The organism is Catenulispora sp. MAP12-49, assembly GCF_041262705.1.
Classification (GTDB): domain Bacteria; phylum Actinomycetota; class Actinomycetes; order Streptomycetales; family Catenulisporaceae; genus Catenulispora.
The window spans coordinates 1-56,502 of record NZ_JBGCCP010000026.1; the positions used below are offsets into that span (position 1 = coordinate 1).

The 56,502-nt window shown below is 71.1% G+C and carries 50 protein-coding genes and 1 riboswitch (1 of these 51 only partly in view); of the genes, 28 read left to right on the top strand and 22 right to left on the bottom strand.

All coding sequences use genetic code 11. From position 1 onward, the window contains the following. The first annotated feature begins 743 nt into the window (after positions 1–743). A complete protein-coding gene (locus tag ABIA35_RS35045) occupies positions 744–4,379 on the top strand; it encodes a choice-of-anchor D domain-containing protein (protein ID WP_370360827.1) in 3,636 nt (1,211 codons plus the stop codon). Between the two features lie 74 nt (positions 4,380–4,453). Here the strand turns inward: ABIA35_RS35045 and ABIA35_RS35050 are convergent, their stop codons facing one another. Next, positions 4,454–4,792: a hypothetical protein gene (locus tag ABIA35_RS35050; RefSeq protein ID WP_370360874.1), complete on the bottom strand. Its 339-nt coding sequence runs from the start codon at positions 4,790–4,792 to the stop codon at positions 4,454–4,456. Between the two features lie 190 nt (positions 4,793–4,982). On the opposite strand from ABIA35_RS35050, the gene ABIA35_RS35055 reads away from it, so the two are divergent. Further along, positions 4,983–5,828, top strand: coding sequence for a polysaccharide lyase family 7 protein (locus tag ABIA35_RS35055; protein ID WP_370339783.1), 846 nt, complete (start codon positions 4,983–4,985; stop codon positions 5,826–5,828). Positions 5,829–5,895: 67 nt separating this feature from the next. On the opposite strand, the gene ABIA35_RS35060 is transcribed toward ABIA35_RS35055, so the two are convergent. Both ABIA35_RS35060 and ABIA35_RS35065 read right to left on the bottom strand, forming a co-directional pair. Then, the gene (locus ABIA35_RS35060; protein WP_370339784.1) at positions 5,896–6,162 is read right to left on the bottom strand and encodes a hypothetical protein; all 267 of its coding nucleotides are present in this window, start codon (positions 6,160–6,162) and stop codon (positions 5,896–5,898) included. A 97-nt stretch (positions 6,163–6,259) separates the two neighbouring features. Continuing rightward, positions 6,260–6,973, bottom strand: coding sequence for a TetR/AcrR family transcriptional regulator (locus tag ABIA35_RS35065; RefSeq protein ID WP_370360828.1), 714 nt, complete (start codon positions 6,971–6,973; stop codon positions 6,260–6,262). A 157-nt stretch (positions 6,974–7,130) separates the two neighbouring features. On the opposite strand from ABIA35_RS35065, the gene ABIA35_RS35070 reads away from it, so the two are divergent. Both ABIA35_RS35070 and ABIA35_RS35075 read left to right on the top strand, forming a co-directional pair. Beyond that, positions 7,131–8,696 (top strand): MFS transporter, encoded by a 1,566-nt coding sequence (locus ABIA35_RS35070; RefSeq protein WP_370339786.1) that lies wholly within the window; start codon positions 7,131–7,133, stop codon positions 8,694–8,696. Positions 8,697–8,840: 144 nt separating this feature from the next. Further along, the gene (locus tag ABIA35_RS35075) at positions 8,841–12,839 is read left to right on the top strand and encodes a glycoside hydrolase family 3 C-terminal domain-containing protein (protein ID WP_370360829.1); all 3,999 of its coding nucleotides are present in this window, start codon (positions 8,841–8,843) and stop codon (positions 12,837–12,839) included. A 10-nt stretch (positions 12,840–12,849) separates the two neighbouring features. Here ABIA35_RS35075 and ABIA35_RS35080 read toward each other — a convergent pair whose 3' ends face one another. Both ABIA35_RS35080 and ABIA35_RS35085 read right to left on the bottom strand, forming a co-directional pair. Then, positions 12,850–13,806 (bottom strand): threonine/serine dehydratase, encoded by a 957-nt coding sequence (locus ABIA35_RS35080; RefSeq protein ID WP_370339788.1) that lies wholly within the window; start codon positions 13,804–13,806, stop codon positions 12,850–12,852. 50 nt (positions 13,807–13,856) lie between these two features. Continuing rightward, positions 13,857–15,083 carry a serine hydrolase domain-containing protein gene (locus ABIA35_RS35085; RefSeq protein WP_370360830.1) on the bottom strand — a complete coding sequence of 409 codons (1,227 nt, stop codon included), beginning with the start codon at positions 15,081–15,083 and terminating at the stop codon, positions 13,857–13,859. A gap of 19 nt (positions 15,084–15,102) precedes the next feature. Between ABIA35_RS35085 and ABIA35_RS35090 the strand changes: the two genes are divergently transcribed. Together ABIA35_RS35090 and miaB are read left to right on the top strand one after the other, a co-directional pair. Continuing rightward, entirely contained in the window at positions 15,103–15,621 is a 519-nt protein-coding gene (locus tag ABIA35_RS35090) for a GNAT family N-acetyltransferase (RefSeq protein WP_370339790.1), read from the top strand. 467 nt (positions 15,622–16,088) lie between these two features. After that, the gene (gene miaB / locus ABIA35_RS35095) at positions 16,089–17,642 is read left to right on the top strand and encodes a tRNA (N6-isopentenyl adenosine(37)-C2)-methylthiotransferase MiaB (protein WP_370360831.1); all 1,554 of its coding nucleotides are present in this window, start codon (positions 16,089–16,091) and stop codon (positions 17,640–17,642) included. A 78-nt stretch (positions 17,643–17,720) separates the two neighbouring features. On the opposite strand, the gene ABIA35_RS35100 is transcribed toward miaB, so the two are convergent. Continuing rightward, on the bottom strand, positions 17,721–20,462 hold the full coding sequence (locus ABIA35_RS35100) for a hypothetical protein (protein WP_370360832.1): 2,742 nt from the start codon (positions 20,460–20,462) through the stop codon (positions 17,721–17,723). Positions 20,463–20,503: 41 nt separating this feature from the next. Beyond that, on the bottom strand, positions 20,504–22,408 hold the full coding sequence (locus ABIA35_RS35105; RefSeq protein WP_370360833.1) for a serine/threonine-protein kinase: 1,905 nt from the start codon (positions 22,406–22,408) through the stop codon (positions 20,504–20,506). 86 nt (positions 22,409–22,494) lie between these two features. Here ABIA35_RS35105 and ABIA35_RS35110 point away from each other — a divergent pair, with 86 nt between their 5' ends. Beyond that, a complete protein-coding gene (locus ABIA35_RS35110; RefSeq protein ID WP_370339794.1) occupies positions 22,495–23,196 on the top strand; it encodes a hypothetical protein in 702 nt (233 codons plus the stop codon). A 216-nt stretch (positions 23,197–23,412) separates the two neighbouring features. Here the strand turns inward: ABIA35_RS35110 and ABIA35_RS35115 are convergent, their stop codons facing one another. Beyond that, entirely contained in the window at positions 23,413–23,790 is a 378-nt protein-coding gene (locus tag ABIA35_RS35115) for an antitoxin (RefSeq protein WP_370339795.1), read from the bottom strand. 141 nt (positions 23,791–23,931) lie between these two features. On the opposite strand from ABIA35_RS35115, the gene miaA reads away from it, so the two are divergent. Genes miaA through ABIA35_RS35135 form a run of 4 tightly spaced genes read left to right on the top strand, consistent with a single transcriptional unit; the run spans position 23,932 to position 27,713 of the window. After that, the gene (miaA, locus tag ABIA35_RS35120) at positions 23,932–24,846 is read left to right on the top strand and encodes a tRNA (adenosine(37)-N6)-dimethylallyltransferase MiaA (protein ID WP_370360834.1); all 915 of its coding nucleotides are present in this window, start codon (positions 23,932–23,934) and stop codon (positions 24,844–24,846) included. Next, a complete protein-coding gene (dapF, locus tag ABIA35_RS35125; RefSeq protein WP_370360835.1) occupies positions 24,843–25,769 on the top strand; it encodes a diaminopimelate epimerase in 927 nt (308 codons plus the stop codon). The genes miaA and dapF overlap by 4 nt, the downstream gene beginning before the upstream one ends. A gap of 1 nt (position 25,770) precedes the next feature. Next, positions 25,771–26,862, top strand: coding sequence for a ferrochelatase (locus ABIA35_RS35130; RefSeq protein ID WP_370339798.1), 1,092 nt, complete (start codon positions 25,771–25,773; stop codon positions 26,860–26,862). Between the two features lie 11 nt (positions 26,863–26,873). Then, complete coding sequence (locus ABIA35_RS35135) at positions 26,874–27,713, top strand: inositol monophosphatase family protein (RefSeq protein WP_370360836.1); 840 nt, start codon at positions 26,874–26,876, stop codon at positions 27,711–27,713. 41 nt (positions 27,714–27,754) lie between these two features. Here the strand turns inward: ABIA35_RS35135 and ABIA35_RS35140 are convergent, their stop codons facing one another. After that, positions 27,755–27,937, bottom strand: a complete 183-nt coding sequence (locus ABIA35_RS35140) for a hypothetical protein (RefSeq protein WP_012785841.1) — start codon at positions 27,935–27,937, stop codon at positions 27,755–27,757. 189 nt (positions 27,938–28,126) lie between these two features. Here ABIA35_RS35140 and ABIA35_RS35145 point away from each other — a divergent pair, with 189 nt between their 5' ends. The 3 genes from ABIA35_RS35145 to ABIA35_RS35155 all read left to right on the top strand — a co-directional run bounded on the left by ABIA35_RS35145 (position 28,127) and on the right by ABIA35_RS35155 (position 30,649). Beyond that, complete coding sequence (locus ABIA35_RS35145; protein WP_370339800.1) at positions 28,127–28,783, top strand: response regulator transcription factor; 657 nt, start codon at positions 28,127–28,129, stop codon at positions 28,781–28,783. Between the two features lie 29 nt (positions 28,784–28,812). Next, a complete protein-coding gene (locus ABIA35_RS35150) occupies positions 28,813–30,063 on the top strand; it encodes a sensor histidine kinase (RefSeq protein ID WP_370339801.1) in 1,251 nt (416 codons plus the stop codon). 289 nt (positions 30,064–30,352) lie between these two features. Beyond that, entirely contained in the window at positions 30,353–30,649 is a 297-nt protein-coding gene (locus ABIA35_RS35155) for an MTH1187 family thiamine-binding protein (protein WP_370339802.1), read from the top strand. Between the two features lie 41 nt (positions 30,650–30,690). Here the strand turns inward: ABIA35_RS35155 and ABIA35_RS35160 are convergent, their stop codons facing one another. Continuing rightward, complete coding sequence (locus ABIA35_RS35160; RefSeq protein WP_370360837.1) at positions 30,691–31,200, bottom strand: flavoprotein; 510 nt, start codon at positions 31,198–31,200, stop codon at positions 30,691–30,693. Positions 31,201–31,321: 121 nt separating this feature from the next. On the opposite strand from ABIA35_RS35160, the gene ABIA35_RS35165 reads away from it, so the two are divergent. Then, positions 31,322–32,527, top strand: coding sequence for a helix-turn-helix domain-containing protein (locus ABIA35_RS35165; protein ID WP_370360838.1), 1,206 nt, complete (start codon positions 31,322–31,324; stop codon positions 32,525–32,527). A gap of 200 nt (positions 32,528–32,727) precedes the next feature. Here ABIA35_RS35165 and ABIA35_RS35170 read toward each other — a convergent pair whose 3' ends face one another. Next, on the bottom strand, positions 32,728–33,246 hold the full coding sequence (locus ABIA35_RS35170; protein ID WP_370339805.1) for a gamma carbonic anhydrase family protein: 519 nt from the start codon (positions 33,244–33,246) through the stop codon (positions 32,728–32,730). 339 nt (positions 33,247–33,585) lie between these two features. On the opposite strand from ABIA35_RS35170, the gene ABIA35_RS35175 reads away from it, so the two are divergent. Then, positions 33,586–33,879 (top strand): DUF4193 domain-containing protein, encoded by a 294-nt coding sequence (locus ABIA35_RS35175; protein WP_012785848.1) that lies wholly within the window; start codon positions 33,586–33,588, stop codon positions 33,877–33,879. 170 nt (positions 33,880–34,049) lie between these two features. Here the strand turns inward: ABIA35_RS35175 and ABIA35_RS35180 are convergent, their stop codons facing one another. Together ABIA35_RS35180 and ABIA35_RS35185 are read right to left on the bottom strand one after the other, a co-directional pair. Continuing rightward, entirely contained in the window at positions 34,050–34,499 is a 450-nt protein-coding gene (locus ABIA35_RS35180; RefSeq protein WP_370339806.1) for a DUF3093 domain-containing protein, read from the bottom strand. Between the two features lie 71 nt (positions 34,500–34,570). Further along, positions 34,571–34,798 (bottom strand): hypothetical protein, encoded by a 228-nt coding sequence (locus tag ABIA35_RS35185; protein WP_370339807.1) that lies wholly within the window; start codon positions 34,796–34,798, stop codon positions 34,571–34,573. Positions 34,799–34,986: 188 nt separating this feature from the next. Here ABIA35_RS35185 and ABIA35_RS35190 point away from each other — a divergent pair, with 188 nt between their 5' ends. From ABIA35_RS35190 to ABIA35_RS35205, 4 genes are all read left to right on the top strand, one after another. Beyond that, positions 34,987–35,526 (top strand): PaaI family thioesterase, encoded by a 540-nt coding sequence (locus tag ABIA35_RS35190; RefSeq protein ID WP_370339858.1) that lies wholly within the window; start codon positions 34,987–34,989, stop codon positions 35,524–35,526. Beyond that, positions 35,526–35,984: a dUTP diphosphatase gene (dut, locus tag ABIA35_RS35195; protein WP_370339808.1), complete on the top strand. Its 459-nt coding sequence runs from the start codon at positions 35,526–35,528 to the stop codon at positions 35,982–35,984. The genes ABIA35_RS35190 and dut overlap by 1 nt, the downstream gene beginning before the upstream one ends. A 207-nt stretch (positions 35,985–36,191) precedes the next feature. Further along, on the top strand, positions 36,192–36,956 hold the full coding sequence (locus tag ABIA35_RS35200; RefSeq protein ID WP_370339809.1) for a DUF3710 domain-containing protein: 765 nt from the start codon (positions 36,192–36,194) through the stop codon (positions 36,954–36,956). Between the two features lie 128 nt (positions 36,957–37,084). Then, a complete protein-coding gene (locus ABIA35_RS35205) occupies positions 37,085–37,939 on the top strand; it encodes a DUF3159 domain-containing protein (protein ID WP_370360839.1) in 855 nt (284 codons plus the stop codon). Here ABIA35_RS35205 and ABIA35_RS35210 read toward each other — a convergent pair. The 3 genes from ABIA35_RS35210 to ABIA35_RS35220 form a co-directional block, all read right to left on the bottom strand. After that, entirely contained in the window at positions 37,936–38,472 is a 537-nt protein-coding gene (locus ABIA35_RS35210; RefSeq protein WP_370360840.1) for a TetR/AcrR family transcriptional regulator, read from the bottom strand. The two genes, ABIA35_RS35205 and ABIA35_RS35210, sit on opposite strands and share 4 nt — an antisense overlap. Before the next feature lie 84 nt (positions 38,473–38,556). After that, on the bottom strand, positions 38,557–39,228 hold the full coding sequence (locus tag ABIA35_RS35215) for a TrkA family potassium uptake protein (RefSeq protein WP_370339812.1): 672 nt from the start codon (positions 39,226–39,228) through the stop codon (positions 38,557–38,559). Next, complete coding sequence (locus ABIA35_RS35220; protein WP_370339813.1) at positions 39,228–39,887, bottom strand: TrkA family potassium uptake protein; 660 nt, start codon at positions 39,885–39,887, stop codon at positions 39,228–39,230. Before ABIA35_RS35220 ends, ABIA35_RS35215 begins: the two co-directional genes overlap by 1 nt. A 128-nt stretch (positions 39,888–40,015) precedes the next feature. On the opposite strand from ABIA35_RS35220, the gene ABIA35_RS35225 reads away from it, so the two are divergent. Both ABIA35_RS35225 and glyA read left to right on the top strand, forming a co-directional pair. Next, complete coding sequence (locus ABIA35_RS35225) at positions 40,016–41,404, top strand: class I SAM-dependent RNA methyltransferase (protein ID WP_370360841.1); 1,389 nt, start codon at positions 40,016–40,018, stop codon at positions 41,402–41,404. 2 nt (positions 41,405–41,406) lie between these two features. After that, positions 41,407–41,510, top strand: a riboswitch (ZMP/ZTP riboswitch). Positions 41,511–41,538: 28 nt separating this feature from the next. Further along, on the top strand, positions 41,539–42,801 hold the full coding sequence (gene glyA / locus ABIA35_RS35230; protein WP_370360842.1) for a serine hydroxymethyltransferase: 1,263 nt from the start codon (positions 41,539–41,541) through the stop codon (positions 42,799–42,801). A 60-nt stretch (positions 42,802–42,861) separates the two neighbouring features. Here the strand turns inward: glyA and ABIA35_RS35235 are convergent, their stop codons facing one another. The 3 genes from ABIA35_RS35235 to ABIA35_RS35245 all read right to left on the bottom strand — a co-directional run bounded on the left by ABIA35_RS35235 (position 42,862) and on the right by ABIA35_RS35245 (position 45,914). After that, complete coding sequence (locus tag ABIA35_RS35235; RefSeq protein WP_370360843.1) at positions 42,862–43,824, bottom strand: pirin family protein; 963 nt, start codon at positions 43,822–43,824, stop codon at positions 42,862–42,864. Further along, positions 43,821–44,126 (bottom strand): GNAT family N-acetyltransferase, encoded by a 306-nt coding sequence (locus ABIA35_RS35240; RefSeq protein WP_370360844.1) that lies wholly within the window; start codon positions 44,124–44,126, stop codon positions 43,821–43,823. The genes ABIA35_RS35235 and ABIA35_RS35240 overlap by 4 nt, the downstream gene beginning before the upstream one ends. A gap of 90 nt (positions 44,127–44,216) precedes the next feature. Then, positions 44,217–45,914 (bottom strand): DNA polymerase IV, encoded by a 1,698-nt coding sequence (locus tag ABIA35_RS35245; RefSeq protein ID WP_370360845.1) that lies wholly within the window; start codon positions 45,912–45,914, stop codon positions 44,217–44,219. 264 nt (positions 45,915–46,178) lie between these two features. Here ABIA35_RS35245 and ABIA35_RS35250 point away from each other — a divergent pair, with 264 nt between their 5' ends. Both ABIA35_RS35250 and ABIA35_RS35255 read left to right on the top strand, forming a co-directional pair. After that, positions 46,179–47,015, top strand: coding sequence for a methyltransferase (locus ABIA35_RS35250; protein ID WP_370339818.1), 837 nt, complete (start codon positions 46,179–46,181; stop codon positions 47,013–47,015). Positions 47,016–47,296: 281 nt separating this feature from the next. Then, entirely contained in the window at positions 47,297–47,704 is a 408-nt protein-coding gene (locus tag ABIA35_RS35255; RefSeq protein ID WP_370360846.1) for a DUF3040 domain-containing protein, read from the top strand. Between the two features lie 81 nt (positions 47,705–47,785). On the opposite strand, the gene ABIA35_RS35260 is transcribed toward ABIA35_RS35255, so the two are convergent. Genes ABIA35_RS35260 through ABIA35_RS35270 form a run of 3 tightly spaced genes read right to left on the bottom strand, consistent with a single transcriptional unit; the run spans position 47,786 to position 52,912 of the window. Beyond that, positions 47,786–50,470: a transglutaminaseTgpA domain-containing protein gene (locus ABIA35_RS35260; protein ID WP_370360847.1), complete on the bottom strand. Its 2,685-nt coding sequence runs from the start codon at positions 50,468–50,470 to the stop codon at positions 47,786–47,788. Between the two features lie 28 nt (positions 50,471–50,498). Continuing rightward, complete coding sequence (locus ABIA35_RS35265; protein ID WP_370339821.1) at positions 50,499–51,908, bottom strand: DUF58 domain-containing protein; 1,410 nt, start codon at positions 51,906–51,908, stop codon at positions 50,499–50,501. A gap of 38 nt (positions 51,909–51,946) precedes the next feature. Further along, positions 51,947–52,912 carry an AAA family ATPase gene (locus ABIA35_RS35270; protein WP_370339859.1) on the bottom strand — a complete coding sequence of 322 codons (966 nt, stop codon included), beginning with the start codon at positions 52,910–52,912 and terminating at the stop codon, positions 51,947–51,949. A gap of 643 nt (positions 52,913–53,555) precedes the next feature. On the opposite strand from ABIA35_RS35270, the gene mraZ reads away from it, so the two are divergent. The 4 genes from mraZ to ABIA35_RS35290 form a co-directional block, all read left to right on the top strand. Next, positions 53,556–54,008, top strand: coding sequence for a division/cell wall cluster transcriptional repressor MraZ (mraZ, locus tag ABIA35_RS35275; protein WP_370360848.1), 453 nt, complete (start codon positions 53,556–53,558; stop codon positions 54,006–54,008). Positions 54,009–54,284: 276 nt separating this feature from the next. Further along, positions 54,285–55,235: a 16S rRNA (cytosine(1402)-N(4))-methyltransferase RsmH gene (gene rsmH, locus ABIA35_RS35280; protein ID WP_370339823.1), complete on the top strand. Its 951-nt coding sequence runs from the start codon at positions 54,285–54,287 to the stop codon at positions 55,233–55,235. 191 nt (positions 55,236–55,426) lie between these two features. Beyond that, a complete protein-coding gene (locus ABIA35_RS35285; RefSeq protein WP_370360849.1) occupies positions 55,427–55,969 on the top strand; it encodes a cell division protein FtsL in 543 nt (180 codons plus the stop codon). A gap of 42 nt (positions 55,970–56,011) precedes the next feature. Continuing rightward, positions 56,012–56,502: the start of a peptidoglycan D,D-transpeptidase FtsI family protein gene (locus ABIA35_RS35290; RefSeq protein ID WP_370360850.1), read on the top strand. 1,588 nt of this gene lie beyond the right edge of the window; the window shows 491 of its 2,079 coding nt (coding positions 1–491); the start codon lies at positions 56,012–56,014; its stop codon lies beyond the right edge, outside the window.

The window sequence follows — 56,502 nt, forward strand, 5'->3', positions numbered from 1 at the left end:
TCGCTGATACCCGGCCACCAGCTGGGCGATCCGACTTGATACCACCGGACCGGTCTGCTTCCGTAAGGCGACGATGCGACGGGGAATCCGGGACAAAGGCGACCACAAGCAACGACCGCAGCCCGACTACGCGACCCCCCACTCCCCGGAGCGAGGCCGCTCGCCGCGCAGGCGCCGCCGGAGGCGCCCTTGACTGTGGCCTTTGACTGTCGCCCTTGACTGTCGCCCTTGACTGTCGCAGTAGAGCCAACCACTTGCCCACACCACCGTCGCCCCGCGAAACCAGCGCCACCCCCGACCCGCGCCACCAACGGATCCCGCAAAACCCGCGCGAAGCCGTCAAGAAACGCCTGTAAGCCACCCACCCCAGCCGCACCCACACGAGAAACTCACCCACACAGAGGTCAGGAGCGCCGGTTTTCCTGCACCCGCAAGCCGGGGAACGATTTCCGCGCCGTTTCGCCCGCCGGCCGGCCCGGGCCCTCCCGCCCCGGGATGCCGGAGCGGCCCCGTCCCGTCGCGCGCGCCGCCGTGCTCCGGAATCAGCTCCTTGACCTGCCGATTGTGGGCTGCTCGTTGCGGTATCGAGATTTTTCAAGGATCGGCAAACTCTTGCAGCTCTGAGATCAGGATATTGCGCGAAGGTGTCGGCGGCGTTACGCTCCCGCTGCGACATCCCCCCCACCGGGCCGAACGCCACGGCCCGAACCCCGCACTGTGCCCCATCGAAGGAGCCCTTTGTGATGTCCAGATCCGCACGCGCCCGGATACCGGGCGCGCGACCGTACTCGCCACGCCGCACCCGCACCATGGCCGCCGCCCTCGGGGCGGTGCTGGCCACCGCCGGCACGCTGGTCGCCCTCGCCGCCTCGCCCGCGGCCGCGGCCGGTGCCACCGGCGGCTCCGGGGCGAGCCTGCCCTATGTGGAGGTCCAGGCCGCGAAGTCCGCGACCACCGGGAGCCTGATCGGTCCCAGCTTCAGCCAGGGCCAGCTCGCCGACGAGGCCTCCTACCGGCAGGCCGTCACCCTGGCCGGCAACGGCTCGGGCCAGAGCATCACCTTCACCACCCCGGTCGCGACCAACTCGATCGACATCCGGTACAGCATCCCGGACACGTCGTCAGGGTCCGTATACAGTGCCCCGCTGTCGCTGTACGTCAACGGTGCCAAGCAGTCCGACCTGTCGCTGACCAACGCCTACAGCTGGTACTACGGGAGCTACCCGTTCACCAACACCCCGGGCAGCGGCAACCCGCACCACTTCTACGACGAGGTGCACCGGCTGCTGTCCACGACCTATCCGGCCGGGACCACCTTCAAGCTGCAGGTCGACTCCGGTGACAGCGCCTCGTCCTACACGATCAACCTCGCCGACTTCGAGAACGTGGGCCCGGCGCTGACCCAGCCGGCCGGCTCGGTCTCGGTGACCAGCGAGGGCGCGGACGCCACCGGCGTGAACGACTCCACCAGCGCCTTCAACGCGGCCATCGCCGCCGCGGGCGCGGGCGGCACGGTGTGGATCCCGCCGGGCACGTTCAACATCCCGGGCCACATCTCGGTCAACAACGTGACCGTCGCCGGCGCCGGCATGTGGTACTCGACCGTGACCGGCACCGCGCCGGGCTTCTACGGCAACTCCGCGCCGAACCCGTCCCAGAACGTGCACCTGTCGAACTTCGCCATCTTCGGCAACGTGCAGGAGCGCGACGACAGCGCCCAGGTGAACGGCATCGGCGGCGCGCTGAGCAACTCGACCGTGTCCAACATCTGGATCGAGCACATGAAGGTCGGGGCCTGGATGGACGGCCCGATGGACAAGCTGACCTTCAGCGGGATGCGGATCCGGGACACCACGGCCGACGGCGTCAACTTCCACGGCGGCGTGACCAACTCCACCGTGACCAACAGCGACATCCGCAACACCGGTGACGACGGCATCGCGACCTGGGCCGACTCCGGCATCGGCGCCGACGCCAACGACACCATCTCCAACAACACCGTCCAGCTCCAGCAGCTCGCCAACGGCATCGCCATCTACGGCGGCCACGACAACACCGTCACCGGCAACCTGGTCGCCGACACCGGTCTGACCCAGGGCGGCGGCATCCACGTCGGCCAGCGCTTCAGCTCCACGCCGGTGGGCACCACCACGATCTCGAACAACACCCTGCTCCGCGACGGCAGCCTGGACCCGAACTGGCAGTTCGGCGTCGGCGCGCTGTGGTTCGACGGCAGTCAGGGCGCGATCACCGGGCCGATCAACGTCAGCAACGCCCTGATCGAGCAGTCGCCGTTCGAGGCGGTGCAGTGGGTCGAGGGCACGGTCAGCGGCGTCAGCCTGAACAACGTGACCATCGCCGGCACCGGCACGTTCGCGATGCAGGAGCAGACCGGCGGCACCGCGACGTTCCAGAACGTCGTCGCCACCGGCGTGGCGCAGGCCAACGCCGGCAACGCGCCGAGCTACAGCTGCGAGGGCAACTCCTTCGCCATCACCGACAACGGCGGCAACTCCGGCGTGAGCCCGACGCAGTGCGTCTCGGACAACCCCACGCCGGTCTTCCCGCCGTACCCGGCCAGCAGCGTCACCACCAGCCCCGGCTCGCTGAACTTCGGCTCGGTGGCGACCGGCACGACCAGCGCCGCGCAGACCGTGACGGTCTCCAACCCGACCGGCTCGGCGGCCGCGGTGTCCTCGATCGCCGCCACCGGTGACTTCGCGCAGACCAACAACTGCGGTTCCTCGATCGCGGCCAACGGTTCCTGCACGGTGAGCGTCACCTTCAAGCCCACCGCTTCCGGTGCGCGCAGCGGCAGCCTGACCGTCAACGCCGGCGGCGTCACCGACACCGTCTCGCTGTCCGGCAGCGGCGTCGCGCCCGGACCGGTGCTCGCCGCCAACCCGGCCAGCCTGGCCTTCGCCCGCACCGCGGTCGGCGTCTCGGCCGGGCCGCAGACGGTGACCATCTCCAACAGCGGCACCAGCGCGGCCACCGTCTCAGGGGTCTCCGTCACCGGCGACTTCAGCCAGACGAACAACTGCTCCTCGATCGCCGTCAACGGCACCTGCACGGTCACGGTGAACTTCACCCCGACCGCCGGGGGCTCGCGCACCGGCACGCTCACCGTCGCCAGCAACGCGACCAACGCCCCCACCACCGTGGCGCTCAGCGGCACCGGCGTCGACAGCTCGGTGAACCTGGCGGCCGGCCAGCCGGCCTCGGCCAGCTCCAGCAACGGCTCCTACGTCCCGGCCAACCTGACCGACGCCGACCCCTCGACCTACTGGGAGAGCGCGAACAGCGCCTTCCCGCAGTGGGCGCAGGTCGACCTCGGCCAGAACTGGAACGTCGGCAAGGTGGTCCTGCGGCTCCCGCCGTCGACCGCGTGGGGTGCCCGCACCCAGACGTTGTCGGTCCAGGGCTCCACGGACGGCACGAACTTCTCGACCCTCGTGGGCTCGGCCACCTACACCTTCGACCCGAACGCCAACAACAACACGGTGACGATCCCGTTCACCGCCGGCACCGCCCGCTACGTCCGGGTGAACATCACGGCGAACAGCGGCTGGCCGGCCGGGCAGCTCTCGGACTTCCAGGTCTACCTCGGCAGCGGCGGCACCACCACCGGCCCGTCGATCGCGACCAGCCCGAGCAGCCTGTCCTTCGGCAACCAGGCCGTCGGCACCGCCTCCGGCGCCCAGTCGGTGTCGGTGAGCAACACCGGCAACGGCGCGGCCTCGATCTCCTCGATCACCACCAGCGGTGACTTCGCGCTTGCCAGTCCATCAACACAGACCAACACCTGCGGCAGCACCCTGGCCGCCGGCGCGTTCTGCACGGTGAGCGTCACCTTCACCCCGACTGCCTCCGGCACCCGGACCGGCTCGCTGAGCATCGCCAGCAACGCCCCCGGCAGCCCGGCGACGGTCGCCCTGACCGGCACCGGCGCCACCAGCGGCACCACCAACCTGGCGCTGAACCAGCCGACCTCGTCCAGCGGGTACACGCAGAACTACGTGCCCGGCAACGTGGTCGACGGCAACACCAGCAGCTACTGGGAGAGCACGGACAACGCCTTCCCGCAGTGGATCCAGGTCGACCTCGGCGCCTCGAAGAGCATCAGCAAGGTCGTGCTCGACCTGCCGCCGTCCAGCTCCTGGGCCACCCGCAGCCAGACGCTGTCGGTGCTCGGCTCGACCGACGACAGCACCTTCTCCACCATCGTCGGTTCGGCGAGCTACACCTTCAACCCCTCGACCGGGAACACCGTGACCATCACGTTCCCGTCGACCTCCCCCCGGTACGTGCGGCTGAACTTCACCGCCAACACCGGGTGGCCGGCCGGGCAGCTCTCGGAGTTCCAGATCTTCCAGTGACACGTGGTTCTGGTTCTCAGTGATGCGGCGCCGTCTCCGCTCGTGCGGGGGCGGCGCCGCGCTGTTCTCATGGCTTATCGGTATCCGCTGATCGAGACCAGGGCGTCGTAGAGGGCGGAGTCACCGGACGGCCGGTCCTGCCAGCGCGCGGCGATGTGACCGTCCGGCCGGACAAGCAGGGCTCCGCCGGAACGCAGGCCACAACTGTCGGCGTGCTCGGCGGGCAGAGACTCGATGCGGAGCGGCCACGGCCCGGTGATTTGTTGCCCCCAGCCCGTCGGGTCCGGAGTCAGAACCGTGAACCACTCGCCGACGGCGTCCAGGGTCGAGCGATTCGGCGTCTGACACCGGCATGCTGAACTCCTCTCAACGCTCGCGGATGCCGCCCTGAATATCAGTAATCGTAGGGCAATGTCTGTTCATGGATGAGAATCCTGATTCCGGTTATGAACCTTTACTCACTCTTGACCGCCGGAGCATTGCCGCCCCCGCCCGCCGCCGACGACGATGAGCACGCGCTTCGCAAGGTCCGGACACCCCCGCTCGGCTTCGGCCCATGGCTCCCGACGCCGACGTCCTCGCCACCTATCCGAAGGGACTCTCATGTTGAGAGGCGCGTCACCCAAACTCGCCGCCGCGCTCGCCGCGGCCACCGTGATCTGCACCGGCGTCGTGGTCGCCGTGTCGTCGGCGACTGCTCAGGCCGCGCCCGGCCACGCCGTCGCGGCGCACGCGGTTCCGGCCGCGTCGGCCAAGCTCGGTACCACCGTCGCGCCCGGCGGCAACTTCAACCTGTCGGTCTGGGAGCTCCAGGAGCCCGTGGGCAGCCCCGGGTCGCCGCGGACGATTCCGTCCTCGCAGCTGCAGGGGTCGAAGGGCTATCAGGACTCGTACTTCTACACGGACCCCAAAGACGGGGCCATGACGTTCTGGGCGCCGGAGAAGGGTGTCACCACACCGAACTCCAACTACGCGCGCTCCGAGCTGCGCGAGATGAACAGCGACGGCAGCGATGCCGACTGGCACCTGGCCGGCACCCACCAGCTGCAGGCCACCCTGCGCGTGGACTCGGTGACCAACCATGTCTGCGTGGGCCAGATCCACCTCGGGACCGGCGGCTCCTCGACCAAGCCGCTCGTCGAGCTGTACTACTACGCCAACGGCAACATCGTGCTCGGGACCGAGAACTCGCCGTCCGGCGGGCAGACCACGCACCAGATCGCGAACGTGCCGGTCGGGACGCAGTGGAGCTACACGATCGCCGTCACCGGCGGGAACACCGTCTCGCTGACGGTGAACGGCAAGACGACGAAGTACACGATCCCGTCGTCCTTCGACGCGTACCACATGTACTTCAAGGCCGGTTCGTACAACCAGTCCTCGTCGAACAGCACCACCAAGGGGGCGCGCGTGGGCTTCTACGCGCTGACGGTGCACCACAGCGGCTGACCGCCGCGAACAGCGATCCCCGCGCCCGATCCACCGATCGGGCGCGGGCAGATCTGAGCGGGGCAGATCACAGTCCGAACGCTTCCTTGGTCTTCGCCCGCTGCGCGCGCGCCATCCCGCGCATCACCTCGTAGCTGCGGCCGTCCATGGTCGACACGATGATGACGTCATGGCCCTGACGCTCCTCGACCGTGGCGATGGCGTCGCGCGACAGGGAGATGTTGTCGTTGAAGAGCATGCGGAACGGGGCCTTGAGGTGAATCGTGTGTTCGTCGAAGTCGGTCACGGTCCAGCGCTTGTGCTCGGCCTTTTCCCCGGCCTTGTTCTCGGTCATGAGTGTTAGCGTTGCGCCGACGGCACGGTGATGGCGGCGCGGGTGGGCCGTTCGGGTGTGTCGCGAGAAGATCGGCGCAGAATTTCCTTACGGCCGGTCAGCCCGCGCCCTGGTCGCCGTTGTCGGCCAGCCGCGACCGCAGGCCGTCGATGAGCCGGTCCACCCCGAAGGCGAACAGCTTCTGCGTGTCGCCGTCGGCCATCAGCGCCATGAGGGCCCCGATGTTCGGCAGTGACTCGGCGGCCGCCTTGCACGCGTCGTCCGCCATCGTCCCGGACGCCGCGGACTTCGCGGACTTCGCCCCGGCGCCCAGCGTGCCCAGCGGTGCCTTCGGCTGCTGCTCCTGGAGCACGAAGCCTTGCACGTAGTTGGCCATCAGCACCGTGGCCCACGCGGCCTCGTCCTCCGAGAAGCCGCCGGCGTGCAGGCGGCCCAGCATCACGTCGAGCAGGTGCATCAGGTTCGGGCCGGGGGTGCGGCGGCCGGCCATCAGGCGGGCGGTGTCGCGGTTGGCGTGCAGGTAGCGGTAGTAGCCGTGGGCCATCTCGCGCAGGCACACCGACCAGTCGCCGTCGGCGGCCAGCTTGCGGGGGTCCCAGGTCAGGCTGTCGGCGAGCAGGTCGAGCAGCTGCTCCTTGTCCTGCACGTGGTAGTACAGCGAGGCCGCGCGCACGCCCAGTTCGGCGGCCACTTTGCGCATCGACAGGGCGTCCAGCCCGTCCCGGCGCAGGACCGTCAGACCCGCCGCGGCCAGGGCTTCGCGGGTGATGGCGGGGGGCCGGGCCGCCGCGCTGTGGTCCGCCGAAGTCACCCGCGGGTCTCCTTAGGTCGTCATAAGCCGTCGCCGTTCTGCCCCCAGACTTGCAGTCTAACGCTGTTAGTGGGAATCTAACGGTGTTAGGCAGCCGTCGCGCGGTGGCTCCGCCCGGCTGCTCCGGGCTGCCCCGCGCCCCGAAGCAGGGGGCACCATGACCGTCCCGGAACCCACCTCCCGTCGCAAAGCCCTGATCCTCGGCACGCTGTGCATCACGCTGTTCATGGCGATGCTCGACAACGTCGTCGTCAACACCGCGCTGCCGAAGATCGGCGCGCAGCTGCACGCCGGCGTCACCGGCCTGCAATGGGTGGTCGAGGGCTACAGCCTGGTCTACGCCGCGCTGCTGCTGACCGGCGGCACGCTCGGCGACCGCCTGGGCCGCAAGCGCGTCTTCCTGGTCGGCGTCGTCGGCTTCAGCCTCGGCTCCATGCTGTGCGCGCTGTCCGGCTCGATCGGCGAGCTCGTCGCGTCGCGGATGGTGCAGGGCGTGGGTGCGGCGATGCTGACTCCGGGCAGCCTGTCGATCATCCGCAACACCTTCCCCGACCCGCGCGAGCGGGCCCGCGCCATCGGCCTGTGGTCCGGCATCTCCGGGCTCGGGCTGGCGCTCGGCCCGGCCGTCGGCGGCCCGCTGGTGGACGCCTTCGGCTGGTCCAGCGTCTTCTGGATCAACGTGCCGATCGGTGTCGTGGCGCTGCTGGTGGGCTGGCGGGTGCTGCCGGAGTTCCACGACGGCCGCGACCGCTTCGACATCCCCGGCCAGGTCACCGGCGCCCTCGGTTTCGGCGCGCTGGTCTTCGCGCTGATCGAGGGGCCGAGCTCGGGCTGGGAGAGCGCGCGGGTGCTCGGCGCCGCCGCCGTCGCCCTGGTCTCGCTGGTCTCGTTCCTGGTCATCGAGGGGACGCGCACGGCGCCGATGCTCGACCTGTCGTTCTTCCGCGACCGGGTGATCTCCGGCGCGCTGATGAGCGGGTTCATGGTGAGCTTCGGGATGTTCGGCGCGCTGTTCTTCCTGCCGCTGCTGATGCAGGACGTCTACGGCTGGTCGCCCACGATGGCCGGCGTCGGCTCGCTGCCGGCGACCGCCTCGATCATGGTGGCCGCGCCCGTCGCGGGCATCGTGACCGGACGCCTCGGACCGCGCCCGGCGCTCGTCAGCGGTCTGACCCTGTGCGCGATCGCCCTGGGCGGCTTGTCGCTCTACGGGATCGGCGCGCACTACGGCCAGTACGTCTGGACGCTGCCGGTCATGGGCCTGGGCATGGGCCTGTCCTTCGCCCCGGTCTCGGTCGCGGTGCTCGAACGCGTCCCGGGCCCGAAGGCCGGCATGGCCTCGGCGGTCACCAACACCATGCGCGAGGTCGGCGGCGTGGTCGGCATCGCGGCCCTCGGCGCGATCCTCACCAGCCGGATGACCGGGCTGCTCGGCCACAAGCTGCACGCGCTCGGCGTCGACGCCGGCCATTCGCACCAGGTCGTGGCCGCCGTCACGAACGGCGGCGCGGGCGGGATCACCGCCGGCCGCGCGCTGCCGCCGGCGCTGCGCGACACGGTCGACTCCTCCTTCGTGGACGCGCTGCACCTCGCGCTGCGCAGCGGCGCCGGGCTGCTCCTGCTGGCCGCGATCGCCGCGTGGATCCTGTTGCGGACCAAGGCGAAGAGCGCGGCGTTGTCTCAGCCTTCTGAGGTTGGCGCACCGGCCGTCGCCCCCGCGTGACCACGGAACCGGTAACGGATGCGGTTACGGGATCGGTTCCGGAACCGGTTCTTCATTGACAGTGGTTAACCCGCGCGCAATATTCAAGCCGGACGAGGGCGCCCTCCCTGCCATCTGTTAGCTCAGAGGACTGAAGGGACTGCAATGAGGCTCCTCAAGCTTGCGCGCGGGTCGACGCCCTCGCGCGGCCGGCCCAGGCCGGTAGTACGTACCCTGCTGGCGGCGGGGGCGTTGTTCGCCGCGTCGCTGGCCGGTTTGCCCAGCCAGGCGCACGCGGCCGCGGGCACCCCGTTCGGCGGGACGCCTGTGGCGCTGCCGGGCTTGGTCCAAGCGGCCAACTACGACACCGGCGGCCAGGGTGTCGCCTACAACGTGGCGGCCGCCAACGGTTCGGCCAACAGCTACCGCGCCGACGGGGTGGACCTGGAGACCACCGCCGACACGCTGGGCACCAGCCCCGCGGGTGGTGCCTACGACATGGGTTGGACGACACCCGGGCAGTGGTTCAACTACACGGTCAGTGTTGCCACGGCAGGTACATACAGCGTCGCATTCCGTTTGTCCTCCCCGTACGGCATCGCTGACGCGTTGCATATCGCGGATGCTTCGGGGGCGAATCTGACCGGTTCGGTCGCTGTGCCGAACACTGGCGGCTATGAGACGTGGGCGACGGTCACCGCGAGTCTGATTCTGCCGGCGGGCACCCAGACGTTGACGGTGAAGCAGGACACGAACGGTTGGAACTTCCACAACATGGCCTTCACGCTTACCAGCAGTGGTGGCGGTGGCGGCAGCGGGGACAAGCCGTTCGGCGGGACCCCGGCGCCGGTGCCCGGCACGGTGCAGATCGCCAACTACGACACCGGCGGTCAAGGCGTCGCCTACAACGTGACCTCCACCAACGGCTCGGCCAACGGCTACCGCGCCGACGGAGTGGACCTGGAGAACACGCCCGACACGCAGGACACCAGTCCCGCCGGCGGTGCTTATGACATGGGCTGGACCGGTGCCGGACAGTGGTTCCACTACACGGTCCAGGTGGCCACCAGCGGCGTCTACACCGTCAGCTTCCGGGTGGCGTCGCCGTCCGCGATCTCCGACGCGCTGCACATCGAAAACGCTTCCGGCGCCAACCTGACCGGTGCCGTGGCGGTGCCCAACACCGGCGGCTACGGGACGTTCGCCACGGTCACGGCCACCATCACGCTGCCGGCCGGGGCGCAGACGCTGACCCTGAAGCAGGACGCGGCCGGCTTCAACATCCACTTCCTGTCCTTCGTCCTGGGCTCCGGCGGCGGGACCGGCCCGAACCAGTACTGCGGCACGCAGGACCTGGCGATGGATCAGCCGACCACGGCGTCCTCGACCTACACCACCACGGGTAACCTGGCGCCGGCCGCCACCGACGGCGACCCCGGCACCCGCTGGGAGAGCGCGTACAGCGACCCGCAGTGGCTGGACGTGGACCTGGGGACCCAGCAGCAGATCTGCGGCATCGGCCTTCTGTGGGAGGACGCCTACGCCTCGGCCTTCCAGATCCAGGTCTCCAACGACAACGCGACCTGGACGACCGTCTACTCCACGACCACCGGCACCGGCGGCCGCCAGACGTTCCCGGTCTCCGCGACCGACCGCTACGTCCGGATGTACGGCACGGCCCGCGCCACCCAGTGGGGCTACTCGATCCTGGAGTTCGACGTCTACGGCCTGACCAGCACCCCGCCGGTCACCGGCGGCAACGGCAACGGCGGCAACGGGGTCTGCCCCTGGGTCGGCTCCACCGCGCCGGTCGCGCAGCGGGTTCAGCAGGTGCTGAACACCATGAACCAGTCCGAGGAACTGACGCTGGTCGCCGGCGACGGCACGACGAACTACATCGGCCACGTCGCGGGCGTTCCCAACCTGTGCATCCCGCAGATCAACATGGAGGACGGACCCTCCGGGGTCGGTGACGGCAACGGCGGCGTGACGGCCTTCCCCGACGGGGAGTCCGCGGCGTCCACCTGGGACCCGGGGCTGATCCAGCAGGAGGGCACGGCCAAGGGCGCCGAGTTCGCCGGCAAGGGCGTCACCGTCGCGCTCGGCCCGACCAGCAACCTGGTGCGCGACCCGCGCTGGGGCCGGACCTACGAGACATACGGCGAGGACCCGTTCCTGGCCGGGGAGATCACCTCCTCCGAGGTGAAGGGCCTGCAGAGCCAGGGCGTGATGGCCGACGTGAAGCACGTGGCCGCCTACGACCAGGAGCAGTATCCGAACGGCGGCAACAACGAGATCGTCGGCACGCAGGCCATGCAGGAGCTGTACCTGGCTCCGTTCCAGGACTCGATCGCGCAGTCCGCACCGGCCTCGTTCATGTGCTCCTACGCCGTGGTCAACGGTGCCTCGTCCTGCGCGAGCGCCCCGATGCTCCGCAACGGCCTGGACACCCAGGCGAACTACGGCGGCTTCGTGGTCTCCGACTGGGGCGCGGCGGGTCCGGCGGTCGCCGACGCCAACGGCGGCCTGGACATCGCGATGCCGTTCAACTCCTACGCGACCAACCTGGGCAACGCGCTGGCCGCCGGCCAGTTCGACCAGGGCACCCTGAACTCCATCGTGGCCAGGATCCTGACCCAGCTGTTCGCGTTCGGCGCGTTCGACAACCCGGCGAGCGGTTCGCTGTCCGCCACGGTCACGAACGCGGCGCACCAGCAGACGGCGCTGCAGCTCGGCCAGGAAGGCACGGTCCTGTTGAAGAACAACGGCCTGCTGCCGCTGAATCCGAACCCGACCACCGCCAAGTCCATCGCCGTGCTCGGGACCGACGGCGGCGCCGCGGTCGAGCTCGCCGGCGGCGGCAGTGGCGGGGTCGACAGCTCGAACACGGTCTGGCCGGTCACCGGCATCCAGAACGCGGTCGGGCCGAACGTCAAGGTGACGTACACGCCCGGCGACGACAACGGGACGACCAATATCCCGCAGGCGGTGGCCGCGGCGCAGGCCGCGACCTACGCGATCGTCTTCGTCAGCGCGCCGGAGGGCGAGGAGAGCGACCTGAAGACGCTCGACGTGTCCGCCGCGGACGAGACGATGGTCGCGGATGTGGCGGCGGTGAACCCGAACACCATCGTGGTGATCAACAGCGGTTCGCCGGTGGTCATGCCGTGGCTGAACAGCGTGGCCGGTGTCTTCGAGAACTGGTACGGCGGCCAGGAAACCGGGGCTGCGGTGGCCTCGCTGATCTTTGGCACGGCGAACCCGTCGGGCAAGTTGCCGGTGACGTTCCCGTCGTCGTTGAGTCAGGTTCCGGCGCAGACCACGGCGCAGTGGCCGGGTACGCCGACCGGGCCGGTGTACAGCGAGGGTGTGAACATCGGGTACCGCTGGTATCAGTCGCAGAACATCACGCCGGCGTTCCCGTTCGGGTTCGGCCTTTCCTACACCAAGTTCTCGTTCTCCAACCTGGCTGTGGGCGGCTTCAACGCCAATGGTCAGGCCACGGTGACCGCGACGGTGACCAACACCGGATCGGTCGCTGGTGCGGAAGTGGCGCAGATGTATGTGGGGGATCCGGCCGCCAGTCAGGATCCGCCGAATCAGTTGGCGGGGTTCCAGCGGGTGATGCTGAATCCGGGGCAGAGTGCGACGGTCACGTTCCCGCTGTCGGTCCACAATCTGGCGTCGTGGTCGGCCACTGACAACCAGTGGGAGGCCCAGGCCGGCAGCTATGCGATCCGGGTCGGGGATGCCTCCAACAACCTGCCGTTGACTGGTTCGACGTCGCTGGCGCACACGTTGACCGGGCAGGTGGCCGCTGGTGCGTCCTATGCCGGGGTGTCGTCGGCGAACACGGCGGTCAGCGCGAACGTCACGCCGAACTCGGGTGTGGCAGGTTCGGAGACCGTCGGCGTGGTGAACCCGTTCGGATACAGCAGCCCCAAGGGCACCGGGGTGTCGTTCCCGATGCAGGCTGTGGACTCCAACACCGCGGCCACACTCACCTACACCGCCACCGGGTTGCCGCCGGGCATCAGTATCAGCGGCAACGGCACGATTTCCGGCAGCGGAACGACGCTGGGGACCTACACCGTGACCGTCACCGCCACCGACGGAGCGGGGGTGTCAGGCACAGCCACCTTCGTGTGGTCGATCGTGCAGTGAGGTCGATCGTTCAGTGAGCCAGATCGGACGGATCGGTGTTCGCGCCGCAGAGCACGACACCGATCCGTTCGCCCTCGCGCGGAGAGTACTGGCCGGACAGTAGGGCGGCCAGCGCGGTCGCGGCGCCGTGTTCCACCAGGACCCGCCGGTGCTCCCACAGTGCTGTGCGGGCCGCGACGATCTGCTCGTCGGTGACCAGGACCGAGGTCGCGAGCGGGTCGGTGGCCAGCTGGTAGGCCGTCTCCGAGACGCGCCGCGCGCCGAGCGAGTCGGCCGCGACGGAGTCCACGTCGACGTCGGTAGGGCCTCCGGCCTCCAGCGCCGCGTTGAGGGCCCGGCAGTTCTCGGGCTCGACGGCGACCACGCGGACCCCGTGCGGGAACATCGCGGCGGCGGTTCCGGAGAACAGGCCGCCCCCGCCGACCGCGACCATGACGGTGTCCAGGTCCGGGACCTGCTCGCGCAGCTCGGCGGCGCAGGTTCCGGCGCCGGCGGCGATCAGGGGGTTGTCGTAGGCGTGGGACAGGAGGGCGCCGGTGGCCTCGGCGTGCCGGATGGAGGCTTCGAGGGCGTGCGCGTAGACGGTGCCTTCGAGGCGGACGTCGGCGCCGAGGGCGCGGAGCTTCTCGATCTTCACGGCCGGCGCGGTCGCCGGGAGGAAGACGGTGACCTTGATGCCGGCGGTGCGGCCGGCCCAGGCCGCGGCGATCCCGGCGTTGCCGCCCGAGGCGATGGTGATGCCCTCGGCGGGCATGGTGCCGTTCTCGAGGTGGTGCAGGGCGAGGTTGAGGGCGCCGCGGGCTTTGAAGGAGCCGCCGTGCTGCATGAATTCGCAGGCCAGCCACAGCGCGCCGGTGCCGGGCACGGTGCCGGCGTCGGCGGGGCTGATGGTCAGGGGGCGAACCCGGGTGGCGATGCGGTCGGCGGCCGCCTTGACGTCGGCCTCGGTGATGACAGGGGCACTCATCGATGGTCTCCTTGGTCTCCTTGGTCGTCTTGGTCGCCTTGGGGAGGTCGTCAGGCGGCGGCTCGCACGGCCAGAGCATCGAACTCGGCCGTGGTGCCGTTGAAGATCGCGTCAGTGGTCTGCGACAGGAAGATCGTGCACAGGCCGAGGTGCGGATGGTTGGACCAGAAGGTGCCGTAGCCGCCGTCCCAGCCGTACCGGCCGTCGGCGGTGACCGACATGCCCATGCCCCAGCCGGCGCCGTCGAGGGGGAAGGGGGCTTCGGCGACCTGGTCCGGGGTCAGCTGGTTGGTGGTCATGAGCTCGACGGATTCCGCCGACAGAACCCGGCGGCCTTCATGCGTCCCGTGGCGCAGGAGCATGCGGGCGAAGGCGTAGTAGTCGTCGAGGGTGCTGATCAGGCCCGCCGCGCCGGAGGGGAAGACAGCGGGGGCTGCCCAGGTCTGCCAGGGGTCGGCGGGCTGTTGGGCCAGCTTCCCGGTGGCGGAGTCGGTCGCGTAGTAGGCGGGGAGCCTGCGGGCCTGCTCCTCGGGGACGGTGAAACCGGTGCCGGTCATGCCCAACGGACCCAGGACGTGCTCCTCGACGACGTCTTCGAGCGGCTTGCCGGCGGCGCGCGCGAGCAGGACGCCCTGCACGAGCGAGCCGACGTTGTAGCGCCAGCGGGTCCCGGGCTGGTCCATCAACGGGAGCTCGCCGAACAGGCGGATCCACTCGTCCGGCGCGTGGGCCGTCCGCGGCTCCGGCTGCGCGAGCACCAGACCGCGCTCCTCGGCCGCGAGGTTGACCGGGATCGGCGGGTTGACGGCCGGCAGCGCGCCGTTCATGCCGAAGCCGAGCCGGAAGGTGAGCAGGTCGCGGACGGTGACGGCGCGGTCGGCGGGCACGGTCTGCTCCAGCGGCCCGTCCAGCCGCTTCAGAACCCTGCGGTCGGCTAACTCCGGCAGGAACGGGTCCACCGGGCCGTCGAGCTCCAGCACACCGGCGTCGACCAGGGCCAGGACCGCGGCGGCGACGACCGGCTTGGTCATCGAGGTGATGCGGAACGGCGTGTCGCGGGTCATGGGGACGGCGGAGCCGAAGGCTGTCTCGCCGAAGGTGGCGACGTCGACGTGCTCGGTGTCGGTGTCGGTGTCGGTGGCGGCGGCGCTGTCGTCGTCGCCGATCCGGGCCACGAGGGTGACCGCACCGGGCAGCTCGCCGCGTTCGACCCGGCCCGCGATCGTCCGATGGAGGCTCTGAAGGGCGTCCTGGTCCAAGTGAGGTACCGATGCCATACCGCTATTGTCCATATCCATGACGATCACCGTCCGCCGCGCCAACCTCCCCACCGAAGCCGATGAGATCGCGAAGCTCCTGACGGACTACATCACCACTGCTCTCCAGGAGCTCCACGCCACCTTCGGCATCGAGGACTCACCGACCGAGGTCTCCACCCTGCGCGACTCCCTGGAGGAGTACACCGACCCGGCGAAAGCCCTGTTCGTGGCCCAGGACCAGGCCTCCGGCGCCCTGATCGGCGTGGCGGGCCTGCGCACCCTGGAACCAGGCGTCGTCGAGGTGAAGCGCATGTACGTGGTCCCGGAGAGCCGCGGCCAACGCGTCGGATCGCAGCTGCTCGACCGCCTCCTCGAGGAGGCCGCCCGAATGGAGGCCACGGTCGTCCGGCTCGACACGGTGCGCTTCATGGCCGACGCGCAGCGGCTCTACCGGTCACGCGGGTTCGTGGAGCGGACGCCGTACGCCGGGACGGAGATTCCGCCGCATCTTCAGCAGTACTGGGTCTTCTTCGAGCGGGGCGGGCAGTCGGTTTAGCGCTGCTTGGCACGTGCCCAGACGTATTCGAGCCCGCATAGCGAGTGACCACGCGGTTGAATGACCGCGTGGAGAACGAAGACCTCTTCGGAATGCGGGCGTTGAACGGCCTCGGCCTTGAGGCCGTCCCGACCCGCGAGCTGCTGGAAAGATTCGAATCCACGATGCGCGACCGGCACCACGGACGGCATCGCGGCCTGGCCCACGCGCTGGCTCGGCGCGGAGGCGGCGAGGTCGAGCGCTTCGTGGTGCGCGTGCTGGGTGAAGACGGGCCGGTCCCCAGCTCGAACCACCTGGTCTGGTTGGCCGGCCGGCTTCGGGTCGAGGACGCGGTGCCCCGGCTGATCAAGAGGATGCCGGATCCCGGCGAAAGGCGTACCCGAGAAGGATGTGGTGAGCTGCGTACGGGATGCCGCCGCGGCCGCCCTTCGGCGTCGTGCCGCCGACGAGCGCCTATCCTTGTAGCCATGCCCGACACCGCGACCGACAAGACCTACATCGTCCGCACCTACGGCTGCCAGATGAACGTCCACGACTCCGAACGCCTCTCCGGCCTGCTTGAGGGCGCCGGCTATGTGCGTGCGGCCGATGGGGCCAGTGAGGCTGATGTGGTGGTGCTCAACACCTGCGCGGTGCGGGAGAACGCCGACAACCGGCTCTATGGGAACCTCGGGCACCTGGCGTCGGTGAAGGCGGGGCGGCCCGGGATGCGGATCGCGGTCGGCGGGTGCCTGGCGCAGAAGGACCGGGGCGAGATCACGCGGCGGGCGCCGTGGGTGGACGTGGTGTTCGGGACGCACAACATCGGTGCGTTGCCGGTGTTGCTGGAGCGGGCCCGGGTGCAGGACGAGGCCCAGGTGGAGATCCTGGAGTCGCTGGACGTCTTCCCCTCCACGCTGCCGACGCGGCGGGAGTCCGCCTACGCGGCGTGGGTCAGCGTGTCGGTCGGATGCAACAACACCTGCACGTTCTGCATCGTGCCCGCGCTGCGGGGCAAGGAGAAGGACCGGCGCCCGGGCGAGATCCTGTCGGAGATCGAGGCGCTGGTGGCCGAGGGCGTGTGCGAGGTGACGCTGCTCGGGCAGAACGTCAACGCGTACGGCTCCGAATTCGGCGGAGCCGCCAATGGGCACAGTGGGGACCGGGAGGCCTTCGCGAAGCTGCTGCGGGCGTGCGGCCGGATCGAGGGGCTGGAGCGGGTGCGCTTCACCTCGCCGCATCCCCGGGACTTCACCGACGACGTGATCGCGGCGATGGCCGAGACGCCGAACGTCATGCCGCAGCTGCACATGCCGCTCCAGTCCGGGTCGGACACCGTGCTGCGCGCGATGCGCCGCTCCTACCGGCAGGACCGGTACCTGGGCATCATCGAGCGGGTGCGGGCCGCGATGCCGGACGCGGCGATCACCACCGACATCATCGTCGGCTTCCCCGGGGAGACCGAGGAGGACTTCGAGCAGACGATGCACGTCGTGCGCGAGGCGCGGTTCTCGGCCGCGTTCACGTTCCAGTACTCCAAGCGGCCCGGGACGCCCGCGGCCACGATGGAGGAGCAGGTGCCCAAGGAGGTCGTGCAGGCGCGGTACGAGCGGTTGGTCGCGCTGCAGGAGGAGATCTCCTGGGAGGAGAACAAGAAGCAGGTCGGGCGGACCGTCGAGCTGCTGGTCGCCGAGGGCGAGGGGCGCAAGAACGGGGAGACCCGGCGGATGTCGGGGCGGGCTCCGGACAACCGGCTGGTGCACTTTGGTGTAGGGGACACCGCTTCTGCTGACCTGCCGCGTCCCGGGGACATGGTCTCGGTGGAGATCACGTACGCCGCTCCGCACCACCTGAACGCCGACGGCGCGGACGGCGGGAGCGCCATCAAGGCCCTGCGGCGTACCCGGTCCGGCGACGCGTGGCAGGCCAGGCAGGAGCAGCCGGAGTCGGAGCGGGGCAAGGCGGCGGTGACGCTGGGGATGCCGTCGATCGGCAAGCCGGCCGCGCAGCCCGAGGCGGAGAACGCCTGCGGGGTCTGCTGATCCCCTGAGATATTCCTAGACATTCGAAGGCCCCCGCGAATCAGTTCGCAGGGGCCTTCGTCATGTGCGGGTGCCGGGCTACTGGTTGCCGGACCAGTTGTCCGGGCCGGCGGTGTCCACGGCCTTCTTCGCGGCGGCGTCCAGCCACGGCGCGATGCTGGTGGACTGCGAGTGGTTCACGGCCAGCGCCACCGACAGGATGATGTAGCGGTGCTGCTGCTCGCGGTACTGCTTGATGGTGGCCGACTGGTAGTCGCCCTGGCAGGTCGTCGAGCCGGGGCCGCTGCCCGGGCACCAGATGCCGAAGTCGGCGGCGGACTGCTGCGCGAGGTCGTTGTAGACCGTGGTCGCGGTGTGCTGGTCGGGCAGCGGGAGGACCTTGACGGACACCAGGTACTGGCCGCTGTCGTCGACGTAGGCGGCCGCGATCTCCTTGCTGCAGCTGTTGGAGGTCAGGATGTCCTGCATGTTCGAGGACATGTCGGTCTGCACGCAGGGCTGCACGCTGCCGGCCTTGAGCGTGTAGTGCACGCCCTTGTCGTCGGTGAACTGCTGCGGCACCAGCGCGTCGAGCTCCAGCGGCGTCTTGTCGGTCTGGAAGGCGTTGAGCTGGGCCGGGTCGAACGGCGTCGAGGTCAGGGCGGGCGGCGAGTCGGTGCTGGTCGCGGTGTCGGAGCCGTCGCTGGAGGTGTCGCTGCCGGTGTCGGTCGGCACCGAGTCGTCGGAACTCGACGTCGAGGAACCGGTCGGGAAGTTGGTCCCGGGCACCGACGACGGCCCGGTCGGACCCGCGTTCGACGAGGCCGTGGAGTGCCCGGCGTTGCCGAGCGTGTCGGAGGACCCGCCGCCGTTGCTCCGCGTGGTGAGCACCACGAGCGACACCACCGCCGCGACCGCGGCCACCGCCCCGACGATGATCGCAGCGGTCTTGCCGCCGTTGCCCTTGCCGGGCGGCGGCCCCTGCTGGGGGAAGTAGGGCGGCTGGTTGGGCGGGTACGGGGGCTGGCCGGGGCCGGGGCCCGGGCCCCATGCGCCCTGCTGCGGCTGGGGGCCGGGGCCGCTTTGCTGCCAGGCGCCTTGCGGCTGGGGCTGGGGCTGCGGCTGGCCAAAGGGCTGGGGTTGGGGCTGCGGCTGGCCCAAAGGCTGGGGCTGCGGGGGCTGAAGCCACGGGTTCGGGGCGCCGCCGGGCGGGACCGCGTCGGCGGCCTGGGTCGGCGGGGTCGCGAACGGCTGCGGCTGCGGCGGGACAATGTCGGCGGCCTGCGTCGGGGCGACGAAGGGGTTGTTCTGCGCCGGCGCCGGCGCCGGGGACGGAACGGGCTCGGAGAGCGCGGCCGCCGGGATGGGGAGCGCGCGGGTCGCCGAGTCGTCGGGGGAGGAGATCTCCTGGGTGGGCGCCTCGGGGATCGCGTCGGAGGCCGCTGCGGTCTCGACGATCGGGACGGGGCGGGTGATGATGGAGTCGGCGTCGGGGGCGGTGACGGGCGACGGGACAATCTGGGTGGCGTCGGCGTCGGCCGTGTCGGCGGCTGGCACGGGCGCTTGGCGCGTGGTGTTGTCGCTGGTGTCGGCGGCGGCCTTGGTGTCAGCTGCGTCGGCGGCGGGTGCCGGGACCTGCTGGGTCACCTCGGCATCGGCATCGGCATCACCATCGGCGTCGGCGGCTGCGACCAGCGGCACTTGGCGAGTGGAGTCCTCGCTGCCGTCGCTGTCCGGACCCGAGATCTGCTGAGTGGCCTCGGCGTCTTCGGGCTCGTCGCTGGCGTCGCTCTTGCTCACGCTGTCCGGAGTCGAGGCCTCCTGGGCGACCTCATCACGCTCAGCGGAGTCGTCCTCATCGTCAGCGTCTTCACCGTCAGCTTCCTCGTCATCGTCGAGGAGCTCCGAGGGCGACATGGCCTGTGTGGCGTCGTTCGTGTCAGCGCCCTCGGTCACGTGCGTCGCGTCCGGGTCGGCGCCGTCCTCAGCGTCATTGTCATCGTCGTCGTCGAGCAACTCGGAGGGCGACATGGCCTGCGTGGCGTCGTTCGTGTCAGCGCCCTCGCTCACATGCGTCGCCTCCGGGTCGTCCTCGGCCGAGTCAGCCGAGTCAGCCGCCTCAGCAGCCTCGGCGCTCGCCGTCTTCGCCTCGTGCAGGGTGTCGGCGCCGTGGGCGGTGTCGAGGGGGGCGCCGAGGCGGGACAGTTCCGCGAAGGTGCGGTCCAGGGTGGTGTCTCGGTCGGCTTCCTGGTCGCGCAGGGTGCTGATCAGGGTGGCGAGGGTTGGTTGGTGCGGGGGTTCGGCGGGGCGGTCGGGGTGGCCTTCGGCGGCCAGGTGCAGGGAGGTGGCGAGGGTGGCGAGGTCGTTCTCCGTCGTCTCCATGGGGAGGAGGAGGACTTGGCCGTCGTCGGTGAGGAGGATGTGGTCCGCGGTGGCGGCGATGCGGGGGCCTGTTGCGGACAGGGCCGTTATGGCGCCGGCTGCGATCAGGAGGATCTGCTCGGCCGGGAGCGCGCCCCATTGGGACACGGCCTCGGTGAGGGTGCGGGCCGCTATCGGTTCGGTCACCAGCCAGGCGCCGGCGTCGCCGGTCGCGGTGCCGGTCACCGGTAGGACGCCGCGGCGGTCGCGCCAGCGGTCGGTGTTCAGGGCGTCGGCGGTGTCGAGGGCGCTGGTCGCGCCTTCGTCGTCGCCGGCGCTGTCGCCGTCCCGCGCCGGTGCCGCGATCGGTATCAGCACCACTTCGGTGCCGCCGGTCTCGTCGTGCGCCCGCCACGCCGGCCCCAGCGGCTCGCCGGTCCGGTATCGTCCGGCGACCAGATCCCCACGCTGTACGGACAAGGCCCCGCCCTCCCTCGTCATCAGGTCCCTGCTATCTCGAGTTACTGGGCCGCGACCTGCGGTCCGCCCAGCTTCGCCGCGCTGGTGGCGGCGGGCTGGAGCCAGGACTGCGCGGACTTGTCCGATGTGAGGTTCGCGTAGAGCGAGACCGCGTGGATCAGGTACCGGTGGTCCGGCTGGATGTAGCCGTACTGCTGGGCGTTGGCGGTGTTCTTGTTCGACGTGCAGATGTCGGAGCCCGGGCCGCTCTTGGGGCACCAGATGCCCCAGTCCTCGACCGTGAACGCCGTCTTGGCCTGCATGTTCGTGAACGCTGTCTTCGCCGTCTTGGCGTCGGGCAGCGGAAGCACCGCCACGTCGACCATGATGCGGCCCGCGCTGTCGGTGTAGGTGCCGATCGCTTGGGTGTCGCACTTGTACTGCGTCAGCATCGCCTTCAACTGCGGGCTCTCATAAGAGTTGACGCACTTGTCGGTCCAACGGTTGGTCGCCGTGTACACGACGCCCTTGTCGTCCGTGAATGTCACGGGCAGCAGCGCGTCCGTGGTGAACGGCGTCTGGTCCGTCGAGGACGAGTCCCAGGTCGCAGGATCCGTGGACGAGGCCGTGGTCGGCGTGTCCGAGGGCTGCGAGGAGTCCGGCCCGTTCACCGTCGCCGACGCTCCCGAGGCCGGGGCCGGGGCCGAACGAGGCGGAGAAGTCGAGCTCGAAGGGGTGGTGGCCGGGGGAGTGCTCGCGGTCTGGGTCTTCTTGCCGCCTCCGCCGGACAGCGCGATCGCCGCGACGACTCCGCCGACGACCACCAGCGCGCCGACACCGAGGCCGAGGCCGACGTTGCGCCCCGTGTTCTTCTTCGGTGCGGGCATCGGTGAGGGCATTGGAGCGGGCATGGGAGCGGGCATCAGCGAGGGCTGGAAGATGGGGGGCGGGCCCATGGGTCCGGAAGGTATGCCCTGCGACGGATAAGGAGTCTGCGAGCTGGAGCCGGGGCCGAACCCGCCGGGCATCCCGAAGCCAGGAGTACTGCTGCTCCCATTCGTCCCGGCCACCATCGTCACCGGCACAAAAGGATTCGCCATCCCGCCACCCGGCGTCGCCCCGCTGAGCCGCTCCAGCTCCGCCCGCGCCCGGGCCGCGTTCCAGCGGGTCGCCGGGTCCTTCGTCAGCAGACCGCTGATCAGCGGCGCCAGCGCGGGAACCCGCGTGACCGGCGCCGTCTCCTCGAACAGGATCGCCGTCAGTACGCCGACAGCCGTGTCGCGCAGGAAGGGCGAGCGGCCCTCGGTGGCGAAGAACAGGGTCGCGCCGAGGGAGAACAGGTCGGAGGCGCCGTCGCTGGCCTCGCCGCGGGCGCGCTCGGGGGCCACGTACTCCGGGGAGCCGATCAGGACGCCGGAGGCGGTCATGGTGAGGTCGGCTTCCTGGACCGCGATGCCGAAGTCGGTGAGCAGGACGCGGCCGTCTGTGGTGAGCAGTACGTTCGCCGGCTTCACATCGCGGTGCAGGATGCCGGCCGCGTGGCTGGCGGTGAGGGCGTCCAGGACGCCGAGGCCGATCTTGGCGACCTGCTCCTGGGGGAGCGGGCCGTGCCGTTCGACGGCCTGCAGGAGGTTCTGGGAGGGGATCAGGTCCATGACGATCCACGGCATGCCCTTGTCGGACACCATGTCGTGCACGGAGACGATGTGCGGGTGGTTGCGCATCCGGGCCGCGTTGCGGGCCTCGCGCTGCGCGCGCTCCAGGCGCTCGGCGCGCTCGGAGTCCGACAGCATCGGCGGCAGCCAGACCTCCTTGACCGCCACGTCGCAGTCCAGCGATTCGTCGTGCGCCCGCCAGACGCGGCCCATGCCGCCGGCGCCGAGCCGTTCGATGAGCCGGTACCGCCCGGCGACCAGGATCCCCTCCGCGCCGTGGCTGTCCTGCCCGTTGTCTTGTTCCCCAGCCACCGCTGGCCCCTCCAGATTCCGACTTTACGCAGACCAGTGTGTCAGCACCGGCCGGAAGCCGCGACCACGTGCCCTACCCTGGACGGGTGTTGATCGCCGCCGCCGTCGTGCCCCACCCTCCGGTCCTTCTGCCCGAGGTCGCGCAGGGTTTCGCCCCGGACCTCGACACGCTGCGCTCCGCCTGCCAGACAGCTGTCGGCCGCCTGTACGCGGCCGGAGCCGACGAAGTGCTGATTGTAGGGGCAGGACCTGAGCAGGGTGGCGCGGTCCTCGCCCAGGGAAGTTTTCGCGCGTACGGAGTGGACCTGGACGTCGACGGCCGGTGGGGTCCGGTCGCCGGGAACGCGGTGCCGATGACGTTGCCGTTCCTGGTCGCCGCCTGGCTGCTGCGCGACCGGCCGGCCGAGCCGGTGCGGCGCGCGGTGATGGTGGACGAGCGCGGCGGGGCGGCGGTACCCGCGGTGCCGGCGATCGGCGGCGCGCGCCAGGCGATGCTGGTCCTCGGCGACGGCAGCGCCTCCCGCACTCCGCAGGCCCCCGGACACTTCGACGAACGCGCCGAACCCTATGACGCGCTGGTGGCGCGGGCTCTGGCGACCGCGGACACCAAGGCGCTCGCCGGCCTGGATCCCGAGCTGTCCCGCGAGCTGCACGTCGCGGGCCTTCCCGCCTGGCGGGTCCTGGCCGACGCGGCAGCCGCCTCAGGCGTCGAATACGACGCCGACCTGCTCTACGACCAGGCGCCCTACGGGGTCGGCTACTTCGTCGCCACCTGGCTCGCCCGATAACTCGCCCGATAGTCGGTAATCGGTAATCGGTAATCGGTAATCGGCGGGATACCGCACCCCGTATATACGGACACGGCATCAGGTCACCGCATCAGGCACGCCATCAGCCACCGCATCAGAACACGGCAACGGCCGCGGCCGCCGTTCCCGGCCGCCGCGGCCGTGTTGCGTCCCCCTTCCGACGGCGCCTTCCGCTGAACCGGCGCCGCAGGTTTGTCAGCCCAGCTTGTCCTTCGCCTGCTGGACCCCGGAGTCGATCTTCTCGTCGAAACGGTTCCCGGTCGCGCCCTCGGCCATCTCCCCGGCCTTGTCCGCGCCCTTGGCGACGTTGTCCTTGATGCTCTGCGTCATCCCGCCGGACTCGCTCGGGGCCGGGGCCCCGTCGTCGCCGACGCCGGGAGCCGCCTCGCCGGTGGCCGACACGGGCGCGCCTTCGGAGACCATGGTGGACGCCTCATCCTCGGTGGCGGCCTCGGGGTCGGCCGGGGCCGGGGCGGAGGGACCGTCCGCGTCGTCCTTCTTCTTGTCCATCATGTCCGAGACCTTGTCCGCGGCCTCGTTCATCTTGGTCTTGAAAACGTCGAAGATGCCCATGCCGTCTCCGTTTCCTTCCGTGAAGGGGGACCTTCCCCCAAGTGGATCACGGCATCCGTCACCTGTCGAGCCGAGGTGACTACACACTGTGATGGCTCGGGGATGGGAGAATCGCCGGGTGAGCGCAGCAGGGTTGCCCGTATGAACACAGCCGATGTCCCGGTGATCGCCGTCGTCGGCCCGACCGCCTCCGGCAAGTCCGACCTCGGGGTCGCGGTGGCCCGGGCGCTGCACGGCGAGGTGGTCAACGCCGACTCGATGCAGCTGTACCAGGGCATGGACGTGGGCACCGCGAAGCTGACCGCCGCCGAGCGCGGCGGCGTGCCGCACCACCTGCTCGACATCTGGCCGGTGACCCGCACCGCCAACGTCGCGGAGTACCAGACGCTGTCCCGGGTCGAGGCGGACCGGCTGATCGCGCGCGGCCGGCCGCCGGTGTTCGTCGGCGGGTCCGGGCTGTACGTGCGCGGCGCCCTGGACGAGTTCGAGTTCCCCGGCACCGACGGCCTGATCCGCGAGCGGCTGGAGGCCGAACTCGCCGAGGCCGGTCCGAACGCCCTGCACCAGCGGCTGGCCGAGCACGACCCGCAGGCCGCCGCGACGATCCTGCCGTCCAACGGGCGCCGGATCGTGCGCGCGCTGGAGGTCATCGAGCTGACCGGCGGCCGTTTCACCGCGACCCTGCCGGAGCACACCGACCACTACCCGCGCACCGTGCACCTCGGCCTGGACATCGACCGCCCCGCCCTCGACGAGCGCATCGCGCTGCGCGTGGACCGCATGTGGGACGCCGGCTTCGTCCAGGAAGTGCGCGACCTCGAGCCCCGGGGGCTGCGCGACGGCCTCACCGCCAGCCGCGCCCTCGGCTACGCGCAGGTCCTGCGCTTCCTGGCCGGGGAGTGGACCGAGGAGCAGGCGAAGGAGGAGACGGTGCGCGCCACCAAGCGGTTCGCGCGGCGCCAGGACTCCTGGTTCCGGCGGGACCCGCGCGTGCACTGGTTGCGATACGACCGGTCCGACCTGGTGGAGGCGGCGCTCGATAGGATCGGGGCATGATCCTCGACGGCCTGCCGGCCCGCACCACGCTGACCAAGGGGCACGGCACCGAGAACGACTTCGTCATCGTCCCGGACCCGGACGGCAAGCTGGAGATCACGCCCGCGCAGGTCGCCGCCTTGTGCGACCGCCGGGCCGGGATCGGCGCCGACGGGGTGCTGCGCGTGGTGCGCACCGCCGAAGTCCCCGGCTACGAGGACCAGGCGGCGGAGGCGGAGTTCTTCATGGACTACCGCAACGCCGACGGCAGCGTGGCCGAGATGTGCGGGAACGGAGTCCGTGTCTTCGCGCTGTTCGTCACCGCGCGCGGCCTCGTCAAGGGCGGCGCCGTCGGCGAGCCGGTGGAGTTCGCCGTCGGCACGCGCGGCGGGATCAAGCGCGTCAAGCTGACGGCCACCGGCGAGCACACCGCCGATGTGACCGTCGACATGGGCGTCCCGCTGTTCCCCGCCGAGCGCGGCGCGGTCACGGTCGATGTCAAGGGGACTCCCCAAGCCGCCGTGGACGTCGACATGGGGAATCCGCACGCTGTCGTGTTCGTGGACTCCACCGACGACGCCGGCCCCCTCCACGAGATGCCCGCGGTCTGGCCGGAAGGCGTCTACGCCGAGGGCGTCAACGTCGAGTTCGCCGCCGACCTCGCCCCGCGCCACCTCGCCATGCGCGTCTACGAACGCGGAGTCGGCGAGACCCGTTCCTGCGGGACCGGCGCCTGCGCGGTGATGATCGCCGCCGCGCGCCGCGACTCCGCGGAGCCCGGCACGCAGTACACCGTGGACGTCCCCGGCGGACGGCTGCGCTTCGTCGAGCGCGCCGACGGCCACCTGGAGATGACCGGTCCGGCGGCGCTCATTTTCGACATCATCATCTCGGCTGCCGAAGTTTCAGTAAGCCCCAGTGAACCGGTGACGGAGTCCCGCTGACATGTCGAACACCGCTCCGTACGACGCCCTGCTCCTGGTGTCCTTCGGCGGCCCCGAAGGCCCCGAGGACGTGGTGCCCTTCCTGGAGAACGTGACCCGCGGCCGAGGCATCCCGCCGGAACGGCTCAAAGAGGTCGGTGCGCACTACTTCGAGTTCGGCGGCGTCAGCCCGATCAACGAGCAGTGCCGCGACCTCATCGCCGCGCTGCGCCAGGACTTCGCGGACACCGGCCTGAAGCTGCCGGTCTACTGGGGCAACCGGAACTGGAACCCCTTCCTGGCCGACACCCTGGCCGAGATGGAGGCCGACGGAGTCCGGCGCGCGCTGGCGGTCTTCACCAGTGCCTACTCCTCATACTCCGGCTGCCGGCAGTACCGCGAGGATCTGGCGCGCGCCCTGGAGCAGTCCGGCACCTCGATCCAGTTCGACAAGATCCGGCCGTATTTCAACGATCCCGGGTTCGTCGAGCCGATGGCCGACACCGTCGCGGCCGCGGTCGCCGGGCTGCCGGAGAGCGCGCGCACGGCGCCGCGTCTGGTCTTCGTCACGCATTCCCTGCCGCGCACCTACGCCGAGACCTCCGGTCCCATCGGCGGCGCGTACGTCGCGCAGCACCTGGAGGTGGCGCGTCTGGTGGCCGAGGGCGTGAGCCGGCGCACCGGCCTGGTGCTGCCGCACGAACTCGTCTTCTGCTCGCGCAGCGGCCCGCCGCAGATGCCGTGGCTGGAGCCGGACGTCAACGACCACCTGCGCGACATCAAGGAGCAGGGCGCGACCGGCGCGGTGCTGGCCCCGATCGGCTTCGTGTCCGACCACATGGAGGTCATCTACGACCTGGACACCCAGGCCGCCGAGACCGCGCAGGAGATCGGCCTGCCGATGGCGCGCGCCGCCACGGTCGGGACCGATCCGCGGTTCGTGGGCGCCTTGCGGCGTCTGGTCCTGGAGCGCGCGGCGGTGGCGCGCGGGGACAGCGAGGGCGGCTCGCTGTCCACCGTCGTCGGCCGGCTGCGCGCGTTCCCGGATGTGTGTCCCCTCAACTGTTGTCCCAATCCTCGCGCGCCGTTGCCCGCGGTCGCGGGGGAGGACTAGGAAGGCTTCCCATGTCTGAGAACGTCGATCCCAAGAACGTCGATCCCAAGGACCTGCTGGAACTGGCGGTGCGGCTGGCCGCCAAGGCGGGACGGATCCTGGTCCAGGAACGTCCGCGCGATCTCGGTGTGGCCGACACCAAGTCCAGCCCCACCGACATCGTGACCGTCATGGACCAGCGGTCGGAGAAGTTCATCGTCGAGGGCATCCTGGCCGAGCGGCCCGACGACGCCATCCTCGGCGAGGAGGGTTCGGACCGCGAGGGCACCTCCGGGGTGCGCTGGGTGATCGATCCCATCGACGGAACCGTCAACTACCTCTACGAGATCCCGCTGTGGGGCGTCTCCATCGGCGTGGAGATCGACGGCGAGACGGTGGCCGGCGTGGTCGAGATCCCGATGCTGCGCGAGACCTTCACCGCCTTGCGCGGCCATGGCGCCTACCGCGACGGGGAACCGATCAGTGCGTACAGCGCGCAGTCGGAGGGCAAGCCGGTCCCGCTGGAACGTGCACTCGTGGCCACCGGTTTCGGCTACGCGGCCCAGCGGCGCGCGGTGCAGGGGGCGATCGTCGCCGATCTGCTGCCGCTGGTGCGGGACATCCGGCGCGGCGGTTCGGCGGCGCTGGACCTGTGCTCGGTGGCGTGCGGGCGCGTGGACGCCTACTACGAGCGCGGCGCGAAGCCCTGGGACCTGTCCGCCGGCGCGCTCATCGCGCAGGAGGCCGGCGCCAAGGTGGGCGGCCTATATGGAGCGGCCGCCTCCGACGAGATGACGGTGGCGGCCGCTGACGGTCTGTTCGAGGCGCTGTGCGGTTTTCTCGAGGGACGGGACGCGGCGCGGGACTCCTGAGGGGTTTCTGGCGAGTCCGGCGCCTTCCTGCCGGGTTTCGGTCAGGCAGCGCGGGGGAGGTCGTCGCGGACCTCCACATGGTGGTTCGCGGCGATCCGGAGCAGGTTGTCCAGCTCCGCCTGTTCCACCTGGACCGCGTACACATCCTCGGCGATCATCGCACCTTGCAGGCGGGACTTCGTCTCGCGGATACGCTGGGTCAGGCCGGTGACGAATTCGAGCATGGTTTCTCTCCTGCGGGGTGACGCTAGGGGGCTTCGTGCCTTCTGCCCGGCATCTTTGCCGGGGAAACTTTGGATCACCTGAGAAAACCCTGTGATCATGAGACGTTTGTCACTTACCCGGTGTTTACGCGATGACCAGGCATGATGGCCGGAGCCGTCGATTGTCCGTTGTACTGAGGAGAGCGTGCTGTGCGGGTGCTGGTCGTTGAGGACGAGCAGGTTCTGGCCGACGCTGTGGCCACCGGACTGCGCCGGGATTCGATGGCGGTCGATGTCGTCTACGACGGGGACGCCGCGCTGGAACGCATAGGCGTCAACGACTATGACGTCGTCGTGCTGGACCGCGACCTGCCTCTGGTGCACGGCGACGACGTCTGCCGCCACATCGTGCACAGCGGTCTGTCCACCCGGGTCCTGATGCTGACGGCGGCCGGCGACGTCGCGGACCGCGTGGAGGGTCTCACCCTCGGCGCGGACGACTATCTCGCCAAGCCTTTCGCGTTCCCGGAACTGATCGCGCGGATCCGCGCTCTGGGCCGCCGCGCGGTCCCGGCGCTGCCGCCGGTGCTGGAGCGCGCGGGGATCCGCGTGGACCCGAGTCGGCGCGAGGTGGTGCGGGACGGACGCATGGTGCCGTTGTCGCCCAAGGAATTCGCGGTGCTGGAGGTGCTCATGCGTGCCGACGGTGCGGCTGTGAGTTCTGAGCAGTTGCTGGAGAAGGCGTGGGACGAGAACGCCGACCCGTTCACCAATGTGGTGCGGGTCACGGTGATGACGCTGCGCCGCAAGCTGGGCGAGCCGCCGGTCGTGGTGACCGTCCCGGGCGCCGGATATCGGATTCCCTGATGCAGGACGTCGAGGGTATACAAGGCCTGATGGCGGGTAACTCGGGAGCGGTCGACAGCACCTACGGCGGCGAGGTCGGGGCGACGCCGGCGCCCGTGCACGGCGGACGGCGCGGGCTCACCATCCGGCTGCGGATGACCATCGCGTACGGCGCGGCGGTGTTCCTCACCGGAGCGGTGCTGATCATCACGGCCTACTTCCTGTTCCGGTGGCGCTTGTCCCACCCGAACAAGGACCTGGCCCCACCGCCGGGCTGCCCGGTGCTCAAACCCAGGGACGCCCCGGGGCAGGCGGCCTACTGCGATTCGGTGCGGAACAACCAGGTTCTCAGCCAGATCGACAAGCCCCTGATCATCGTGCTGCTGGTCTCCGCCGTGGTGGCGGTGCTGATCGGCTATTTCCTGGCCGGCCGCTTCCTGCACCCGATCAACCAGATCACGCGCACCGCCCGCCGGGTCGCCAGCCGTCCGGACCGCGCCCTGCACGCCCGCATCGACATGGAGGGCCCGGCCGGCGACGAGCTGGTCACCCTGGCCCAGACCTTCGACGGCATGCTGGACCGGCTCGACCACGCCTTCGAGGGCCAGCGCCGGTTCGTGGGCAACGCCTCGCACGAGCTGCGCACCCCGCTGGCGATCAACCGCACGCTGCTCGAAGTGACGCTGATGGATCCGGAGGCCGACGACCAGACCCGGCAGCTGTGCCGCACCCTGCTGGCCACCAACGAGCGCAGCGAGCGCATGATCGAGGGCCTGCTGCTGCTGGCGAAGGCGGACAACGAGCCGACCAACCGCGAGGACATCGACCTCGCGGAGGTCGCCTACCGCTCGGTGACGCAGTGCGAGCTGGAGGCCGCCGACCGGCAGGTCGCGATCCGGACCTCGCTGCAATCGGTGAACGTCTCCGGCGACGGCATCCTCATCGAGCGCATAGCGATGAACCTGATCCAGAACGCGCTGCGCCACAACATCGGCGCCGGCGGCTGGGTCGACGTGCTCAGCTACGACCGCTCCCACGACACGCCCGGCCACGGCCTGCTGGTGGTCGCCAACACCGGCCGGGAGGTCCCGCCGTACGCGGTGGAGACGCTGTTCGAGCCGTTCAAGCGCGGCACCCAGCCCTCCGGCGCCTCCGCGGCGCGCGATCCGAAGGACAAGGGCGTCGGCCTGGGGCTGTCGATCGTGCGCTCCGTGGTGCGCGCGCACGGCGGCCGGGTCGCCGCCGAGCCGCGGCCCGGGGGCGGGCTCATCGTGCGGGTGTGGCTGCCGGTCGGGGTGTGAGAGCGGCGCCCTAGCGGGGATCCGCGTTCTGATTCCCGACCAGACTCTCGAGCGCCTCGACCCGGCGACGCAGATCGTCGATCTCCTGGTGGACGTGCGGCGGAACCCGGCCGGGCCGTGCAGTTCTCGAACCGCCGGACAGCGCTTCTTGGCCGGGCGGATAGGCGAGGCCCATACGTACGGCCAGCGATCTGAGGATGGAACGCGAAGGGGCGCCTTGAGTCACGTGTCGAACGGTAGCGGTGTGTGGCTGCCGGTGGGGCGTGACTGTCGGCACTAAGATCGAACCATGATTGTCGCGTTCTCAGTGACCCCCATCGGTGTCGGCGAAGGTGTCAGCGAGTATGTCGCCGACGCGGTGCGCGTCGTGCGCGAAAGCGGCCTGCCCAATTCCACCGACGCGATGTTCACCAGCATCGAGGGGGAGTGGGACGAGGTGATGGCGGTGGTGAAGGCGGCCGTGGACGCCGTGGCCGCGAAGGCGCCGCGGGTCAGCGTGGTGTTGAAGGCGGACATCCGCGCGGGTGTCACCGACGGGCTCACCGCGAAGGTGGCCGCGGTCGAGGAGAAGCTCGCCGGCGAGTGACCGTCCGGCGAGTGACCGGCGAGTGACCGTCCGACTGTCGCTCACTCCGTGAGGAGTTCGGCCATCGCCGAGCGCAGTTGCCGCCACGGGAACTGCTGAACATCCTCGTCCGGCTGGATGAAACGGACGCCGCTCTCGAAGAGCAGCTGCGCGTGCCCCTCGAACGCCGGGTGCCGCTGGAGCTCGTCCTTGGCCCACACCGATGCCGCGATCGGCAGGCCGGCGCCCAGATACTCGTTGAGGATGCCCAGGATCAGGGTGTCGGAGATGCCCAGGGCCCACTTGTTGAGGGTGTTGAACGTCGCGGGGGCGACCATGATCGCGTCCGGGGACGGCAGGACGTCCGGTTCGCCGGGCAGGCGCGGCTCCACGCGCACCGGGTAACCCGTCGCGATCGACACGGCGGCGCTGTCCAGGAAACGCGCTCCGGGCGGTGAGCAGAGGACGCACACGGTCCAGCCGTCGGCCTGCAGACCCGGTACCGCCTCGGGGTGGGACAGCAGTTCAGCGGCCGGCGGGGCGCCGCAGGCGATGAGGTAGAGCACTGGCACAGGGAACCTCCCGGCTGGTCGGGGACATTTTGCCGTCCTGGCCCGAACGCCACCGCGCCGGGGCGGACCATGAGACTCGCAATCGGGATGTTCCTCATTGACCCACTTGTGAGGGCTTGGCATGGTCACCTACGAGCAGGAGCCCGACGGCGGGCGCATCCGCCGTCTGCGCAGACGCGCCGGCCTCACGCAGGCCGAGTTCGGACAACTGATGGGCCGCTCCCAGGGCTGGGTGTCGGGCATCGAGAACGGGGACCTGGAGCTCGATTCGGTGACGCTGATCGTACGCGCCGCGAGCGTCCTGAAGGTCTACCCCAACGAAATCACCGGACGTCCCTACGATCCGGGCACCCCGGCCGAGGACCGCGGCCACCGTGCCATCCCCGCCATCCGGCGCGTGGTCTCCCGGCACGACCTCCCGCCGGACTGGCCGGTGGAACCGCGGTCGCGCCGGGAACTGGAGACCGCCGTGGAGCGCCTGGCGATCCTGCGGATGGCCGCGCGCTACGCCGATCTCGGCGAAGCCGCGCCGAACCTCATCCGGGAGATCCACGCGGCGGCGTACCTGGCGAGCCCGGGCGAGGAGTCGGAACGGATGCACGGCCTGCTCGCGCGCGCCTATAAGGAAGCTGACACCGTCGCCCACGAACTCGGCTACGACGACCTGTCCACCCTCACCACGGAACGCTTCCGCGCCGCCGCGGACCGCGCCGGGGACCCCTGCCTGTCGGTGGTCTTCGACTACCTCCGTGTCCGCGACTTATGGGCCGCGGACTTGTGGCCCGACGCGCTGGACCTGATCGACGGCGCCATCGGCGTCGTGGGCGAGCCGCGGGAGAAGCCGCAGGCGTCGGTATGGGGCTCGCTCCAACTGCGCGCGGCGATCACCGCGGCGCTGTCGTCCAAGGAGGACGAGGCCTGGGAGCGGATCAGCCTGGCCGCCGCGACCGCGCACCGCCTCGGCGAGGGGTACGACCCGTACAAGCTCGCCTTCTGCCCGGCGAACGTCGACATCCACAAGCTCGCCGTGGCCGTGGAGATCCGCGACGGGGCGCGCGCCGTCGCGCTGGCGTCCCAGATCAAGCTCCCGCCGAGTTTCCCGGCCTCCCGGCGCGGCCGCTTCCACCTGGACGCGGCGCGCGGCTGGATCTACTACGGCGGCTACGACCAGGCGCTGGACGAGATAGAGCGGGCCGAGCGGATCGCGCCGCTGCTGGTGCGCAACAACCCGGTCGCCAAGGCCGCCGTGCGCTCGCTGCTGAGCCACGAGCGGCGCAGCCAGCGGGAGCGGCTGCGGCGGATGGCGGGGCGGATGCACATCGCCTGAGGCGCAGGAGGCGTACTTAGTGGGGGCATGAAGCGCACTCAGTGAGGCAGGAGGCTCGGAAAATCTGAAGAGACGACAGGGCGGCGTGGGCGGCCTCCAGGCGGCTGGTGCAGGCGTCGGCCACCCGCCGACATGCCCCGTGCCGTGTAAGGGGCTCCAGGGCCTCGCGCAGGGCGCCGCCGCGCCGGCCCCGCCGGGCGTCAGCCGATGCGGCGCAGTTCCTCGCGGTAGCGCTTGCCGTTGGCCACGTAGCGCGCGACCGCGTCGTCGAAGCTGCCCTCGGGGACCGCGTTCTCGCGGATCTTGGCCGGGACGCCGAGCGCCATCGCGCGGGAGGGGACCTCCGTGCCGTTGCTCACGACCGCGTTCGCACCCACCAGGGCCCCTGTGCGCACCACCGCCCGGTGCAGTACCACGGAGCCCGAACCGATCAGGCATCCGTCCTCCACCACACACCCCTCCAGGTGCGCGATGTGACCAACGACACAGTCCGAACCGATCACTGTGGGCAAGGTCTCAGTGGCATGCACTACGGTGCCGTCCTGGATCGACGTTCGGTCGCCCACCGTGATCCGGCCGTAATCGCCGCGCAGGACCGCGCCGGGCCACACCGTACTGCCGGCACCCACGCTGACCTGGCCGATCACTGTCGCGTCCGGGTGGATGTAGGCGTCGGGGTGGATTTCCGGCACTGCGTCACCGATTGCGTAGACGGCCATGGTTGGTCATCCTTCCTTCGTGTGGCTGACGTGATGTCCGGAAAGAAACGGGGCGAGAGGGGACGCTTGGGGCCGGCGATCAGGCACTCGGATCACCTGTTCGGGTCTGTTCCGGGGTGTCGATTGCGTAACGGGTCTTGAAGTACGGCACAATCTGCGCTTCAGCGGGCACAATTGCGCTCCTTTCCGCGTTACTGCGCTGACGGCGAAACGCCGACGGCGCCCGAGCGCAGACGGTAGCGCACCGCTTGTGCCGGCCGCGTCGGGGCGCCACCGCCGTCGCCGCACTGAAAAGCACCAACACGACGACGAAAAGCCGTCAGGGGAGAGGGATCAAGAATGGCTACCGACTACGACACACCGCGCAAGACCGACGACGACCTCAACGAGGACAGCCTGGAGGAGCTCAAGGCCCGGCGGACCGACAAGGCCGCGGGTCTGGCCGACCTGGACGAGGGCGACAACGAGTCGCTCGAGCTGCCCGGTGCCGATCTGTCCAACGAGGAACTCTCGGTGCGCGTGTTGCCACGCCAGGCGGACGAGTTCACGTGCACCAGCTGTTTCCTGGTGCACCACCGCAGCCAGCTGGCGCGCGAGAAGGGCAACGAGATGACCTGCAAGGACTGCGCCTGACCGCGTCGTCGGTAGGTAGTCTCTGCGCCCCTTGGGCCCCGCGTTCGCGGGGCCTTTGCGTTTTGTGGCCGTACCTGGAACAGAATCCGTGCCGGCCCCGGGGCGGGTCAAGGAATGCCGGCGGAAGTTGCTGCGAACGGGCGAGTAACGCCGGTGGGGCAGCGCGCGCCTCAGCGGGCTGAGAGCACCTTGACCAGCTTGTCCGGGCGCCGCGTCGACAGGTACAGGTACGGCGTCGGGTCAGTCGGGTCCGTGATGTCGACCCGTACCGCGGTGCTGACATAGCCCCGCAGCAACATGAACGCGCGCGCGTCGGCCTCCGTGGTCCGCAGGCGGCGCGCGGCCTCGGCGTCCAGGGCGGTGGCTGCCCCGAGCGCCGACAGGGGGAGGCGGGCCGGACCGGCTTCCAGGTACCCGTCTTGGACGCGGACCCCGACGCGTCCGTAGGCGACCACGAGGGCCCCGCACAGGGCCGCGGTGACGAGGAACGCCACGAGGGCGGCGACCGGGCTCACGCGCAGAAAGATGAGCCCGCCCATCACGCCGGCCATCGCGGTGACGGCCCACCAGCCGGCCGGCGCGGTGAGGCGTTCGTCGTATGTGCTGTCCTTGCCTGCCATGCCGACAATCTCCCACATCCTCCTAGGGGGCCCGCAGCGGTCCCCTCTCGTAGGACGCATCCGTCGGACGCCTAGCGGTCCATGGCCGCTCCCTCCCTTCCGGCGCCGGCCGAGTCCCACCCGGGAATCTCGGTGATGGTGTCGGGCTCCACGTCCCACTCGCGCCCCCCGCCGGGCGGGCGGAGCCACGCCCTCGCCCGGGTGTACGCCATCAGCCGGCCGATCCGGCCGCTGGCGTCGCGGACGAGTGCGCCGACTTGGGGAAGACCGTCCGTTTCAGGGCTCTTCATGGACTTCATACCCAGGAAGGTAGGACGCGGTCGCGACGTGGATATCAGTGGCGGTGATACGAGACACATACAAAGCGTGTCCTTTGGCCCCCCGTTCGGGTGTGAGGCGGGCCACGCCCCGTCAGATGCGCCTGGGGCTTGCCGGTAGATTCCTCATCGTGAGACCTGCCTCTACGACTCCGCCGGCCGATGCCGTGATGCCGGACAAGCACCCGAACGCCCCCGGGCCCGGGACGAAGCTCGGTTCGCACTACTCGCGCTGCTTCGGCTGCGGCGACGACGCGCTGGGCGGCCTGCGGGTGTCCTCGACGGTCGGCGAGGGGCTGAGCGTCACCACCGAGTTCACCGTCACCGACAACCACCAGGGCGCTCCCGGCCTGGCCCACGGCGGCCTGCTCGCCCTGGCCTTCGACGAGGCGCTGGGCGCCGTGAACTGGCTGATCGGCGCGATCGCCGTCACCGGCCGCCTGGAGACCGACTACCTGCTGCCGGTCCCGGTCGGCACCACGCTGCACATCACGGCGCAGTGCGACGGCATCTCCGGCCGCAAGATCTACACCTCCGCGGTGGGCCGCCTGGACGGTCCCGAGGGCGAGGTCGCGGTCCGGGCGACCGCGATCTTCATCCAGGTGGGCGTCGACCACTTCCTGGAGAACGGGCGCCTGGAGGACGTGCAGGAAGCGATGCACGACCCCGAGCAGCTCCGGGCGGCGCGCGCCTTCGAGGTCAACCCGTAGTGTCCGGCGTCGACGTCCTCATCCGGCGGCTCGACGAGACCCTTCCGCTCCCGTCATACGCCCATCCGGGGGATGCCGGGGCTGATCTGCTGACGACCGTGGACGCCACCCTGGCCCCGGGCGAGCGGACCGTGCTGCCCACCGGCGTGGCCATCGCGCTGCCGGACGGCTACGCGGCTTTCGTGCACCCGCGCTCGGGTCTGGCCGCGCGCTGCGGGGTCGCGCTGGTCAACGCGCCGGGCACGATCGACGCCGGGTACCGCGGCGAGATCAAAGTCATCCTGGTCAACCTGGACCCGGTGCACCCGGTGACGCTCAAGCGGGGCGACCGGGTCGCGCAGCTTGTAGTACAAAGGGTCGAGAGGGCGGTCTTCCACGAGGTCGCCGAGCTCCCGGGTTCACACCGCGGTGACGGCGGTTTCGGTTCGACCGGGACGGCTGCGGGAACACCCGCTTAGGTTCTGTGCGTTTCCCTGAGAGAGGCCGAGTGGCGGTACTCTCACCGAGGTCTCGCGTGACGACCGTGCACCAACCCGGCCCGCGCGGGCCGGGGTAGAACCGTGTCCGTCGGCGTGGCCAACCGGCCTTGGCGGCCGGGGCGGGTAGCGCCCCGTGGAGCAGAGCGCTGCGTCGTAAGGACGCAGAGATAGAGAGAGTGGGAAGCCGTGGTTTTCCGACGCGGACAGAAGGGCGACTCGGACCGGCGCGACCGGGTGAGCGAGGCCGACGCCTACGGCGACCTGAGTGAGATCAAGGACGAGGAGCGCAAGATCAGCCTCGCCGACGTCTCGCGGGCCGCGGGTCCCTGGGACTTCAACGAGGTCGAGGACCCCAAGGCCGGACGCGTCGACCTCGGCGCGCTCCTGGTGCCGGCCGTGGAGGGCATGGAACTGCGGCTGGAGATGGCCGACGCCGAGCAGGTCATCGCGGCCACCGTGGTGGCCCGCCAGTCGGCGGTGCAGCTGCAGGCCTTCGCCGCGCCCCGCAGCGAGGGCATCTGGGCCGAGGTCCGCGCCGAGATCGCCCTGGAGATCTCCAAGCAGGGCGGCACGGTCGACGAGCGCGAGGGGCCCTTCGGCATCGAGCTGCGCGCCCAGGTGCCGGTGCAGGCGCCGGACGGCAGCCGCGGCATCCAGCTGGTCCGCTTCATCGGCGTGGACGGCCCGCGGTGGTTCCTGCGCGGCGTGGTGTCCGGGCAGGGCGCGGTGCAGCCCAAGGAGGCCCTGGACATAGAGCACGTGTTCCGCGACACGGTGGTCAGCCGCGGCAATTCCCCGATGGCCCCGCGCGACCCGATCCCGCTGCGGATGCCCGCCGAGGCGCAGCAGGCCATGCAGCAGCAGGCCGAGCCGGACGACGAGGGCGGCCAGTACGCGCAGGGCGACCTGAACCCGTTCGAGCGCGGGCCCGAGATCACTGAGCGGCGCTGAGCTCACCGAGCGCCAGTGGACCCGCCGCGGTCCCCGCAGCCTGTGAGGGCTGGGTAATCCGCGCCAAGGAGTGACTAGTGGGCCGAGCAGTCCTGTTTGGGACAGCTCGGCCCGCTACAGTTCGCAGTATGTCCTTGGAAAGCGGCCAGCGCGCCGAACCGATGAGCCGGAGCCGGCACGCGGCGCCGGGCACCGAGGCCGGCGGCGAGCGGGCCGTGTTCGGTGCCGACCCGGAGGCCCTCGCTCAGGCCGAGCGCGACGCGCAGGCCAAGCAGGTCGAGACCAAGGCCTACGAGGACGCCGTCAAGAAGGCGTTCGGCGGCAAGATGGGCATGGCCGACGCGGGCCTGCCGTCGATCTGCTTCCTGATCGTCTACACCGCGACCAACAACCTCAACCCGGCTGTGATCGGCTCGGTGGCGGTCGCGGTGGTCATGTTCGTCATCCGGCTGCTGCGCAAGGAGACGCTCCAGCACGCGCTGTCCGGCCTGTTCGGCGTCGTGGTCTGCGCGGCGTTCGCGAAGTTCTCCGGCCACGCGCAGAACTACTACCTGCCGGGCATCCTGATCAACCTCGGCTCCTTCCTGCTGTTCGCCATCTCCGCGGCGGTCCGCTGGCCGGTCGCGGGCCTGATGATCGGCCCGATCACCGGCGAGATGACCACCTGGCGCCAGGTCCCCGGCCGGCTGCGGGCCTTCACCAAGGCCACCTGGCTGCTGGCCGGCCTGTTCGCGGTGAAGCTGGCGGTGCAGGTGCCGCTGTACCTGACGCACCACACGACCGCGCTCGGCGTGGCCAGGCTCGCGCTGGGCTACCCGCCCTACCTCGCCTGCCTGTACGTCGCGTGGCAGTGGATCAAGAACGCGCCGCCGCCGGTCATGCCGGTCACCGAGGATGACGGGGACGCGGACGCCGACGTCACCGCGAACTCCGGCGCCAACTCAGGCACCAACTCCGGTGCCAACGCGGCGGAGACCGCCTAAGCGCGCATCCCCTCGACGACGATCGCGGCGATCTGCGTCCCGATCGTGTCGGAATCCACCTGCTCCGGGTCGCGCGCCATGCGCAGAGCGGCCGACAGCGCGCCGAACAGCGCGGCGCTAAGCACGTCCGGGGCCACGTCCCCGCGCAGCTCTCCGCCGGCCTGGCCGTCGGCGATCAGCGCGTCGACGCCGGCGACGAGCTCGCCGACGTCCCGCGTGTGCGGGTTCTGCACCACGATCGGGTAGTCGGCGCCGATCCGGGCCAGTTCGCGGATCAGGCGGGCCAGGGCCGCGGCCGCGCCGTCGCCCGCGGCCCGCGCGTGGCCCAGCGCCGCGGCGAAGTCCCTGGCCGCCTCCTGGCCGATCGCCTCGACCAGGGCCTCCTTGGTCGGGTGGCAGTGGTAGACGGCTGGGCGGCCCACCTTCGCCTCGTCGGCGATCTCCTGCATGCTCGCCGCCGGGTCGTCGGCCAGGACCCGGGCCGCGGCCAGCAGGATCCGCCGGTGCGCGGTCCCGGATTGATGCGTTTCCATGTCATTTGCCACCGTACGCGCATGCGAAAGGCCCGCAGGAAACTCCTGCGGGCCTTTACATGTACATCCGTATAGCGTTCGCGCTCAGCTCTCGATGGGAGCCGGGGACAGCAGCTCCTCCAGCTCCTCCTCGCGGTCCACGTGGGCCACGAACAGCAGCTCGTCCAGGGCCGCCAGCGGCTCCTCCGGGGTCGGGATCAGCACCCGGCCGCCGCGGATGATCGTCACCAGCGCGGTGTCCTCCGGCCAGTCGACCTCGCCGACGGTGATGCCCACCAGGGAGGTGTCCTTCGGCAGGGTCAGCTCGACCAGGTTGGCGTCGCCCTGGCTGAAGCGCAGCAGGCGGACCAGGTCGCCGACCGAGACGGCCTCCTCGACCAGGGCCGAGAGCAGGCGCGGGGTGGAGACGGCGACGTCCACGCCCCACTTCTCGTCGAACATCCACTCGTTCTTCGGGTGGTTGATGCGGGCCACCACGCGGGGCACCCCGTACTCGGTCTTGGCCAGCAGCGACACGACCAGGTTGGCCTTGTCGTCGCCGGTGGCCGCGACCACCACGTTGCAACGCTGCAGGGCCGCCTCGTCCAGCGAGGAGATCTCGCAGGCGTCGGCCAGCAGCCACTCGGCCGTCGGCAGGCCCTCCACGGCGATCCGCGACGGGTCGCGGTCGATCAGCAGGACCTCGTGGCCGTTCTCCAGCAGTTCCTTGGCGATGGAGTTGCCGACGTTGCCGGCTCCGGCGATTGCGACTCGCATCAGGCGCCCGGTCCCTTCGCGAAAGAAGCCTCGACCCGGGCGATGTCCGCCGGGTTCACCATGACCTGGACCAGGTCGCCGTCCTGCAGGACGGTGTCGGAGGCGGGCAGCACGCCCTCCCCCAGCCGGGTCAGGTAGGCGACGCGCTGGCCGGTGGCCTCCTCCAGCTTGGCCACCCGGTGGCCCATCCAGGCCGGGGCGGTGTGCACCTCGACCAGGGCCACCTGGCCGCTGGGGTCGCGCCACAGCTCGGTGGAGCCGGTCGGGAGCAGGCGCCGCAGCATCTGGTCGGCGGTCCACCGCACGGTGGCCACCGTCGGGATGCCCAGGCGCTGGTATATCTCCGCGCGGCGCGGGTCGTAGATGCGGGCGCAGACGTTCTCCACACCGAAGTTCTCGCGGGCCACCCGCGCGGCGATGATGTTGGAGTTGTCGCCGCTGGACACCGCGGCGAAAGCGCCGGCGTCGCCGATCCCCGCCTCGGCGAGGGTGTCGCGGTCGAATCCGGCCCCGGTGACGCGGCGGCCGGCGAAGTGCGGGCTGAGCCTGCGGAAGGCCCCGGGGTCCTGATCGATGACCGCGACCGTGTGGCCGAGATCCTCCAGGCTGTGCGCCAGGGTGGAGCCCACCCGGCCACACCCCATGATGACGACGTGCACGTTCGACCCTCTCGGGAGACTTAGGACGACGGACTTTCGATGTTCGTAATCTCGACGGTACTACGGGGCGTGAGCCCCTGTTTCCGTGCCCGGCGGTGGGCGGACTCGACTACCCCTAGGCTTGCGATGTGAAACGAGCTGCCGACCGTCCCCGCCCCGCCGAAGCCGCCACCGCCGACCGCCGCCCGCCGGCGCCGGAGCGCGATTCCGGAGACATGGTCGGCACCCGGATCGAGGTCGAGGTCGGCCCGCCCGGACACGGCGGTTTCTGCGTCGCGCGGCACGAGGGGCGCGCGGTGTTCGTGCGGCACGCGCTGCCGGGGGAGCGGGTCGTCGCGGAGGTGACGGAGGGCAGCGCCAAGGACTCGTTCTGGCGTGCCGACGCGGTGGAGGTCCTCGAGGCCTCCGAGGACCGCGTGGAGCCCCCTTGCGAGTACGCCGGGCCCGGCCGGTGCGGCGGCTGCGACTGGCAGCACGCGGCCTACGAGGCGCAGCTCCGGATCAAGGGCGAGGTCGTCGCCGAGCAGCTGCGGCGGCTGGCGAAGGTGGACCGCGAGGTGGTCGTCGAGGAGGTCGCCTCGCCGTTCGGCTGGCGGACACGGGTGCAGTTCGCGGTGGATCCCGACGGGAAGCTGGGGTTCCGGAAGCACCGTTCCCACGAAGTGGTCCCCGTTGAGGAATGCGCCATCGCCTCCTCCGGGGTCGACGAGGTCGGCGCCCTCCAGCGGAACTGGCCGCGGGTGGACATGGTCGAGGTGATCGCCGCGACCGGCTCCACGGACCGCGCGCTGGTCGTCACGCCGAAGCGCGGGGAGCAGATGCCCTTTGTGGACGCCGACGTAAAGGCGTCCGTTCTGCGGGGCGTCTCCAGGCACACGCATATCTCCGGTGTGCAGCGCATCCATGGGCGTCCTTACGTACGCGAGGTCGCCGAGGGCCGCACCTGGCGGGTCAGCGGCAGCGGCTTCTGGCAGGTGCACCCGGCGGCGCCGGATGTGCTGACCGAGGCGGTCCTGGACTTCCTGAATCCCAAGGAAGGGGACGTGGCGCTCGACCTCTATTGCGGAGTCGGCCTGTTCGCCGCTCCGTTGGCCGAAGGGGTCGGCGAGAGCGGTGCGGTGATGGCCGTGGAGCTGGACCGGCAGGCCGTCCGGGACGCCGCGCACAACCTCGGGTTCGTGGACGACCAGGAGGAGAGCTCCGAGTTCCCGTGGCTGGACCTCGTGGAGGGCTCCGTCGACGAGGTCCTGGCGGACGAGAACTACGTCCCGGACCACGCGGACATCGTCGTGCTCGACCCGCCGCGCGCCGGGGCCGGCCGGGACGTGTGCGACCGCATCGCCGCCCTCAGGCCGCGCGCCGTGGTGTACGTCGCGTGCGACCCGGCGTCGCTGGCGCGGGACGTCGCGTACTTCGCGGAGGCCGGCTATGAGCTGACCGACCTGCGGGCCTTCGACCTGTTCCCGATGACCCGGCATGTGGAATGCGTGGCGCTGCTGCGACCCGCACAGCGATAGCATTTGTCCATCGCGACTGGCGCAGACCGCGTGAAGGCACGTGGAGGTGGAACCGACCACCGGGAAGCGATCGACGTAGCGGGCACCGCGCGCCTGGGTGTCCTTCCGGACGAAGACGCCCGAGGAGGCATCACATGCACTCGCCCGCCATTCCCGAGCTCGCACAGGAAGACCCGCAGATCGCCGGCCTGATCCAGGACGAGGCCCGCCGCCAGTACGAGAAGATCCGCATGATCGCCTCGGAGAACTACGTCTCCGCGGCGGTCCTGGAGGCCTCCGGCACGGTCCTGACCAACAAGTACTCCGAGGGGTACGCCGGCCGCCGCTACTACGAGGGCCAGCAGTTCATCGACCCGATCGAGACGATCGCGATCGACCGCGCCAAGTCGCTGTTCGGCGTGGACCACGCCAACGTGCAGCCCTACTCCGGCTCCCCGGCGAACCTCGCGGTGTACCTGGCGTTCCTGAAGCCCGGCGACACCTTCATGGGCGCGGGCCTGGCCGCCGGCGGCCACCTCACCCACGGCTCCCCGGTGTCGGTGACCGGCAAGTGGTTCAACGCGGTCGCCTACGGCGTCTCCCGCGAGACCGGCATCGTGGACATGAACGAGGTCCGCGACCTGGCCCTCAAGGAGCGCCCGAAGGTCATCTTCTGCGGCGGCACCGCGATCCCGCGCACCATCGACTTCCCGGCCTTCGCCGAGATCGCCAAGGAGATCGGCGCCATCCTGGTCTCCGACATCGCGCACATCGCCGGCCTTGTCGCCGGCGGCGCGCACCCCTCGCCGGTCGGCTACGCGGACGTCATCACCACCACCACGCACAAGACCCTCCGCGGTCCGCGCGGTGCGATGATCATGACCACCGAGGAGTACGCGACCCCGATCGACAAGGCCGTCTTCCCCGGCCTGCAGGGCGGCCCGCACAACCACACCACCGCCGGCATCGCGGTGGCGCTGAAGGAGGCCGCGCAGCCGGAGTTCAAGACCTACGCGGCCACCGTCGTGGCCAACGCCAAGGCCCTGGCCGCCGGCCTCGCCGAGCGCGGCTGGGACCTGGTGTCCGGCGGCACGGACAACCACCTGATCCTGGCCGACCTGACGCCCAAGGGCGTCACCGGCAAGGTGGCGGCCAAGGCGCTGGACGCGGCCGGCATCGAGCTGAACTACAACTCGGTGCCCTTCGACCCCCGCAAGCCGTTCGACCCCTCGGGCATCCGCCTCGGCGCCGCCGCGATCACCACCCGCGGCCTGAAGCCGGAGCAGATGGCGCAGATCGCGCAGTGGATGGACGAGACGGTGCAGGCCGCCGCCAAGGGCGACACCGACCAGTACGAGCGGATCGCCGGGCAGGTGCGCGAGCTGATGGCGCAGTACCCGATGCCGGGTTGGGCGTAGTCGTTCAACGCTAAGGGCGCTCGCACAGTTGTTGCTGTGCGGGCGCCCTTAGCGTTTCCTCTAGCGGGGTCCGCGTCCGCGCGGCTTGAGGCGGATGCCGGGCAGCGGGGGTGCGGGGATGCGCTCTTCGACGGTGTGGCCCGCGATGTCCGGGAAGCGCTCCACGGTGCGCTTCTCCCAGTCGTTGCGGGCCTCCTCGATGTCCTCGTGGCTGCGCCCCACGAAGTTCCACCACATGACGATGTCCTCGCGGAACGGTTCGCCGCCCAGCAGGATCAGGTGCGCGCCGGCGCGGCTGGTGAGGGTCAGTTCACTGCGACCGGTGCCGAGGTAGAGCAGGGGGCCGGGCGGGACGTCTGTTCCGGCGGCTGTCAGGTCGCCGTCGATGACCATCACGGCGTGCTCGTGGTAGTTGGTCAGCGGGATCGTCGCGGCCGCGCCGGGGTTGACGGTGATGTCGGCGCCGACGATCGGGGAGTAGGCGGTCGCCGGGGAGGTGACGCCGCCGAGGGTGCCGAGGAAGACCAGCGCGCGCAGGCCCGGCAGCTCGTAGACCGGCAGGTCCTGGTGCTGCTCGAAGTGCGGCGCGGTGTCCCGGTGCTCGTCGGGCAACGCGGTCCAGAGCTGGAGACCGTGGCTCGCCGCTCCGGTTTCCAATCCGAACTCTGAATGCGCGATCCCGCGCCCGGCGGTCATGATGTTCAGCTGGCGCGGCCGCACGACCACGTCGGAGCCGACGCTGTCGCGGTGCCGGATCTCGCCTTGGAAGGGCCAGGTCACGGTCTGCAGGCCGATGTGCGGGTGCGGGTTGACGTTCATCGGCTCGGCGTGCGGCCCGAAGTGGTCCAGGAAGCACCACGCGCCGACCGTCGGGAGCACGCGCTGCGGCAGGGCGCGCATCACGTGCACGCCGCGTACGCCGCCGAGGGGGACGTCGCGGGCCTCGTGGAGATCGGCGACCGGGCCCGGATCGTCCTTGGCCCGGCAGTCCTGCTCCGCGGGGTTCGCGTCGAGGTTGCTCACGACGCGGGCCACTTCACGTGCTCGTCGTACTCGGGGTGCTTGCGAAGGTAGGCCGAGATGAAGGGGCACACCGGGACGATCTCCTCCCCGCGCGCCACGGTCGCGTCCAGCGCGTGCCGTGCCAGCACCGACCCGAGCCCCTTGCCCTCGAACTCCGGCTCGATCACGGTGTGCACGAAGACCGTGCCCCCGTCGCGGCGCCGGTAGGCGGCGAAGCCCGCTAGGCGGTCGCCGTACCAGAGCTCGAAGCGATCTTCGAGTTCGTTGTCGACGACCTCGGTCTTGGTGGGCTCATCAGTCATGGTGCCGATGCTAACGCCGGGGTCGGGGCGGTGCGCGACGAGCTTGTGGGCCGCGGCGGGGGCGCGGACCGCGGACGGTCGGCTCGGGGCTCAGGCGGTGTCGGGCTCGGTGTCGGGCCCTGTTTCGGACCCGGTGTCGAGCTCAGTCTCAGTGTCGGGCTTGATGCCGGGCTCGGTGTCGGACTCGTCGCCGGACTCCTCGGCGGGCGTCCCGGCGAGCCGCGCCAGCGCCTCGCGCGCGACCGTCGCCGCGTCGACCAGGTGCAGCGCCGGGTCGTCGGCCCGCACCGTCTTGATGCGCCCGCGCCCCGACCACGGGCTCTCGAAGCGCACCGTGACCCGGCCCAGGCCGCTGCCCTGGACCCAGCCGCTGCCGAACTCGTCGTGGGCCACGTCCTGCCCGGGCAGGAAGCGGCGCTCGCTGACCGCCGCCTCGACCGCGCCGCGGGTGCCGGGCGGCAGCGGGCCGAACTGGCGCGGCGAGCGCTCGCCCTCGACGGTGGTGACCGGGGTCGTGATGTCGGCCGGATCCGGTTCGGGCTGTTGGTCCGGAGCCGAAGCCGGAGCCGGAGCCGGAGTCGTGACCGTCCCCCGGGGCATGTCGAAGTCGGTGTCCTCGGCCGCCGGCGGCGCCGCCGGCTCCGAGGCCTGCTCCCACAGCTCCAGGGCGGCCTCGGGGTCCTCGGCGGCGGTGAACAGGTCGAGCTGGGCCCACTCGGCCAGCCCCGACAGGCCCACGCCGAGCAGGCGGATGCCGGGGACCAGCTGGGTGGCGGCGGCCACGGCGCCGGGGAGCATGCGGTGCGTGGCCGCGCGGATCGCGGTCGGGTCGTCGGTGGGGTTGGCGGTGGTCTCGCTGCGGGAGACGGTCGTGAAGTCGTGGCCGCGGACCTTGATGGTGATGGTGCGGCCCGAGCGGCCCGCCTTGCGGATGCGGCTGCCCAGGCGGGTCACCAGGTCGTCCATATGGGCGGTGATGGTGGCGGGGTCCAGCAGATCCTCGGCGTAGGTGTCCTCGACGCTCACCGACTTCATCTCGCGGTCGGTGCTCACGTCGCGGTCGTCCCGGCCGCGGGCTATCGCGTACAGAGTGGTCCCGTAGGAGGCGCCGACGACGGCGGTCAGCTCGGTCAGGCTCAGGGTTCTCAGGTCGGCGACCGTGGTGGCGCCGATCTTGCGCAGGCGTTCGGCGGTGGCCGGGCCGACTCCCCACAGCGCGCGGACGGGGAGGGGGTCCAGCCAGGTCTGTTCGGCGCCCGGTTCGATGACGACCAGACCGTCGGGCTTCTCGGCGTCGGAGGCGATCTTGGCGATGAGCTTGCTGGTCCCGGCGCCCACTGAGGCGGTCAGGCCGGTCTCGTCTTTGATGCGGGTTCTCAAGGTGTCGGCGATGTGCCGTGCTTTGAGTGTCGCATTGTGCGTACTTTCGATGTCAAGTGGTTCGAATAAGTGTGATATGTCGATGAAGGCCTCGTCGAGACTGAGCGGCTCCACCAGCGGCGACAGCTCGTGCATCACCGCCATGACCCGCTCGCTGTACGCCTGGTACGCGCCGAAGCGCGGGATCAGGTACGCCGCGTTCGGCGCGCGCCGCCGGGCGATGCCGGTCGCCAGCGCCGAGTGCACGCCGAAGGCCCGCGCCTCGTAGGAGGCCGTCGAGACCACGCCCCGGTTCCCGATCCCGCCGACCACCACCGGCTTGCCGCGCAGGCTCGGCTTGTGCAGCTGCTCGACCGACGCGTAGAACGCGTCCAGGTCGACGTGGAAGATCGAGGGCAGCCTGCGCACGTCTCCATCGTGCACCGGGCCACTGACATCTGCTGGCAGTGACAGGTGTGGCGGCTGGGACGACCCGCCGCGCCCCGCCATGCGTCCGCTCGGGTGACCCGGACGCCGCGACCGGCCACGACGTCCGGAAGACGCCCCGCGAGACACCCCGGTCCGTGACCGGCCCGGTCCACTACGCTGGCCCTGAAGCCTCTCCGCGGCTGAGCCGGCCTCCGGGCCCGGACCGGCCCGGAGCCCGAGCCGACCCGCAGGAGTGCACCCCTCATGGCCGACAGCGCCGCCAGCGCGACCGCCACCTCCGCCGCCTCAGGACCCGCCGAAGGCGCCGCGGGGCCGGGTGGGCCAGGCGGGTCCGCCGGCCCCGCCGCGGCCCGCCGTGCCCAGGCCCGCACCGCCGTCCTGTGGCAGGCCCTGCGCACCGTCCTGGACGCCTCCGGCTCCCGCGACGTCCTCGACGTCGGCGGCGGCACCGGCGGCTTCGCCGTCCCGATCGCCGAGCTCGGCCACCGGGTCACCGTCGTGGACCCCAGTCCTGACGCGCTGGCCGCCCTGGAGCGCCGCGCCAGCGAGGCCGGCGTGCCCAAGGACGCCCTGCGCGCCGTCCAGGGCGACCTGGCCGGCCTGCTGGAGTACGTAGAGGCCGGCAGCGTGGACCTGGTCCTGTGCCACGGCGTCCTGGAGATGGCCGACGACCCGGCGGCGGGCCTGGCCGTGGTCGCCGACGTGCTGCGCCCCGGCGGCGTGGTGAGCCTGCTGGCGGCCAACCGCACCGCGGCGGTGGTGGCCCGGGCGCTCGGCGGCCACTTCGCTGAGGCCCGGCGCGCGCTGGCCGACCCCAGCGGCCGCTTCGGCGCCCAGGACCCGCTGGCCGCGCGCTTCGACGAGGAGCAGCTGGGCCGGCTGCTGAGCCAGGCCGGGCTCACGGTGCAGTCGGTGCACGGCGTGCGCGTGTTCACCGACCTCATGCCCGGCGCCCTGGTCGACGCCGACCCGCAGGCCGCCTCCGACCTCGCGGCGCTGGAGGCCGCCGTCGCCGACCGCCCGGAGTTCCGCGCCGTGGCCGGCCGCCTGCACCTGCTGGCCCGGAAGATCGCTTCTTAACACCTGCTTACGAGGGAACTTCCAGCCGTTCCCGGCGAACCTTTTCGGGCCCCGAAACGTTCTTGTCATTGAAGGTGCAAGGGCAGGTTTGAGGGGCGGACCCGGCAGAGTCCTCTCCGTCGGGATCGACCATGCGTAGCACAGCGCATACCAGGGCATCGTTCCGATGAAGGGGTCTCACCGATCCGTTCCGGTGGGAGCTTTCGTAGACCCCGGGGTCTGCTTATTCTTAAGACAGTCACCGCCTATGTGTGGCTGTGGATGCTGGGAGGATAGGCCAAGTGCCGCTGTCTGATCATGAGCAGCGCCTGCTGGAGCAGATGGAGCGCGCGCTGCACGCGGAGGACCCCAAGTTCGCCTCCGCGCTGCAGGGAGCGGATCTGCGCGCACTCTTCCGGCGTCGCGCCCTGCTGGCCGTGATCGGGTTCGTCCTCGGCATCGGCATGCTGGTGGCCGGCCTGGTGATCAACCAGATCGCGCTGAGCGTGGGCGGGTTCGTGGTGATGCTGGGCTGCGCCTGGCTGGCCTACGCCAGCTGGCGGCGGATCCCCGCGCCCGGCGAGATCGTGCCGGTGGCGCGCCGCAAGGCCCGCGCGGTCGCCGGGAAGTCCGGACGCCAGAACCGCCAGCCGACGATGCGGCGGTTCGAGGAGCGCTGGCAGCGGCGGCGCGACGAGGGCAACCTCTAAAAAAGCCCGAAGAGCTCAAAGGCCGGGCCCCCGAATTCGGGGGCCCGGCCTTCGCTCTTCCGTCCTGTCACTTGACCGCCGTCAGCGCGGCGACCGCCCGCCCCGCCCCGCCCCCGGCGTCCGGGAGCGCAGCCGCGAACCGGCGCTCTGCACCCGCTCGTACACCCGCCCGGTGAAGTCCTCCCGGCGCTCCCGCAGCGCGGTCAGCGCCGACGGCGGCAGCACCGTGGCCCGGATCCGGGTCCGGCGGGAGACCGGTTCGGCCAGGCCGGCCCGGATCTCCTTGAGGTCCTCCAGCAGGTTCGGCGCGGGCGCCGCCCCGGAGGCCGTCGGACGCTGCAGTGTCCGCGCGTAGTTGGCGCGCTCGGCCAGCACCGTGACCCGGCCCATGGCGTCCTGCGCGGGGCGCGACAGGTGCGCCTGTTTGATGATCCGCTCGGCGCTGCGCCGCGGGGTCTCCGAGCTCGGCCAGGTGTAGCCCAGGTCGGTGGCGCTGTCCCGGACCTCGTCCCAGGCCGCCAGGATCCGCAGCCGCTCCGGGTCCTGCTCGGGCCGGCGTGCGGAGGGCACGTCCGCGGACTCCCAGTCGAGTCCGTCCGTGTCCTCGCCACCGGACTTCGCGCGCCGCCCGGCGCGCCGGCCGGAGGCCAGCTTCCAGCGGGCCCGGCGCCGCGCGATGCGCACCGCCATCGGGACGCACGCGATGAGCAGCAGGCCCAGCAGGATGAAGCGCACGGCGATGGCGTAGCCGGATCCGCCGAACAGCCAGTACTGCAGGAACCGCGGCACGGCCCCGAACCAGCCCAGCCAGCTGAACTTGGACGCGGGCGCGGCCGGCGCGGCACCGGTGTCGGAGTTGGGGCCGCAGCCGCCGGCCTTGCGGATGTTCACCGGGCAGTTGGTCGCCGAGGAGGCCCCGGCGCCGGAGGGCGCCGTGGTGGTCGGGCTCTGCGACGGCGAGGTCGTGGCGCTGCCGGAGGCGTTGGTGCTGTAGTGCGGTACCCGACCGTGGCCCCCGCTGAGGTTGCCGTTGTCGATGCCCACCGTCGGCTCGAACCGCAGCCAGCCCACGCCGTGGAAGAACAGCTCCGGCCAGGAGTGGTAGTCGTGCATGTTGACCTGGTAGCCGCCGGCGACAGGCGAGCCCGGCGTGAAGCCCACCGCGACCCGGGCCGGGATGCCGAGCGAGCGCGCCATGGCCGCCATGGTGTCGGCGTAGTACTGGCAGAAGCCCCGCTTGTTCTGCAGCAGCCACTCCATCGCGGTGTCGCCGGTCTGCTGCTGCTTCGGGACGTTCATCGAGTACGAGTAGCCGTTGGCGGGGTTCTGGAAGTAGTCCTGGATCGCCTGGGCCTGGTCGACCGGGTTGGTCAGGCCCTTGGCGATCTGCTTGGCCAGCGCGCTCACGTCGGCCGGGATGTTGGCGGCGTCCAGGTCCTTGCCCAGGCTGTAGAACGTCTTGTCGTCGTTGGTGGCCGGGGCGGCCGTCGCCAGCTCGGCCGGGGGCAGCGAGGAGGTGTCGAAGACCGTGGCCTTGTAGTCCATGCCCGGGAAGACCGTGGTGGATCCCAGGACCGCCAGCGAGTCCGGGTCGGCCGAGAAGCCCGGCGTCAGGCCGGTGACCTGCTTGGCCGGATAGGGGAGCGGCAGGGAGCTGAAGTTGCTGCCCGGCAGCTTGGTGCTCTCGTTCGTCTGGTACGTGATCTCCAGCTGGTTCGTCTTCGGCTGGGTCTGGTTCACGGTGAACCCCGGCACCGTGGTGGAGATCGTCCCGTCGTCCTGGATCGGCCTCAGCGGCGCCGTCGGATCCGGGGTCCAGGGCGTGGTGCTCTTGCCGTCGAACAGGTCCAGCGTCTGCAGCCGGATGTACTGGGGCGTGCCGGTGTACTTGAGCACCGGGTCGTCGGTCAGCGAGCCCAGGTTCGCCTTCAGGTCCAGGACCTGGCTGAAGGAGCCCTTGCCCTTGTGGCCGCTGCCGTTCCCGGTGCCGCCGTCCGGCCCGATCCCGAACAGGCCGCCGGAGACGGTGGGCAGCAGGACCGGCGCCAGGACCGCGACGATCAGCGCGTACATCGTGATCTGGTGGCCGGTGGCGGCGATCGGCCCGGTGTCCACCCGGGCCTTGGGCGCGGCCACCGGCTTGCCGTCGGGGCCGGTCCGCTGCCGTCCGGCGTGCACCAGCGGGCGGCCCCAGCGGCCCAGCCGGTCGCGGCCCTCGGCCGACAGCAGCGCGGTGTAGCCGGCCGCGGCCAGCGCGAACGCCAGCCAGTCGTAGCCGCCACCGCTGCGGGTGGCCGGGACCAGGTACAGCGCCAGCAGCGGCAGGCCGGCCAGCGGGGCCGCGGCGTACGTCGCGGCCAGCGCGTCCACCAGCACCGCCAGCGCGCTCAGCGAGAGCACCAGGATCGCGGCGATGCCCGCGGTGGCCGGGCCGCCGACGAAGGTGTCGCGGATGTCGTGGGCGCCGGTGGAGTACAGGTTCCCGAGCTTGCTGAACACCGACCAGGTCGGCAGGACGCCGAAGAAGGCGGTGCCGTGCGCCAGCAGCACCATGTCGTACCAGAACACCACCGCGGCCTGGGCCAGCACGACCAGCGGCCGGGGCCGGATCAGCCGCCGGAACAGCTCGCCGGAGGCGGTGGCCACGATCACGGCCAGCACGATCGGCCAGACCCACGAGCCGGGGGCCAGCAGCCGCAGCAGCCCCGAGGAGGTGAGCAGCAGCGCGACGGCCGCGGCTATGCCTATGCGCAGTCTGCCGGTCATCGGTCCATACCCCCGTCGTCCCCGTCGGTCATCGCGCCGCCCCCAGTTCGGTCCCGGCCATCCCGGCCGTCCCGGCCGCTCCCGCGGCTCCGGCCGCCCGGGAGGCGGCCGTGCTGCCGGTGCCGGTGCCGCCGTTCCCGCGCCGCGCCGCCAGCTCCCACAGCTCCGGCAGCCGGTCGCCCGGCTCCACCTCCACCACGCGCCAGCCCCCGACCCGCAGCACCTGCGCCGAGCCGACGAACCGGGCCTGCGCCTGCGCCATCGGCTTGCCGCCGAGCCAGGACGCGGTGTCCATGGCGAAGGCCACGCCGGAGGTCGTGGAGTGCCGGACCCGGGCCAGCTCCGAGGCGTCGTCCCCGGACAGGTCGCCGAGCACGGCGATCACCAGGCTGTCCCCGCCGCCCTGGCGCAGCATCGCGTTCGCGCCGGACAGCGTCGCGGCGTTGCTCATCTCCACCACGGCCAGCGCGTCCAGCAGCATGCCCTCGAAGTCCAGGCCGACCGCCGCCGAGGAGTCGTGCGCCGCCGCGGTCACCGCCTGGCCGGTCTCGGTCAGCAGCCGCACCGCGTAGCCGTGCCGGGCCATGTGGATGGCGATTGAGGCCGCGGAGGAGACCGCCCACTCGAAGGAGGAGGCCGGGCCGTCGCCGCGGTGCGCGATCGCGCGGGTGTCCAGCAGGATCGTGGCCCGGCTCTGCCACACCTGCTCCTCGCGGCGCACCATCAGCTCGCCGGTGCGGGCCGTGGAGCGCCAGTGCACGCGGCGCAGGTCGTCGCCGTGGCGGTACTCGCGGGTGCCGATGTCGTCCTCGCCGGCCGCGGCCACCGAGGTCGCGTGGCCCTCGCCACGTCCGCTCCAGGCCTGCCCGACCGGGGCGTTCGGCAGTGCGTGGACCTGCGGGGTCACGGTCAGCGCGTGCTGCGCCGAGAACGAGCGCGACAGCTCCACCAGCCCGAACGGGTCGGCCAGCCGCAGCGCCAGCGGCCCCAGCAGGTAGCGGCCGCGCACGTCGGAGCGCACGCGGTAGACCACCCGGCGCCGGCCGTTGGGTTCGACCTTGTTCAGCACGAAGCGCGGCCGGGAGCCCAGCACGTACGGCACCCGGTCCTCGACCAGCAGCGTGCCCGAGGGCAGCCGGGAGACGTTCTCCAGCCGCAGGTGCACGCGCGCCTCCTGCCCGACCCCGACCCGGGCCGGCTCCAGCGCACGGCGGCACGAGACCCGGTAGCGGGTCCGGGCCAGCACCATGATCGCGATCAGCGGCAGCATCGCCAGCATCGCGCCGACCCGCAGCAGCACCTTGTAGTCGAACAGCATGCCGCAGGCCATCGCGGCCAGCCCGGCGGCCAGGAAGGACCGGCCGCGGGTGGTCAGGCCCGCCAGCCGCCCGCCGCGGCCCTCGGTGTTCTCCGTGTTCTGATTCTGTTGGGCGGACATGGTTGCCCTTTTCTGTTTCTGTGAACGGCCGGCAGGGCTCAGCGTCGGGCGTGGTGCGCGCCGCCGCCCAGCGAGGGCACCGGCACCGCCGCCACCAGGCCGGCCACCACCTGCTCGGTGGTGCGGCGGCTGATCTGGGTCTCGGCGGTCGGCAGCAGCCGGTGCGCCAGGACCGAGACCGCCAGGTGCTGGATGTCGTCGGGCAGCACGAAGTCCCGGCCCTCCATCGCCGCCGCCGCGCGCGCGGCCCGGACCAGCTGCAAGGTGGCCCGGGGCGAGGCGCCCAGCCGCAGCTCGGGGGAGGTGCGCGAGGCGTTGACCAGGTCCACGGCGTAGCGCCGGACCTCGTCGGAGACGTGGATGTGCCGGACCGCCTCGATCAGCGCGGCCACCTCGTGCGCGTCGGTGACCGGCCGCAGCTGGTCCAGCGGCGAGACCTGGCCGTGGGTGTCCAGCATCCGCAGCTCGGCGGCCGGCGCCGGGTAGCCCACCGAGATGCGGGCCATGAACCGGTCGCGCTGCGCCTCGGGCAGCGGGTAGGTGCCCTCCATCTCGATCGGGTTCTGGGTGGCCACCACCATGAACGGCGACTCCAGATGGAACGTGGTGCCGTCCACGGTCACCTGCCGCTCCTCCATGGACTCCAGCAGCGCCGACTGGGTCTTGGGGGAGGCGCGGTTGATCTCGTCGCCCACCACGAAGTTGGCGAAGATGGCGCCGGGCTTGAACTCGAACTCCTTGCGCTGCTGGTCGAAGATCGAGACCCCGGTGATGTCCGAGGGCAGCAGGTCCGGGGTGAACTGGATGCGCCGCACCGTGCAGTCGACGGTCTTGGCCAGCGCCTTGGCCAGCATGGTCTTGCCGACCCCGGGCACGTCCTCCAGCAGCAGGTGGCCCTCGGCCAGCAGCACCGTGACGGCCAGCTTCACCACCTCGGGCTTGCCCTCGATGACCGTCTCGACGGCGCTGCGGATCCGGGCGGTCACGGCGGCCACGCGCTCCAGGCCGGCCCCGCCGGCCGGGCCCGTCGGGGGCGCCGCGGGAGCCGCGACGGCGTCCAGGCCGCCGCCCCCGGTGTATCCCAGCTCGCTGTTGCCGACCGTCACAGGATCCTCCCACCATGTCCGATCAGCCGCGCGGTGTTCCGCGCGGCCGCCCCGCCCGGTCCCGCCCCGTGCCGGATCCGGTCCGATCCGCCCGGGCTCGGTCGCCAGGCCCCCGCCACGTGCTCCGCCACGTGTGGGGCGTCCACTCTTCCCGCTGATCGCACGGCGCGCCCAGCGAAAACATGTACTCCTCAGATCTTCGCTCACTGCGGGGCGCCTAGGGCAATAGATGCCGCCAAATCTTTGGCCCAGTGGTCTGGACCACCCCCGTCACGCGCCCGTTAGAAGCAAGACGCCTTCTGGACGGTTCGCGTTGCAGAGCCCGTTCGGGGCAATCACCCATCCGGGGTCCGGGGCCACTGTGACCTGCCCTGATCCAATGTTCGACGGTTGCCCGCGACGTTTGGTGGAGTACAGTGGGGGGAAGTGGAGCGGGACCGGGGCCGATTTCGGACTACCGCGCAATGCGCAGATTTTTTACGGACCCGGCTGTTCTTAATCGGTACCGACCTGGACGCCGACTGGCCGGGAGGAGGCGCGCGTGTTCCTCGGGACCTACACGCCCTCCCTGGACGACAAGGGCCGGCTGATCCTGCCCGCGCGCTTCCGCGAGGAACTGGCCGCGGGCCTGGTGGTGACCAAGGGGCAGGAGCGCTGCCTGGCGGTGTGGACCGCCGAGGGCTTCGCCGAACTGACCGCGCAGATGCGCAGCGCCTCCCGGCCCGGCGCCCCGGACGCGGCGATAGGCCGCTCGTCCCGGGACTACCACCGGGTGTTCTTCGCCAGCGCCTACGACTGCCAGCCCGACGCGCAGGGGCGGATCGTCATCCCGCCCCCGCTGCGCGCCTACGCGGGGCTGTCCCGGGAATGCGTGGTGATCGGCGCCGACACCCGGCTGGAGGTCTGGGACGCCGCGGCGTGGGCCGATTACCTGGCCGGGGCCGAGTCCGCGTTCTCCGCGTCCGGATCGGAGGCGGCCCCGGACCAGATCTGAACCCCATCCGAGCCCGGATCTGAACCCGCATCTGAACCCGCGCGGCACCCGGAAACGTTCCGGTGGCCGTCGGAGCACGGCGCACGCCGCGTGCCCTGTGGCCTCCTCCCGCTCGACCGGACCGCCCGGCTGGCACACCTTCCCCGGTGCCAGCCCGGCGGCACCCGGCCTTGAACGGGCGGGGACCAGAAGGCGCGCGGCGTGCTCCGGTTCTGCGGTCCGCTCGGTACCGTGGGCCCGAACCAAAGGCAGACTTCGAAGGCGGAACCACCACCGATGACAAGCGCGACGCACATCCCGGTCATGCTCGAACGCTGTGTCGAGATCCTCGGCCCGGCCCTTGAGCGCCCCGGAGCGGTCGTGCTCGACGCCACTTTGGGGCTGGGCGGGCACAGCGAGGCGTTCCTCCAGCGCTTCCCCGGCGTGCGCCTGATCGGCCTGGACCGCGACCCGCAGGCCCTGGAGGCCTCCGGCCGGCGCCTGGCACCCTTCGGCGAGCGCGCGACGCTGGTGCACGCGGTGTACGACGAGATCCCCGAGGTGCTGGAGCGGCTCGGCGTCGCGGAACTGGCGGGGACGCTGTTCGACCTCGGAGTCTCCTCGCTCCAGCTGGACATGCGCGAGCGCGGGTTCGCCTACAGCTACGACGCGCCGCTGGACATGCGCATGGACTCCTCGCGCGGCATCACGGCGGCGGAGATCGTGAACACCTATCCGGCCGCCGACATCGCCCGCATCCTGCGCGACTACGGCGAGGAACGCTTCGCCCGGCGCATCGCGGACAAGATCGTGGCAGAGCGCGAACGGGAACCGTTCACCACCACGGCGCGTCTGTCCGATCTGGTGCGGGACGCCATCCCGGCGGCCACCCGGCGCACCGGAGGGCACCCGGCCAAGCGCACATTCCAGGCCCTGCGCATCGCGGTGAACGACGAACTGCCGGTCCTGGAGCGGGCACTGCCGGCGGCGGTGGCGGCCACCGGCCTCGGCGGCCGCATCGCGGTCCTGTCGTACCACTCGCTGGAGGACCGGCTGGTCAAGCGGGCGTTCGCGAAGGCCTCGGAATCGGCGGCCCCGCCCGGACTGCCGGTGGTGCCGGAGCAGTACCAGCCGAAGTTCAGGCTGCTGACGCGGGGCGCCGAGCCGCCGACCGAGGCCGAGATCGCGGAGAACCCGCGGGCCGCCTCGGCGAAGCTGCGGGGCGCCGAGCGCGTGAGGGAGGGGTAGCGATGGGGACGGGGTCTTCGGGCGGCGGGGACGGCGGCGGGCGGGAGGACCGGGCGGATCGGGAGGACCGGCCTGATGCGGCTGATCGGGCTGATCGGGCGAGCGGTGGTTCTGGCGGACCCGGCGGACCTGGCGGTTCTGGCAGTTCCAGCGGGCCCGGAGGCCCTGGCCGTACCGTCTCGCCGCGGCTTGTGGTCCTGGCCGGGCGCAAGGGGACTCCGTCGCTGCTGCCGTTCGTGGCGGTGCTGCTGGTACTCGGCGTGGTCGGGCTGCTGGCGCTGCTGTTGCTGAACACCGAGCTGAACAAGGGCGCGTTCACGATAAAGCAGCAGAAAGCCACGGCGACCAAGCTTGAGCAGCAGTCGGAGCAGATCCAGCAGTCGCTGAACGGCTTGGACGATCCCGGAGCCCTGGCATCCCAGGCTTCGCAGATGGGCATGGTGCCGAACCCGAATCCGGCCTTCCTGGCGCCGAACGGCTCGGTCCTCGGCTCCCCGACGCCCGCACCCACGCCGACTCCCTCGCCCGCCGCGCCGACAGCGAACGGTGTGGCTCCCGGTGAAGCGGTTCTACCGACGACGCCTGCTCCGACCACTCCGACGACGCCGAGCACGCCGAGCACGCCGAGCACGCCGACTCCCAGTGCCCCAGCCGCCAAGCCTGGTGTGGTCCCGGCGCCCGCTCCGGCACCGATCCCCAAGCCGATCCCCACCCCGACCGGGGCCGGCCGATGACTTCCACCAGCAACCCCTCCCGAGCAGCGACGGGGAGCAAGCATGAGTGACCGAGACCGCCCCGACGAGCCCCACCCCGGCCGTCCGCGCCGGCCCGCCGACGGCCCTGAAGGCCGTAAACCGCGCCGACCGGCCCGGCCACCCCACCAAAGCACCGAGCGCGACGGTTCCGACCCCGCCGCCGGAGCCCGCCCCCGCCCCCGCAAAACCGCCGTGCGCCAGCTCCCCCCGCGCCGCCCCACCGCCGGTGCGAGCCCGGCGCCGGCGCGTCCGCGGCCGCCGGGCCCGCGCACCCCGACCCTGCGCATGGGCTCTCCGCGGCGGCGGCTGCGGGTCACCATGTTCGGGCTGCTGTTCGCCTTCTCCCTGTTCGCCGGGCGGCTGTTCCAGCTCCAGGCCGTCGATGCCGGCGGGTATGCGCAGGCCGCCTCGACCGGGCGCGAGGCCACCGCCGTGCTGCACGCCTCGCGGGGCGCGATACTGGCCGCCGACGGGACGCCGCTGGCCGAGTCCGTCGAGGCCTATGACGTCAC

What these genes read in the sequence shown, in the direction of transcription:
- ABIA35_RS35140 (WP_012785841.1), bottom strand. Translation starts at nt 27,937, where the DNA reads ATGCTCGAATTCGTCACCGGCCTGACCCAGCGTATCCGCGAGACGAAG.
- ABIA35_RS35045 (WP_370360827.1), top strand. Translation starts at nt 744, where the DNA reads ATGTCCAGATCCGCACGCGCCCGGATACCGGGCGCGCGACCGTACTCG.
- miaB (WP_370360831.1), top strand. Translation starts at nt 16,089, where the DNA reads ATGCCCGACACCGCGACCGACAAGACCTACATCGTCCGCACCTACGGC.
- miaA (WP_370360834.1), top strand. Translation starts at nt 23,932, where the DNA reads ATGAACACAGCCGATGTCCCGGTGATCGCCGTCGTCGGCCCGACCGCC.
- ABIA35_RS35205 (WP_370360839.1), top strand. Translation starts at nt 37,085, where the DNA reads ATGTCCTTGGAAAGCGGCCAGCGCGCCGAACCGATGAGCCGGAGCCGG.
- ABIA35_RS35165 (WP_370360838.1), top strand. Translation starts at nt 31,322, where the DNA reads ATGGTCACCTACGAGCAGGAGCCCGACGGCGGGCGCATCCGCCGTCTG.
- ABIA35_RS35155 (WP_370339802.1), top strand. Translation starts at nt 30,353, where the DNA reads ATGATTGTCGCGTTCTCAGTGACCCCCATCGGTGTCGGCGAAGGTGTC.
- ABIA35_RS35250 (WP_370339818.1), top strand. Translation starts at nt 46,179, where the DNA reads ATGGCCGACAGCGCCGCCAGCGCGACCGCCACCTCCGCCGCCTCAGGA.
- ABIA35_RS35130 (WP_370339798.1), top strand. Translation starts at nt 25,771, where the DNA reads ATGTCGAACACCGCTCCGTACGACGCCCTGCTCCTGGTGTCCTTCGGC.
- ABIA35_RS35190 (WP_370339858.1), top strand. Translation starts at nt 34,987, where the DNA reads ATGCCGGACAAGCACCCGAACGCCCCCGGGCCCGGGACGAAGCTCGGT.
- dapF (WP_370360835.1), top strand. Translation starts at nt 24,843, where the DNA reads ATGATCCTCGACGGCCTGCCGGCCCGCACCACGCTGACCAAGGGGCAC.
- ABIA35_RS35150 (WP_370339801.1), top strand. Translation starts at nt 28,813, where the DNA reads ATGGCGGGTAACTCGGGAGCGGTCGACAGCACCTACGGCGGCGAGGTC.
- ABIA35_RS35170 (WP_370339805.1), bottom strand. Translation starts at nt 33,246, where the DNA reads ATGGCCGTCTACGCAATCGGTGACGCAGTGCCGGAAATCCACCCCGAC.
- ABIA35_RS35210 (WP_370360840.1), bottom strand. Translation starts at nt 38,472, where the DNA reads ATGGAAACGCATCAATCCGGGACCGCGCACCGGCGGATCCTGCTGGCC.
- ABIA35_RS35060 (WP_370339784.1), bottom strand. Translation starts at nt 6,162, where the DNA reads ATGACCGAGAACAAGGCCGGGGAAAAGGCCGAGCACAAGCGCTGGACC.
- ABIA35_RS35075 (WP_370360829.1), top strand. Translation starts at nt 8,841, where the DNA reads ATGAGGCTCCTCAAGCTTGCGCGCGGGTCGACGCCCTCGCGCGGCCGG.
- ABIA35_RS35070 (WP_370339786.1), top strand. Translation starts at nt 7,131, where the DNA reads ATGACCGTCCCGGAACCCACCTCCCGTCGCAAAGCCCTGATCCTCGGC.
- rsmH (WP_370339823.1), top strand. Translation starts at nt 54,285, where the DNA reads ATGACAAGCGCGACGCACATCCCGGTCATGCTCGAACGCTGTGTCGAG.
- ABIA35_RS35135 (WP_370360836.1), top strand. Translation starts at nt 26,874, where the DNA reads ATGTCTGAGAACGTCGATCCCAAGAACGTCGATCCCAAGGACCTGCTG.
- ABIA35_RS35265 (WP_370339821.1), bottom strand. Translation starts at nt 51,908, where the DNA reads ATGTCCGCCCAACAGAATCAGAACACGGAGAACACCGAGGGCCGCGGC.
- ABIA35_RS35115 (WP_370339795.1), bottom strand. Translation starts at nt 23,790, where the DNA reads ATGGGCATCTTCGACGTTTTCAAGACCAAGATGAACGAGGCCGCGGAC.
- ABIA35_RS35175 (WP_012785848.1), top strand. Translation starts at nt 33,586, where the DNA reads ATGGCTACCGACTACGACACACCGCGCAAGACCGACGACGACCTCAAC.
- ABIA35_RS35215 (WP_370339812.1), bottom strand. Translation starts at nt 39,228, where the DNA reads ATGCGAGTCGCAATCGCCGGAGCCGGCAACGTCGGCAACTCCATCGCC.
- ABIA35_RS35240 (WP_370360844.1), bottom strand. Translation starts at nt 44,126, where the DNA reads ATGACTGATGAGCCCACCAAGACCGAGGTCGTCGACAACGAACTCGAA.
- ABIA35_RS35260 (WP_370360847.1), bottom strand. Translation starts at nt 50,470, where the DNA reads ATGACCGGCAGACTGCGCATAGGCATAGCCGCGGCCGTCGCGCTGCTG.
- ABIA35_RS35185 (WP_370339807.1), bottom strand. Translation starts at nt 34,798, where the DNA reads ATGAAGTCCATGAAGAGCCCTGAAACGGACGGTCTTCCCCAAGTCGGC.
- glyA (WP_370360842.1), top strand. Translation starts at nt 41,539, where the DNA reads ATGCACTCGCCCGCCATTCCCGAGCTCGCACAGGAAGACCCGCAGATC.
- ABIA35_RS35085 (WP_370360830.1), bottom strand. Translation starts at nt 15,083, where the DNA reads ATGGCATCGGTACCTCACTTGGACCAGGACGCCCTTCAGAGCCTCCAT.
- ABIA35_RS35090 (WP_370339790.1), top strand. Translation starts at nt 15,103, where the DNA reads ATGACGATCACCGTCCGCCGCGCCAACCTCCCCACCGAAGCCGATGAG.
- ABIA35_RS35080 (WP_370339788.1), bottom strand. Translation starts at nt 13,806, where the DNA reads ATGAGTGCCCCTGTCATCACCGAGGCCGACGTCAAGGCGGCCGCCGAC.
- ABIA35_RS35055 (WP_370339783.1), top strand. Translation starts at nt 4,983, where the DNA reads ATGTTGAGAGGCGCGTCACCCAAACTCGCCGCCGCGCTCGCCGCGGCC.
- ABIA35_RS35180 (WP_370339806.1), bottom strand. Translation starts at nt 34,499, where the DNA reads ATGGCAGGCAAGGACAGCACATACGACGAACGCCTCACCGCGCCGGCC.